The sequence below is a fragment of the Shewanella electrica genome, from assembly GCF_022321485.1.
In the GTDB taxonomy this organism is placed as follows: domain Bacteria; phylum Pseudomonadota; class Gammaproteobacteria; order Enterobacterales; family Shewanellaceae; genus Shewanella; species Shewanella electrica.
In genome coordinates this window covers 57,672-112,223 of record NZ_JAKOGG010000012.1, presented here as the reverse complement: position 1 = coordinate 112,223, position 54,552 = coordinate 57,672, and the positions used below count along the sequence as shown (strand labels likewise).

General features: G+C 50.9%; 46 protein-coding genes (1 of these 46 cut by a window edge). 26 read left to right on the top strand and 20 right to left on the bottom strand.

The window, feature by feature from the left end:
- The 7 genes from ftsY to L9G74_RS15145 all read left to right on the top strand — a co-directional run.
- A partial coding sequence (gene ftsY / locus L9G74_RS15175; RefSeq protein WP_238897268.1) for a signal recognition particle-docking protein FtsY occupies positions 1–1,045 on the top strand: 1,045 nt, incomplete at its 5' end.
- A gap of 2 nt (positions 1,046–1,047) precedes the next feature.
- Positions 1,048–1,749, top strand: a complete 702-nt coding sequence (ftsE, locus tag L9G74_RS15170) for a cell division ATP-binding protein FtsE (RefSeq protein WP_238897267.1) — start codon at positions 1,048–1,050, stop codon at positions 1,747–1,749.
- Position 1,750: 1 nt separating this feature from the next.
- Entirely contained in the window at positions 1,751–2,716 is a 966-nt protein-coding gene (gene ftsX, locus L9G74_RS15165; RefSeq protein ID WP_238897266.1) for a permease-like cell division protein FtsX, read from the top strand.
- Positions 2,717–2,917: 201 nt separating this feature from the next.
- Positions 2,918–3,778, top strand: a complete 861-nt coding sequence (rpoH, locus tag L9G74_RS15160) for an RNA polymerase sigma factor RpoH (RefSeq protein WP_238897265.1) — start codon at positions 2,918–2,920, stop codon at positions 3,776–3,778.
- 100 nt (positions 3,779–3,878) lie between these two features.
- Entirely contained in the window at positions 3,879–6,014 is a 2,136-nt protein-coding gene (locus L9G74_RS15155; RefSeq protein ID WP_238897264.1) for a hypothetical protein, read from the top strand.
- Between the two features lie 110 nt (positions 6,015–6,124).
- The gene (locus L9G74_RS15150) at positions 6,125–8,293 is read left to right on the top strand and encodes a hypothetical protein (protein ID WP_238897263.1); all 2,169 of its coding nucleotides are present in this window, start codon (positions 6,125–6,127) and stop codon (positions 8,291–8,293) included.
- A gap of 9 nt (positions 8,294–8,302) precedes the next feature.
- Complete coding sequence (locus L9G74_RS15145) at positions 8,303–10,222, top strand: toxin-antitoxin system YwqK family antitoxin (protein WP_238897262.1); 1,920 nt, start codon at positions 8,303–8,305, stop codon at positions 10,220–10,222.
- A gap of 122 nt (positions 10,223–10,344) precedes the next feature.
- Here the strand turns inward: L9G74_RS15145 and L9G74_RS15140 are convergent, their stop codons facing one another.
- Positions 10,345–11,481 (bottom strand): 5-methyltetrahydropteroyltriglutamate--homocysteine S-methyltransferase, encoded by a 1,137-nt coding sequence (locus tag L9G74_RS15140; protein ID WP_238897261.1) that lies wholly within the window; start codon positions 11,479–11,481, stop codon positions 10,345–10,347.
- A 762-nt stretch (positions 11,482–12,243) separates the two neighbouring features.
- On the opposite strand from L9G74_RS15140, the gene L9G74_RS15135 reads away from it, so the two are divergent.
- On the top strand, positions 12,244–12,882 hold the full coding sequence (locus L9G74_RS15135; RefSeq protein WP_238897260.1) for a CatA-like O-acetyltransferase: 639 nt from the start codon (positions 12,244–12,246) through the stop codon (positions 12,880–12,882).
- A gap of 922 nt (positions 12,883–13,804) precedes the next feature.
- Here the strand turns inward: L9G74_RS15135 and L9G74_RS15130 are convergent.
- The 6 genes from L9G74_RS15130 to L9G74_RS15105 all read right to left on the bottom strand — a co-directional run bounded on the left by L9G74_RS15130 (position 13,805) and on the right by L9G74_RS15105 (position 22,376).
- On the bottom strand, positions 13,805–15,628 hold the full coding sequence (locus L9G74_RS15130; RefSeq protein WP_238897259.1) for an ATP-dependent nuclease: 1,824 nt from the start codon (positions 15,626–15,628) through the stop codon (positions 13,805–13,807).
- A 592-nt stretch (positions 15,629–16,220) separates the two neighbouring features.
- Entirely contained in the window at positions 16,221–17,648 is a 1,428-nt protein-coding gene (gene menE / locus L9G74_RS15125; RefSeq protein ID WP_238897258.1) for an o-succinylbenzoate--CoA ligase, read from the bottom strand.
- Between the two features lies 1 nt (position 17,649).
- Complete coding sequence (gene menC / locus L9G74_RS15120; RefSeq protein ID WP_238897257.1) at positions 17,650–18,693, bottom strand: o-succinylbenzoate synthase; 1,044 nt, start codon at positions 18,691–18,693, stop codon at positions 17,650–17,652.
- Positions 18,690–19,529 (bottom strand): 2-succinyl-6-hydroxy-2,4-cyclohexadiene-1-carboxylate synthase, encoded by an 840-nt coding sequence (gene menH / locus L9G74_RS15115; RefSeq protein ID WP_238897256.1) that lies wholly within the window; start codon positions 19,527–19,529, stop codon positions 18,690–18,692. The genes menC and menH overlap by 4 nt, the downstream gene beginning before the upstream one ends.
- On the bottom strand, positions 19,529–21,262 hold the full coding sequence (gene menD / locus L9G74_RS15110; RefSeq protein WP_238897255.1) for a 2-succinyl-5-enolpyruvyl-6-hydroxy-3-cyclohexene-1-carboxylic-acid synthase: 1,734 nt from the start codon (positions 21,260–21,262) through the stop codon (positions 19,529–19,531). Before menD ends, menH begins: the two co-directional genes overlap by 1 nt.
- Positions 21,263–21,416: 154 nt before the next feature.
- Complete coding sequence (locus L9G74_RS15105; protein WP_238897254.1) at positions 21,417–22,376, bottom strand: LysR family transcriptional regulator; 960 nt, start codon at positions 22,374–22,376, stop codon at positions 21,417–21,419.
- Between the two features lie 384 nt (positions 22,377–22,760).
- Between L9G74_RS15105 and L9G74_RS15100 the strand changes: the two genes are divergently transcribed.
- The 5 genes from L9G74_RS15100 to L9G74_RS15080 all read left to right on the top strand — a co-directional run bounded on the left by L9G74_RS15100 (position 22,761) and on the right by L9G74_RS15080 (position 27,522).
- The gene (locus L9G74_RS15100; RefSeq protein WP_238897253.1) at positions 22,761–23,228 is read left to right on the top strand and encodes a hypothetical protein; all 468 of its coding nucleotides are present in this window, start codon (positions 22,761–22,763) and stop codon (positions 23,226–23,228) included.
- A 69-nt stretch (positions 23,229–23,297) separates the two neighbouring features.
- The gene (locus L9G74_RS15095; protein ID WP_238897252.1) at positions 23,298–23,777 is read left to right on the top strand and encodes a nitrite reductase; all 480 of its coding nucleotides are present in this window, start codon (positions 23,298–23,300) and stop codon (positions 23,775–23,777) included.
- A complete protein-coding gene (locus L9G74_RS15090; RefSeq protein WP_238897251.1) occupies positions 23,770–24,447 on the top strand; it encodes a 4Fe-4S dicluster domain-containing protein in 678 nt (225 codons plus the stop codon). The genes L9G74_RS15095 and L9G74_RS15090 overlap by 8 nt, the downstream gene beginning before the upstream one ends.
- Positions 24,444–25,385 (top strand): cytochrome c nitrite reductase subunit NrfD, encoded by a 942-nt coding sequence (gene nrfD, locus L9G74_RS15085; RefSeq protein WP_238897250.1) that lies wholly within the window; start codon positions 24,444–24,446, stop codon positions 25,383–25,385. The genes L9G74_RS15090 and nrfD overlap by 4 nt, the downstream gene beginning before the upstream one ends.
- A gap of 841 nt (positions 25,386–26,226) precedes the next feature.
- Positions 26,227–27,522 (top strand): carbohydrate porin, encoded by a 1,296-nt coding sequence (locus L9G74_RS15080; protein ID WP_238897249.1) that lies wholly within the window; start codon positions 26,227–26,229, stop codon positions 27,520–27,522.
- A gap of 57 nt (positions 27,523–27,579) precedes the next feature.
- Here the strand turns inward: L9G74_RS15080 and L9G74_RS15075 are convergent, their stop codons facing one another.
- Positions 27,580–28,017, bottom strand: coding sequence for an Lrp/AsnC family transcriptional regulator (locus tag L9G74_RS15075; RefSeq protein ID WP_238897248.1), 438 nt, complete (start codon positions 28,015–28,017; stop codon positions 27,580–27,582).
- A gap of 138 nt (positions 28,018–28,155) precedes the next feature.
- Here L9G74_RS15075 and yjeH point away from each other — a divergent pair, with 138 nt between their 5' ends.
- Positions 28,156–29,412 (top strand): L-methionine/branched-chain amino acid transporter, encoded by a 1,257-nt coding sequence (yjeH, locus tag L9G74_RS15070; protein WP_238897247.1) that lies wholly within the window; start codon positions 28,156–28,158, stop codon positions 29,410–29,412.
- A gap of 100 nt (positions 29,413–29,512) precedes the next feature.
- Positions 29,513–30,337 (top strand): HDOD domain-containing protein, encoded by an 825-nt coding sequence (locus L9G74_RS15065; protein ID WP_238897246.1) that lies wholly within the window; start codon positions 29,513–29,515, stop codon positions 30,335–30,337.
- Positions 30,338–30,365: 28 nt separating this feature from the next.
- On the opposite strand, the gene L9G74_RS15060 is transcribed toward L9G74_RS15065, so the two are convergent.
- Positions 30,366–30,809, bottom strand: coding sequence for a tellurite resistance TerB family protein (locus L9G74_RS15060; RefSeq protein WP_238897245.1), 444 nt, complete (start codon positions 30,807–30,809; stop codon positions 30,366–30,368).
- A gap of 67 nt (positions 30,810–30,876) precedes the next feature.
- The gene (locus tag L9G74_RS15055; RefSeq protein ID WP_238897244.1) at positions 30,877–31,398 is read right to left on the bottom strand and encodes a DUF2780 domain-containing protein; all 522 of its coding nucleotides are present in this window, start codon (positions 31,396–31,398) and stop codon (positions 30,877–30,879) included.
- A 174-nt stretch (positions 31,399–31,572) separates the two neighbouring features.
- Here L9G74_RS15055 and L9G74_RS15050 point away from each other — a divergent pair, with 174 nt between their 5' ends.
- Positions 31,573–32,274: a hypothetical protein gene (locus tag L9G74_RS15050; protein WP_238897243.1), complete on the top strand. Its 702-nt coding sequence runs from the start codon at positions 31,573–31,575 to the stop codon at positions 32,272–32,274.
- Between the two features lie 18 nt (positions 32,275–32,292).
- Entirely contained in the window at positions 32,293–33,690 is a 1,398-nt protein-coding gene (locus L9G74_RS15045) for a tetratricopeptide repeat protein (RefSeq protein ID WP_238897242.1), read from the top strand.
- On the opposite strand, the gene L9G74_RS15040 is transcribed toward L9G74_RS15045, so the two are convergent.
- The gene (locus L9G74_RS15040; RefSeq protein ID WP_238897241.1) at positions 33,687–34,589 is read right to left on the bottom strand and encodes a LysR family transcriptional regulator; all 903 of its coding nucleotides are present in this window, start codon (positions 34,587–34,589) and stop codon (positions 33,687–33,689) included. The genes L9G74_RS15045 and L9G74_RS15040 overlap by 4 nt on opposite strands.
- A gap of 93 nt (positions 34,590–34,682) precedes the next feature.
- Between L9G74_RS15040 and L9G74_RS15035 the strand changes: the two genes are divergently transcribed.
- The gene (locus L9G74_RS15035) at positions 34,683–35,612 is read left to right on the top strand and encodes a DMT family transporter (RefSeq protein WP_238897240.1); all 930 of its coding nucleotides are present in this window, start codon (positions 34,683–34,685) and stop codon (positions 35,610–35,612) included.
- Between the two features lie 30 nt (positions 35,613–35,642).
- Here the strand turns inward: L9G74_RS15035 and L9G74_RS15030 are convergent, their stop codons facing one another.
- Positions 35,643–35,891 (bottom strand): hypothetical protein, encoded by a 249-nt coding sequence (locus L9G74_RS15030; protein WP_238897239.1) that lies wholly within the window; start codon positions 35,889–35,891, stop codon positions 35,643–35,645.
- Between the two features lie 179 nt (positions 35,892–36,070).
- Between L9G74_RS15030 and L9G74_RS15025 the strand changes: the two genes are divergently transcribed.
- On the top strand, positions 36,071–36,670 hold the full coding sequence (locus tag L9G74_RS15025; RefSeq protein ID WP_238897238.1) for a tRNA-uridine aminocarboxypropyltransferase: 600 nt from the start codon (positions 36,071–36,073) through the stop codon (positions 36,668–36,670).
- Here the strand turns inward: L9G74_RS15025 and L9G74_RS15020 are convergent.
- Positions 36,667–38,787, bottom strand: coding sequence for an EAL domain-containing protein (locus L9G74_RS15020; RefSeq protein ID WP_238897237.1), 2,121 nt, complete (start codon positions 38,785–38,787; stop codon positions 36,667–36,669). The genes L9G74_RS15025 and L9G74_RS15020 overlap by 4 nt on opposite strands.
- 220 nt (positions 38,788–39,007) lie before the next feature.
- Between L9G74_RS15020 and L9G74_RS15015 the strand changes: the two genes are divergently transcribed.
- The 3 genes from L9G74_RS15015 (at position 39,008) to L9G74_RS15005 (ending at position 42,314) form a co-directional block, all read left to right on the top strand.
- On the top strand, positions 39,008–39,205 hold the full coding sequence (locus L9G74_RS15015) for a hypothetical protein (RefSeq protein ID WP_238897236.1): 198 nt from the start codon (positions 39,008–39,010) through the stop codon (positions 39,203–39,205).
- Positions 39,206–39,549: 344 nt separating this feature from the next.
- Entirely contained in the window at positions 39,550–40,878 is a 1,329-nt protein-coding gene (locus L9G74_RS15010; protein WP_238897235.1) for a M16 family metallopeptidase, read from the top strand.
- Positions 40,875–42,314, top strand: a complete 1,440-nt coding sequence (locus tag L9G74_RS15005; protein ID WP_238897234.1) for a M16 family metallopeptidase — start codon at positions 40,875–40,877, stop codon at positions 42,312–42,314. Before L9G74_RS15010 ends, L9G74_RS15005 begins: the two co-directional genes overlap by 4 nt.
- Positions 42,315–42,548: 234 nt before the next feature.
- On the opposite strand, the gene cowN is transcribed toward L9G74_RS15005, so the two are convergent.
- Together cowN and L9G74_RS14995 are read right to left on the bottom strand one after the other, a co-directional pair.
- Positions 42,549–42,842, bottom strand: a complete 294-nt coding sequence (gene cowN / locus L9G74_RS15000; protein WP_238897233.1) for a N(2)-fixation sustaining protein CowN — start codon at positions 42,840–42,842, stop codon at positions 42,549–42,551.
- Positions 42,843–42,927: 85 nt separating this feature from the next.
- Positions 42,928–43,563, bottom strand: a complete 636-nt coding sequence (locus L9G74_RS14995) for a Crp/Fnr family transcriptional regulator (protein ID WP_238897232.1) — start codon at positions 43,561–43,563, stop codon at positions 42,928–42,930.
- A gap of 43 nt (positions 43,564–43,606) precedes the next feature.
- Here L9G74_RS14995 and L9G74_RS14990 point away from each other — a divergent pair, with 43 nt between their 5' ends.
- A complete protein-coding gene (locus tag L9G74_RS14990; protein ID WP_238897231.1) occupies positions 43,607–43,861 on the top strand; it encodes a hypothetical protein in 255 nt (84 codons plus the stop codon).
- Between the two features lie 50 nt (positions 43,862–43,911).
- Here the strand turns inward: L9G74_RS14990 and L9G74_RS14985 are convergent, their stop codons facing one another.
- The gene (locus L9G74_RS14985; protein WP_238897230.1) at positions 43,912–45,813 is read right to left on the bottom strand and encodes a methyl-accepting chemotaxis protein; all 1,902 of its coding nucleotides are present in this window, start codon (positions 45,811–45,813) and stop codon (positions 43,912–43,914) included.
- 607 nt (positions 45,814–46,420) lie between these two features.
- Between L9G74_RS14985 and L9G74_RS14980 the strand changes: the two genes are divergently transcribed.
- Complete coding sequence (locus L9G74_RS14980; RefSeq protein ID WP_238897229.1) at positions 46,421–47,092, top strand: hypothetical protein; 672 nt, start codon at positions 46,421–46,423, stop codon at positions 47,090–47,092.
- A 226-nt stretch (positions 47,093–47,318) separates the two neighbouring features.
- Positions 47,319–48,305 (top strand): cytochrome-c peroxidase, encoded by a 987-nt coding sequence (locus L9G74_RS14975; protein ID WP_238897228.1) that lies wholly within the window; start codon positions 47,319–47,321, stop codon positions 48,303–48,305.
- Here the strand turns inward: L9G74_RS14975 and L9G74_RS14970 are convergent.
- Both L9G74_RS14970 and L9G74_RS14965 read right to left on the bottom strand, forming a co-directional pair.
- Positions 48,302–50,746 (bottom strand): putative inorganic carbon transporter subunit DabA, encoded by a 2,445-nt coding sequence (locus L9G74_RS14970; protein ID WP_238897227.1) that lies wholly within the window; start codon positions 50,744–50,746, stop codon positions 48,302–48,304. The two genes, L9G74_RS14975 and L9G74_RS14970, sit on opposite strands and share 4 nt — an antisense overlap.
- A complete protein-coding gene (locus L9G74_RS14965; RefSeq protein WP_238897226.1) occupies positions 50,743–52,113 on the bottom strand; it encodes an NADH-quinone oxidoreductase subunit L in 1,371 nt (456 codons plus the stop codon). Before L9G74_RS14965 ends, L9G74_RS14970 begins: the two co-directional genes overlap by 4 nt.
- Before the next feature lie 105 nt (positions 52,114–52,218).
- Here L9G74_RS14965 and L9G74_RS14960 point away from each other — a divergent pair, with 105 nt between their 5' ends.
- Entirely contained in the window at positions 52,219–53,094 is an 876-nt protein-coding gene (locus L9G74_RS14960; protein ID WP_238897225.1) for a LysR family transcriptional regulator, read from the top strand.
- A gap of 50 nt (positions 53,095–53,144) precedes the next feature.
- On the opposite strand, the gene L9G74_RS14955 is transcribed toward L9G74_RS14960, so the two are convergent.
- Positions 53,145–53,609 (bottom strand): tRNA (cytidine(34)-2'-O)-methyltransferase, encoded by a 465-nt coding sequence (locus L9G74_RS14955; protein ID WP_238897224.1) that lies wholly within the window; start codon positions 53,607–53,609, stop codon positions 53,145–53,147.
- A 56-nt stretch (positions 53,610–53,665) separates the two neighbouring features.
- Positions 53,666–54,552: the 3' portion of an ATP-binding protein gene (locus L9G74_RS14950; protein WP_238897223.1), read on the bottom strand. It continues 592 nt past the right edge of the window; the window shows 887 of its 1,479 coding nt (coding positions 593–1,479); the start codon falls outside the window, past its right edge — the gene reads right to left on this strand; it ends in the stop codon at positions 53,666–53,668.

The window sequence follows — 54,552 nt, the reverse complement described above, 5'->3', positions numbered from 1 at the left end:
AGAAGCAGAAGCAGAAGCAGAAGCAGAAGCAGAAGCAGAAGCAGAAGCAGAAGCAGAAGCAGAAGCAGAAGCAGAAGCAGAAGTGCAGCCAGAGCCACAAGAAAAGCCTAAACGTGAAGGCCTGTTCGCTCGCCTAAAACGCGGTCTGATGCGCACCAGCGAAAACATCGGCAGCGGTTTTATCGGCTTGTTCCGCGGTAAAAAGATTGATGATGATCTGTTTGACGAATTGGAAGAACAGCTGTTGATTGCTGATGTCGGCGTCGACACCACCCGTAAACTGATCGACAGCTTGACCGAACATGCCAACCGCAAACAGTTGAAAAATGCCGAAGCCCTGTACGACCTGATGCGTGACGAAATGCTGGCGATGATCGAACCCGTAAGCGTGCCGTTAGTGCCAGAAAACAGCGACGGCCCATTTGTGGTGTTAATGGTCGGCGTTAACGGTGTGGGCAAAACCACCACTATCGGTAAGCTGGCTAAGCAGTATCAACGCCAAGGCAAAAAAGTGATGCTAGCGGCGGGTGACACCTTCCGTGCTGCCGCCGTTGAACAGCTGCAAGTGTGGGGACAACGCAACGAGATCCCTGTGATTGCTCAGCACACCGGCGCCGATAGCGCATCGGTATTGTTTGACGCCTTGCAGGCCGCTAAAGCGCGTGGTGTGGATGTATTGATTGCCGACACCGCAGGACGTTTGCAGAACAAATCACACTTGATGGAAGAGCTGAAAAAAGTGGTGCGAGTGATGAAAAAACTCGACCCAAATGCGCCGCATGAAGTGATGCTCACCTTGGATGCTGGCACCGGCCAAAATGCCATTAGCCAAGCGCAGTTATTCCACGAAGCGGTTGGCGTTACTGGCATCACTATCAGTAAGTTAGATGGCACCGCCAAAGGCGGAGTGATCTTTGCTATCGCCGATAAATTTGGTATTCCTATTCGTCATATCGGCGTCGGCGAGCAGATTGATGATCTGCGTACCTTTGATGCCAAGGACTTTATCGACGCCCTGTTCAGTCAGGAAAAAACGGACAGCTAAACATGATTCGATTTGAGCAGGTCAGCAAAATCTATGCTGGTGGCCAGAAGGCGCTAACAGAGGTTAATTTCCATCTGCAAAAAGGGGAAATGGCGTTTTTGACCGGCCACTCCGGTGCGGGCAAAAGTACCCTGCTCAAACTGATCACTGTGATTGAGCGCGCCAGCGCTGGCAAAGTGTATATTGGCGGCCACGATATCGCCCACATCAAACGCCAGCATGTGCCGTATCTGCGGCGTGATATCGGCATGATCTTTCAAAACCACCATCTGCTGATGGATCGTAGCGTGTTTGACAACGTGGCGCTGCCGCTGGTGATTGAGGGGTTCACGCTGGGCGAAATCCGTAAACGGGTGGCGGCCGCGCTCGACATGGTTGGCCTGTACGGCAAAGAACGCCACAACCCGGTAATGTTGTCCGGTGGTGAGCAGCAGCGCGTAGGCATTGCCCGCGCCATTGTCAACAAACCATCACTGCTGCTAGCGGATGAACCCACTGGTAACCTCGACCCGAAATTATCGATGGATATTTTGCGGTTGTTTGAAACCTTTAACGACGCAGGTACTAGCGTGCTGATCGCCACTCACGATTTAGGGCTGATCGCCCGCATGAAATATCGCACCTTCACGCTGCGCCAAGGCCGCATGATTGGTGGCGAAGATCCGGCTCCAGCAATGCATTCCACCATTGAAGGAGGCAGGTAACATGGCCGATACCGCCTCGCTCACTCGCAGCAAATTACCGATCACCGGCCGCATTGTGATGTTCTTTATTCGCCACGTGCAGCACGCCATGGCGAGTCTAGGCGAATTGTGGCGTAGCCCGATGTCATCGGTGATGACCATGGCGGTGCTGGGCGTGAGTTTAAGCTTGCCCGCCGCGCTGCAAGTGATGGTGAAAAACGCTGAAACTATTACTCAATCGTGGGACAGCGCTGCGCAGATCTCCTTGTTTATCGACGGTGACCGCTCCGATAAAAGCATTCAAAGCTTGATTGCCCGTATCAAGGTCTATCCACAAATTGATCAGGTGCGTTATATCAGTAAAGAGCAGGCGCTGGCCGAGTTCCGTAAACTGTCGGGCTTTGGTGACGCACTGGATTATCTCGATGAAAACCCGCTGCCAGCGGTGGTGACAGTGTTTCCCACCGAGCGCTATTCCACGCCACAAGGCGCGCGCGAGTTACTGGCTAAGTTAGAACAAGAGCCAGAAGTGAGCTTTGGTCGGCTCGATATCGAATGGCTAGAACGTTTGCAAGCGTTGGTACATGTGTTGGAACGTACCGTGATTGCCATTGGCGCCTTGTTGGTATTGGCGGTGGTGCTGATCATCGGTAACACCATTCGCCTAGCGATCATGAATCGCCGTAGCGAAATCGAAGTGATGAAATTAGTTGGCGCAACTGAGGCGTTCATTCAGCGGCCATTCTTATACACGGGTATATGGTATGGCGTTGTTGGTGGCATTTTAGCTTGGCTAATTATTAATATTTTGGTGTGGTACCTCGACGGTGCCTTAACCCATCTATTAGGCTTATATGGTAGCAACATTCATATGCAAGGTTTGTCATTTGGCGAACTGCTGCGTATGGTAGTGGCGGCATCATTTTTAGGTTGGCTTGGGTCGTATGTATCGGTGCGCCATCATCTGCGCGCCATCGAACCGAGTTGATGGTTTTGGCTTGATCCGGATGACTGCTGATTGATCATCGTTGATGATTCTGTGAACGAATGTTCACTTGCAATGTCATAGTGACGAGGCAAAAATATTGTTCTAGGCAGATCGGCGGTTGACATATCATGTCAGTTAGTCGATAGTGCCATATCCCGATGAATTATCATTGGGTCTGCGGTAAACGAAATGGGAGCGTGTATGACTGGACAAACGCAATCAATGGCATTGATGGTTCCACATGGAAGCCACAGCCTCGAGGCCTATATTCACTCGGTTAACAACATCAAAATGTTGGAAGCCGAAGAAGAGTATGCGCTGGCTAAGCGTTTGCAGGAAACAGGTGACCTGCAGGCAGCTAAGCAGCTCATTATGTCGCACCTACGTTTTGTAGTGCACATCGCCCGTGGTTATGCCGGTTACGGCCTGCCACAAGCCGATTTGATTCAAGAAGGTAACATCGGCCTGATGAAAGCGGTCAAACGTTTTGACCCAGAAGTCGGTGTCCGTTTGGTGTCTTTTGCGGTGCATTGGATCAAGGCAGAAATTCATGAATACGTCCTGAAAAACTGGCGTATCGTCAAAGTTGCCACCACCAAAGCGCAACGCAAACTGTTCTTCAACCTGCGTAAAGCTAAACAACGTTTAGGCTGGTTCAGCGATGAAGAAGTGTCCATGGTGGCAGAAAATCTCGGTGTATCGAAAGAAGATGTCACAGAGATGGAATCGCGCATGTCCGCCCAAGACGCGGCATTTGATATGAGCAACGACAGTGATGATGATAGTGACTTTGCTCCGGCATTGTATCTTGAAGACCACTCATCAGATGTTGCCGCTCAAGTTGAACATGACAACTGGGAAGCTAACGCGCAGACGCGTCTGTTATCCGCCATCAAAACCCTCGACGAACGCAGCCAACATATTCTGCGTGCCCGTTGGTTAGATGAAGACAACAAGATCACCCTGCAAGAGTTGGCCGATACCTATCAAGTATCTGCAGAGCGTATTCGCCAGTTGGAGAAGAACGCCATGAACAAGCTGAAAGCTTGCATGGAGATCTAACCAGTTAACGCTGCACTGAGCATTTTGTCTCGGTGATAAAATAACAAGCCCGCCCCGATAGCGGGCTTTTTATTACCATTAAGGTCATAGGAAAGGTGTAATGTTCAAGGAAGGAGTGTTGTTAGCATTGGTATTACTGCTGAGCGGTTGCGGCCAGAGCAACTTTAACGGCAATGTCGATGATACCCGCAGTTATTGGGTTTACAGCCAGATTGATGCCGAAGGCGGTTACCGCACCCTCTACCAAAGTGAAGCGCTACAACAATATCGGGTGACAGATACCTCACCGCTGACAATGGACGTGGCGTTACGGCAGTTTGATTTTGATTATGCTGATAAGATCACGCTCGACAGCTTCAACGGTGAGGCAAGTGAGCAATACTTGCTGCCGCTATTTTCCCAAGGCTTAACCCTCACCCAAACCGATGATGACCATGGCGCTGAGCTGACCGCGCATGCTAGCGCTGCTTGGCAACAACTGCAGCAACAAGCTCCGCCTCTGCTGCTGCAAACCCTGCAAAAAAATCTGTTAATGCCGACGCTATTGCAAGCGCTGCCAACTGAGCCGGGGCAACAAGTTGTGCTGACACAACTGGCGGGCGTACCAATGACGCTGACGGTTACCGCCATCGATCAGCAACGTCTTACCGCCAAACTTTCCAGCGCTGATAACGGGCCGCAACTTGCCGGTGAACTGGTGCTTGATCGCCGCAGTGGTTGGCTGGAACGTTTGGTATTAGTGATGGATGTGCCCGTGGTGGCCGCAGATAAAATCGGTGGTTATGATCATGTGCACCTGCGCTTAGCGCTGTTACCTGAACATGAGCCGTTCGACTGGTTGCAGTTAGCGAGTCAGTTCCTGGATGCGCCATTGCCCATCTTCTCTGCGCCAGAACATCCCGAGGAACTGCAAGCGCCGCCAGCAGCGCAGGCGCTGGAATTTGCCACCGGTTATTTGGACGACAAGGTGAATAAACTGCTGCTGGCGATTCCGCAAGCGCCGCAACAGCAACAACTACCGCAGCACTTTAAACTGCGCAATATCACCGCCTACAACCGTGAGCAGCAGCCGCTGGATATCGGCTGGGCGCAACAATTTCAAGCGCCAACCTTGTTAGACCGTAAGAGCGCCATCCAGTACGTGCTGCCTTATGGCTGGCAAAAGTTGGCCCAAGCGCAACATCTGCACTATGTCGAAGCGGACGTAGATTATTACCCTACCCAAGTGCAGCCGCAAACCGTGACTTGGCAAGCGGGCGAGCAACAGTTTTCCGTTGACGGTGTGACGATTCACATCACGCCAGATACCGCTACAGACGGGCTGTATAACGTTGAAATCACTAGCCCAAGCAACAAAAAATTGCTGCCATTTTACGATGGTCTGCGCGGCGAAGTGACCGCGTTCGGGCAACTGGATGATGACAGTTGGTGGCGTCCAAAAGACCAACTGTTGCTGAATAAAGTGATGACGCCACAGCGCTGGTTAGTGCAGTGGTGGTTGAAGCAGCAACCTGAGCAAGTGACCTTCTATGTGGCTACCATCGCCAGTGAGGCAGCTGCGTCACGCCATATACGTTTTATTCCTCGTGACGATTTTATGCAAGACCCGCTCAATCCGCCGCATCTAACCGTCGACACACCAGCCAAAGCCAGCGGCTCATGGCAACAAGTGCCACGCTTGGAGAGCATCAAAGCCAAGGTCGATCTATTGGATGTGCCCGCTGAATGGGCACGGCTGTGTCAGCCCAAAGTGGTGAAAACCGACAAACAATTTGCCGTGCATTGGCAAGCGGTGGCGGCACCTGCCGATGACGCGCACGTAGGCATCAAACGCTATCAGTTAGTGTCGTCCAATAGTGCCGATGCTTGGCGGGGGCAAATGGAGGTCACCAGCCGCTTGGAATGCCGTGCCACGCCTAAGTGGCAGGCGCTAACGTATCAACCGAGCGACGCGAGTTGGTTGGTGCCAGTGACGGCACTGCCTAAGCTGGATCTACAGCAGCCAGTCAGCCAATTTCTACTAAACTACCGCTTTATCAACCCGCAGCAGGCGCTGTTGCCGCTGCTTGGCCCTGATGGTCGGCCGCTGGCGTTAACCAGCAAAACGCCGTTGGCTCAGGTGCTCACGGCCGAGCAACAACTACGGTTTAGCGATGCGGTGGCTCAGATTTTGGTGCTGCGCACCGAAGATAAAACTGCGCAGTATCAGTGGCACCAACCGCTGTTGTTAAAGTAATTTTCAGGGTGTTAACCAACGCTGAAAATGTGTAAATGCGCCGAATGAGAGCGGCTTTTTTGCTACTCTCGCGGCACGGGATTTTTCAGTTTCACGGAACGATATCATCTATGTATAGATACCTGCTTCTACTCACCTCGATGCTGGGGATCAGCGCCTGTTCTCCCTCTAACGAAGTCGCTTTTGACCCGAGCGTGGGCGATGAACATACCTATTGGACTTACTCCAATATCGAAGCTAAGAGTTACTACGGTACTCAGCAAAGCCGTACCTCCATGCGACAGCAACTTAAGGTGACTGACACCTCGCCGTTAACAATCGTCGCTACCAGTGATTATGTGGATGTTCGTGCGGCTGGTAGTCATCGGCTCAACAGTCTGGCTGCAGACAGCCAAGATGAAAAAATGATGCGCTTGTTCTCCAAAGGTTTCGAGCTTACCGTCGACACTGACAGCGGTAAGCTGCAAGACTTTCGCGCACTTGATGATGAGCTGTGGCAAGAGTTGCTCAAAAAGGGCGGCAAAGAAGCGATCGACCAGTTCACCAAAAGTACCTTAACGCCGGGTGTGTTAAAGACGATTCCGACCACCGTCGGTGCCACGGTGGCCTTGCCCGAGTTTGCAGGGCAATCGGTTAGCCTGACTGTTAAACAGGTGACCGATGATGAAGTGACTACAGAGATTGAAGGACACGACGAACAAGGTCAGCCTAACTTGTATGGCGTTATGGTGTTGGAGCGTGAAGACGGTTGGTTAAAGCAACTGATGCTCGTCACCAAACAATATATAAAACGCGCTGGCCAAGAGTTTAGTTTTCGTAGCCGAGTGGTGATGTTACCCGGTGACCAACCGGGCAACTTCGACTTTGACAACTATGCTGCCTTTGACGATTGGCAGCCAACCTTTGGCGATGATATTGACCAAACCCTATTGGTGCCGCCAACGGGCGAGGCATTGCTGCCATACAGCTATGGTGTTTATCAAGCCAGTGATGATGGGCCAGAGCTAGTGATACCACAAGAACTGCGACCGTATCAGGTCAGCGGCACGGTGAAATTGAAAAACATCAAAGGATTAGACGCTAAGCAGCAACCCATTGATGTGGAATTTCAATGGGCTAACATGTCGCAGCACTTCTATGATCTGGCATCGCGTCAGCTGGTCATACCCATTGGTTGGAATAAACAAGCTGAGCTAGAACGTCTGAACGCCTTTACTGCTACGGCGGAGTTTTATCCACGTACTTACTTGCATAAAACCGTGCAATGGCAAGCGGGTGAGCAGCACATAGATATCGACGGCGCGACCATCACCATTAAACCCTTGGCCAAACCCGCCAACACCTACGAAATGGTGATCACTTCCACTGCCGATACCCAGATAGCCAACTTCATGAAAGGCCTCAAAGGCGAATACAAAGAAGCGCCTCATGAGCAGAACGATTTCCTCAGTTACAGCGAACGGATGATGTTTAACTTGTACAGCAACCTGCCGCAGACAGAACGCTTCCTGCTGCGCGTGAAAGAAACGCCCACAGAGGTGACATTCTATGCGTCGCAACAAGCTAAATCCCCCACCTTTAGCCGTGATCTGACCTTTATCAAGCCGGAAGAATATCAACGTCACCCTGAGTATCCACCGCTGTTTCAAGACAAGCTTTATGGCTATTACAGCAATGAAGCCACTGAGCAGCAGCACCGCAGCTTTGATGATTTGCGTGCCATCATCGATAGCGGCCAAGGCAGCTACATTGATTTGCCGAAAGATTGGCAAAAAATATGTAAATTGAAGGTGTTATCCGACTATCAAGAAAATGGTCATGGGCTGGCGTGGGTGGCTGACAATGATCTCAACAGCGAGCCATTCACTAGCCACTATCGGTTGAGCACCGATGACGGTATTCGCCACTATTTTTATGGCATTAGCGTGACCAGCGAACTGAGCTGCGAGGGCGAACCCTTGTGGCAAACCATGGATTATCAGCCCAGCGATAAACCTTGGCTGGTGCCTGTGGCGGAGTTAGATGGCATCGACCTACAACAACCACTGGCTGAATTTGTTGCCCGTTATCATCTACTCAACGACGAAGGTGAACCGCTCAATATCCTGCTGGCCGATGGACAACGCCCCAGTGATATGAGCAACACCAAATTGGCGGATGCGCTCACACCGCAACAACAACTGCGGGTGGCGGGCCGAGTCAGCAGCATTCAGCACTTGAGTTATAAAGGTGCGCCGCTCAAACGGCAATGGACGAACACCTTCCCGGCTTTACCATAAGGAATTGGCATGATGCGTTTTGGTTTACTTTGTTTATGGCTGCTGTCGAGTGCAGTTTCTGCCGCCACCGTATGGCTTGATGACACTTGGCAGCCCACCACAAAAGCGAAAGCTAAATTTTATGGCGAATATGATGCAACCGCCGCCGCAGATGACCAGGGATTGCACCCGATCAAGATTTACTACGCCGACAATAAGCAACTGCGTTTTGAAGGCAAAATGCGCGATCCCAGCAAGCCGGGCGATACCGAGCAAGTAGGGCCGTATAAGTTCTACTACGCCAATGGTCAATTGGATTCTGATGGCCAGTTTGATGAGGCGGGCGAGTTTACCGGCTTAACCCGTATCTATAATGAAGATGGTACGCTCGACCGCACCATGGAGATGAAAGACGGCAAAATTAACGGCGAGGTGCGTTACTTTCAAAGCAACGGCAAGCTGGGTAGCAGCTATCAGATGGTCAACGATCAAAAACAGGGGCTTTACCAACGTTTTGCTGAAGATGGCACCACCGTGGTTGAACGTGGCAACTACAGCAATGATCAACAAGAGGGCGAGTTTCGCTCGTTTTACGACAACGGCCAACTGCGGGTAGTGCGTCACTTTGTTGCTGGTCAGCTCGATGGCGACTATCTCAAATATCGTCAAGACGGCACGCCAGAGGAGACCAGCCATTACCGCAAAGGCGAGCTAGATGGCGCCAACATTAGCTACACCAACGATGGCACCAAGGAGCGGGAGTGGAACTATAAAAATGGCGTGCTCGATGGCCCCAACCGCTACTGGTACAAAAATGGTCAGTTAATGTTGGAGCGCACCTACGTTAATAGGGAGCAAAATGGGCTGGATCAAATGTGGTCAGAAGATGGCAGGTTGAGCAGTGTGGCCCACTATAAAGATGGCAAACTTATCGGCGATAAGATTCGCTACCATCGCGACTCAGAGCAGATTGAGAGCATTGAGCACTACAACGATCAGCACCAGTTGTTAAGCCGCATTGACTACGACGAAGACGGCAACAAGCTGCATGAAACGATTTACGATGTCAGCCAAAAGCAGCCGATCAGCGATTACAAGGTCTACAAAAATGGCAAGCTAGTGTTCCAACGCCAAAAAGATCCTAACCGTAACTGGTCATTTGAGCAGGACTTTGATGAAAACGGCGAGGTGACCGGCTTTGTCACTTATCAGGACAACCGGCGTGACGGCAAATATCTGTCTACCAGCAGCGGTTGGCGTGATAACACTCAAGTGCGTACCGAGGCGACGTTTGCCAAAGGTAAGTATCACGGCGACTACCAAGAAACCGAGTTGCCCAGCAATATTGTGTTGCAGCAGGGGCGTTATCAAAATGACCAGAAAGTCGGCGAGTGGCACTACCAAGAAGGGAACTCAACCCGTGTTGAGCGCTACGATAACCAAGGCAAACTTCATGGTGAGCTGCTAGCCACCACATTGGATGGCAAACTGCTGCGACGTGAGCATTACCAACACGGCAAATTACATGGGGATTACGAGCACCGTAGCGAAGATGGTACCGTCACCGACAAAGGTAAGTATGTGAATGATCAGCGTGATGGCGCTTGGATCGAAAGCGTTAGCTATAGTAGCGAAAGCTGGCGCGGCAACTATGACCATGGCAAAAAAGTCGGAGATTGGCGGGCGACCAGCGTGGCGGGTTACCTCGTAGCGAGCGCGCAATACAATAAAAAAGGTGAGTCTGACGGCACGTTTTACACCTTCACCGAGGAAGGCCTGCTCACCAACGTTGACCACTTCAAAAACGGCGATTATCACGGTAAATCGGTAGCTTATGTTGGCGGCAAGCCGTACATGGTACATACCTATGAAAACGGCAAACTGATTAACAGAGAAGAACAAAATCCTTACTGCCAAGGCGATTGTGATGATGAAACCACAGCGGAGTAACCACTAACTTTCATCACCTAACGCGTTATTCTCAGTTGTTCACGCAGCAAAAAGGCGACCCAAAATGGTCGCCTTTGTTGTTAGTTACTAACGGAACTTGTTGTTAGTTACTCGCGTAACTATTACGCATCTTGCCAAACGCTTTGAGCTACTTGGTTAACCAGCTTAATCTTGTTCCACTGCTCATCAATGCTCAGCTTGTTGCCTTCCTCCGTTGAAGCAAAACCACATTGTGGGCTCAGGCACAGGTTATCTAGCGGCACATACTCGGTCGCTTCTTGGATACGGGCTTTGATCAGCGCGGTATCTTCCAACTCTGGGAATTTTGAGGTCACCAAACCGAGCACGATGCGACTACCGTTGTTGGCCCAATGGCGCAGCGGCGCAAAATCACCAGCACGGTCGTTATCGTATTCAAGGAAGAAACCATCATAGTTGCTAGCAAACAACTGCTTAGCAATTGGCTCATAACCGCCAGAGAACAACCAAGATGACGCATGGTTACCACGGCAAATGTGCGTCGTAATGGTCATATCCGCAGGTTTGTCAGCCAAGGCACCATTGATAATGTCAGCGCAGATGTCAGCGATCTGATCCGCATCAATGCCTTTCGCTTGCAGCGATTCACGCTTGCTGGCATCGGCCAAAAACGCCCAGTTAGTGTCATCAAATTGCAGATAACGGCAACCGGCGTCGTAAAATGCTTTCACAGCGGCGCGATAGGTGGTTGCCAAATCTTGGTAAAAATCGGCCAAGTCTGGATAGATGGTTTGCAGGTGGCTAATGTCTTCATTTGCCAGCACTTCTTGGCGCAAAATCATGGTTGGGCTAGGAATGGTCGCCTTAGCCACTACCTCGCCATCGGCGTCGGCCAAGGTTTTCAAAAAGGCAAAATGCGCCAAAAATGGGTGGTCAGTGTTGAAGCTGATTTTGTCGTGCACGCGAATGTTGTACGACGGCGCCGCTTTACCATGAAACTTCTGGTTGTAACCTTGTTCTGGCACATAACCTTCAACACCGTTGAGGTTTTCTAAAAAGTCGATGTGCCAAAAGCCACGGCGAAACTCACCGTCAGTGATCACTTTCAAGCCCGCGGCTTTTTGTTGTGCGACTAACTCGGTAATTGCGCGGTCTTCAATGGCAGTTAACTCCGCCTTGTCGATCTTGTTAGCAGTAAAGTCACGACGGGCTTGATGCAGGTAAGCAGGGCGTAAGTAACTACCTACTACGTCGCTGCGAAATGGGAGTTGGTGTGCCATGAATGAGTCCTTTTACAACGTAAACAACAAAAGATATGCGCTCATGATAATGGATGTCTAGACGGCTGTTAAACGGTTTTGCTTACATCTGCATGAGGAAAATTCATATCAACTTGAATTTTATTCAAGTTGAGTGGGATGGACGCTGGCGCTTGGTTTATCGCTACGCGATGATTTTTATGGCTTTCAGCCATTGCAAACTGCGTTTGCGAAAGATTTATGGCTGCGCCATACCAAGCTGCCGCTTGGCAACGTCGTGAGCTTTCGTGCTCACACTACGAGATAAGGGGGCTAGACGGCTTCGCCCCCTTATCGATCCCCCTGCCGCCCCACGGCACTAAACGCTTCGGCGCTTCTGGTTTGTCATCTGCGCAAATCGCCGCCAACTCGGAATCCATTCCTCGGCGCGGCTTTAAGGCATCCATGCCTTAATTGCTTGATGCCTGCCCAACGCACCTACGCAGCGCCGAAGGGGAATTGGTGTCGCCTGTAAGTTCAGTGGATTAGCTTTTAAAATTTGGTGGTTGCTATTTTTAGATCAATGCCTGCCAAACGCACCTCCGCAGCGCCGAAGGGGAATTGGTGTCACCTGTAAGTTCAGTGGATAGGTTCTAAACATTTGGTGGCTGTCATGATTTTTGCCTGTCAGTTAAGTGGACTGGCGGCTATTCCGCTTTGTCGCTTTGATTTTTGCTGGCATTTCAGAGATATTTATCCGCCTGATACTTATGCTGTTGTTGCAAAATCACTTTAGGAAAAAAGATGGAAGTTGTTGATATCGACACGTGGAAACGTAAAGAGCATTTCATGTTTTTTAAAGATATGGACTCGCCATTTTTTAATCTGTGTTTTGATCTCGATATCACGCCGCTGTACCAACATATCAAGCAGCATAAGTTGCCGTTTTATCACGCGGTAATCTATTACGTGATGGCATGCGTCAATAGCGTCGAAGCGTTTAAATATCGCTATGACAACGAAAGAGTGGTCAAGCATGATGCGCTCCAGCCGTCGTTCACTGTGCTGGATGGCGACGATGAGCTATTTAAAATTATCACCGTACTCAACGCCGATAACTTTCAGCAGTTTGTCAGTGACAGCCGCGACCAAGCCAGTACGCAAACCAGCATTATTGATGCGCAACGGCAACAACGCAGCGACCTTGTCTATATCACCTCGATTCCGTGGGTCAGTTTTACCAGCATTGCGCATCCGATAACCTTGGCAAAGTTTGATGCCGTACCGCGTATCGCTTGGGGCAAGTACAAAAAGGAGCAGGGCAAGGTGCTGCTGCCGTTTTCGGTGCAAGCGCATCATGCGTTTATTGATGGCATTCATATTGGCAAGTTAACTGAGGTTATCGAGCGCAATATGGCGCGGTTGGCGGAGATCTTTGGCTAACGTTTTGGTTTGGGTTATCGCTACGCGATGATTTTTATGGCTTTCAGCCATTGCAACCTGCGGTTGCGAAAGATTTATGGCTGCGCCATACCAAGCTACCGCTTGGCAACGTCGTGAGCTTTCGTGCTCACACTACGAGATAAGGGGGCTAGACGGCTTCGAATGACATCCATGTCAAACGGCCAGCTCGCCATCCATGGCTCGCGCTCATAAGCACACTCATCATCGATGAGTATTCGCCCTTCTCAATCCCCATGCCGCCCCGCGGCGCTAAACGCTACGGCGCTTCTGGTTTGTCATTTTCGCAAATCGCCGCCAACTCGGAATCCATTCCTCGGCGCGGCTTCTTCGGCATCCATGCCTCGATTGCTCAATGCCTGCCCAACGCACCTACGCAGCGCCGAAGGGGAATTGGTGTGGTCTGCAAGTTCCGTGGGTTAGTTTTAAAAATTTGGTGGCTGGAATGCGGTGACATTAGGCTGTGCCTAGCAACCTGCGGTTTCAAAATTCATGAGCTTTCGTGCTCACACTACGATCAAGATTTATCGCTACGCGATTGCAACCTGCGTTTGCGAAAGATTTATGGCTGCGCCATACCAAGCTGCCGCTTGGCAACGTCGTGAGCTTTCGTGCTCACACTACGAGATAAGGGGGCTAGACGGCTTCGCCCCCTTATCGATCCCCCTGCCGCCCCACGGCGCTAAACGCTACGGCGCTTCTGGTTTGTCATTTTCGCAAATCGCTCTGATTCGCGGTCCCTCGCTCACCATCGCTTCTCGATATCCATATCTCGATTGCTCAATGCCTGCCCAACGCACCTACGCAGCGCCGAAGGGGAATTGGTGTTGCCTGCAAGTTCAGTGGATTGGTTTTAAAAATCTGGTGACCGTCCTGATTTTTTTATTTCAATGCATTTTTTAGGTCACTGTTTCGCAAATGCAAATGTCACAATCTCTTTTAAAGTCGCTTCACATCTTGCGGTAAGTTTAACTTTACCATCAATATAATCTCGAACACGTTTCCAAGAGCTATATGGCTTATCTGTTGATTTCGCATTTTCTCCCTCGACCTGATCCCATAAAACATGTTCAAAGGTATCATCAACTAAGAAAACACTATCGGCATTTGCGACAGAAGCAATTTTTGCATTCGCTTTGAATGGATGAATTGCAGCTTTCTCTAACAACTCAGCATCAGTAAGGTTTTTACGATCAGTATCGTGAATTACACGATAGTCTATTTGTAGTGCATTCAATACCTTTACCAAGGCAGTAATTGTCCATTTTCCACCCGCAGATATTACAGTAGTATCCTTATCAAGACTGTCTTGAACACCTAGCTTCTCTGCAAGTTCGGAAATCATACTGAAGACGGCCACTTCAGTGTCTCCCTCAACAATTACAACTCTTTTGGCAAATAAGCTCTCACAAACAGTTGGATGGAAGTCTAATGCAGCTCTCAATATATCTCTTTCGTTGTAATCGTCAGTAGTTTCAAAAATGGTCGAAGATACTTGGTGTACAGCACGAGCATTTCCAGCATTTTTCTTTATGAGTTTCAGTGATTCGGGTTTGTCAGCAATGTTAATTAAGAAAGGTGAGTGTGTTGAACAGATAACTTGCCACTTAGGTGACTCTGAGCGTGTTTGTAGAGTATTTTTAAGTCTACGCATTAAGTGAGGATGAATATATAACTCTGGTTCTTCATATAGAACAACAACTGTTCTCTGTTCCCCTTGAACTGATGACTCAACCTCTGCATTAGCTTCTAGCATTGCAAATGCTAAAGCTCTTTGCACACCACTTCCCTGATACTGCAAATTTGTTTCGATTTCATCGTCAATTAGGAAAGTCGCAGCTTTCATAAACAAAGGCTCGACATCTATGTCACCAACCGCAAGTTTTACCTTAGAATCAAAATCTAATATCTGGTTAAGTGTTTTTGATACTTCACCGAGGACGTCCCCTAATCCCTCAATTTCAGAACCGTCTTCAGCTTTTCCCTTTAACTTATCTTGCAGTTCTGTAGCTTTTTTAATGTAAGCGGAATAGCTTTCATCTCCTTTTACTTTTGGGAAGAGCTTATTCGTGAATAAGAACGAGAAAGGACTATTATTTGTTACCTTTAACTCATCTTCTATTTTAAAACTTGCCGGAACATACATTACGTGAGGTACTGCTTGCTGTAAGGAGTTAGCAAATTTTTTAACATGCCAGTCTTCAGATAAGACTATTAATTCAGGTGATTTTTCGACAACGTAAGCCACCAAATCAGCTTGTCTTTCGTTGTATTCATTAGCTTTTGTAATGCCTAGTTCTTTTAAGATTGGTTTACATATTTCGTCAGTTTTCGCCTTAGAGTGGCTCAGATCTGACCAAGGGTACTGAGTTTCAACGCAGTACACCGAGTATTCATACGAATAGTCGGTTTGTTCAGTGTTCCACCATGCTGACATTTTTACTTTTAAACAGTCTTCATGTAAAAGAGTTGAAATTGAGGGCTTTCTCTTTTCCCAATCTTCGAGATTGCCAAATTCACAGATAATCTCCATAACTTTTTCTGACGCTTGCTGAGCAGGCCAGTCTTCTAATTTTGGTTTTCTATTATCCAAAACTAGGTGTATCGCATTGAGGATAGTAGATTTACCGATATTATTTGGACCAACAAGAGTAGTGAAATTCTCAAGGTCAATTTCAGCAAATCCGATGCCACGAAAATTGTTAATCATTAGTTTTTTTAATTTCATTATTATGACCTGCAGACGTACTACTTAAAGTTACATAGCATTTTATTAGTGTGCATGCGCATATATTTGGAAAATTCGCATGCTCAATTAATAAAGCTATTAATTTTGCGTAGCCGATTTAACGTACTGATTAGTAAGTAATCTATCAGGGTGTTGTGGAAAAAACGAGCGCAGCAATGAGGAAAATACGCATTACTTTTGAGTTTTTCTTCAAAGTGATAATTTGCTCATCTTTTGAGTAGAAAATGAACGTTAGTGCTAGCAATGCGGCCAAGCAGAAAAGGAGCAAGCTTAGTCGGTGTCTTTATGGCGCCACATAGCTGTCAGGAGTACTCCGTGAATTCCCAGCACATGCGGACTTGTGGCCGTCGCCAGCATGGATGCTGGCGTCGAGCTTACATGGATGTACTCGCAGCGTGCCACAAGGCTGCATGTGCATTGCCCACCGCAGGTGATTTAGCACATCCGTGCTGACATGCACATTGACGTATCAGGTAGATGCGAAACTACCAGCTAACACCAAAAAGTGGCGCTCAAAAGCGCCACTTTTAGCTAACCAGAGTTTGGCGCTATTCAGCCAAACTCAACCCAATCAGCGATTAGTGATTATCGCGTTAATCACCAGCTTCCTTTGTACTTTCAATCCTTGAAAATCCCCATCCGGCCATGGGTAGTAAACTCGTGGGCGTTTAAAGCGGGCGATTTTACTGAGCAGAAATTCAGTGAGTTCGGCGTCAGTTGGTAGGGTGCCGTCGCTGGTTTTGAGGATGGCGGAGGGCAGTAGGCCAAATTCTGCATTGGCTTCGCCAAATACGATGGCGTCGAGGATTTGTGGGTGCAGTTTTAGTGCGGCTTCGACTTCTTCTGGCTGAATGTTTTCGCCGCCGCAGATGAACATGTTGTCGCTGCGGCCTTGTATGTGCAGTTGGCCGTGGTCATCAAAGTAACCGCGGTCTTTGGTGCAAAACCAGCCATCGCTGTCGGTGTCGCGTTGAATGCTGCCGTCGGGCTGTAAATAGCCCAAAAAGAGGGTGGCACCTTTGACCCAAATCACGCCGTCTTTAATGCACAGTTCGCGGTTGGGCAGGAGTTCGCCGCTGCCAGCGATATCGGCGCTACTGGTGGTGATCTGCGAGCCCATTTCGGTCATGCCGTAGCTGGTAAAGGCGCTGATGCCGAGTTGTTGTAAGGCGTCGGTGAGTTCGCGGCCAATGGCGCCGCCGCCGAGCAGCAGGCATTTGACTTTGCTTAGGCTGGCTGGCGAGTCAGCTAACAAACGTTGTAATTGGGTAGCGACCAGCGACAAATGGCTGATGGGATCGCGCTGTAGCTGTGCGCTGAGCGGCAAGCTGTCATCAACCATCACAATGGTAGCGGCACTGAGGGCGCAGCGATTAACAATCGCCAGGCCGCCGATGTGAAACAGCGGCAGTGACAGTAACCAGCCATCGTTGGGGTTGAGGCTGATGCGCTGTAAGCTGCCGCTGGCGTTGGCAATATGGTTGCTGAGCGAATGCACCGCGCCTTTGGGCATGCCAGAGGAGCCGGAGGTCAGCAGAATATCGACCGGCTGATCAATCTCTATCTCGGGCGGTTGATTGTTGCTGTTGGCTAACCCGTCGCCGTTGGATAGCACATGTTTAGCAAGGGCGGAAAAATCTGGTTGTAAGCGGCGAGCCTGTGACCACAGCGCTTGGCGGCTGTCATCAGGGCACCATAGGGTGTTGATCTGCAGCCGCTGCATGATCTCCAGCAACTGCTGCTCAGGGAATTTGGGCGAGAGCGGGCTAAACAGTAAGCCGCGATCGACGCAGGCCCAATACAGCAGCACCATTTCGATGCAGTTGCTGGCGATAACGCCGAGCTTGTCGCCGCGCGTGAGCCCTTGTTGGCTGAGCCAGTCGCCAAGGGCGAGCACGTGTTGCGACAGTTGCTGATAGCTGCGGCGTTGGCCGCTGCTGAGCAACGCGATGGCGTTGGGCTGGCGTGCAGCGGCTTGATGTAAAGGTGAAACGGCCAAGTTACTTCCTAATGCTAAATACCGGTGTGAGCGAATCAAACGCTAAACAGGTTTTGTCGCCGAACGGTTCAATCAAGGCTTTGGTAAACGGCGTTAGCGTGTCTACGCCCGGGGTGTCGTCGGGCGTCAGTGCGGCGGCCACATGCAAAATGTCGGCAATGCCCAGTGACGATTCAATCGACGAACTCAGTACGCAGCGCAGCCCCAAACCGTGGGCGTGGTCGATCAGCTGTTGCAGTTTTGGCAAGCTGCCACACAACATAGGTTTGATCACTAACGCGCGCAGGCCGCTGTCGTAGGCATCGTCGGCGGGGACAAAATCGGGATGGCGGCCAAGGGTTTCATCCAGCGCGTACGGCACGCCTGTGCTGGCGAACAGAGCGCGGTTTTTCTGCCATTGGCGGCAGGGTTCTTCAATGTACTCAATGGCTTGCTTGGGTAAGCAGGCGCAAAAGGCTTCCGCTTCGTCGAACTCAAAGCCTTGGTTGGCATCGAGCCGCAGTTTCACGTTGGGGCGGATCTCTTGCACTAGATGGATCAGCTGTAGCTCTTCCGCCATGGTGGTTTGTGCCACTTTGATTTTGACGCGGTGAATGTTGTTCGGCATCGCCATCAAGCGTTGGCGCAACATCACTTCGGGTTCACCTTCACGTGGGACAATCAACGGCACTGGCTCAAACGGGGTGTGATGCACCGGCAGTTGTTGATTGATTTTGGCCGATAGCAGGCTCAAGCCCCACGCCACTGACGCCAGTTGGGTGAACTCGGCGGCGCTATCTAACGTCATCGAGCCTTCAACAATGGCTTGCAGCAAACTTTGCAGTTCGGTGATGGCGTCATCAAGGCTTTCTAAACTGAAGCCATTAATCTCGCTGCCATCGCGGTCAAGGCCGCTGAGTGGCGCGATCTCCACATAATAATCTTGTTCATTAGCACGCGCTTGCAGGATCAGCCCTTGGCGTAACTCAATACGCTGTTTGCCAACGGGCAGTGCGCTGTCCAGTGGAATGCGGTAGCGGGCGAGGCTAAAGGATTCGAGCGTCATGCATGGTTCTCCGCAATTGAATTCAAAGTGGGCAACAGCTGCGCTAAAAAGGCGGCGGGTTGTCCTTTGTGGCAGTTGTGGCCGACATCCGCCACGGGGTGCAAGGTCAGCGGCGCGCGGGCTTGCCAAGCACGGGCGATAGCCGCAAATTTGCTATCTTGGCTGCCGTAATAATAATGCACCGCACAGGATAACTGCTGTGGCAGTTGCCATAGTTCGGCTTGCAAGGCGAGCGAGGTGCCGCAGTACATCGCCAATAATGCGCTGATATTTTGCTGCTCGCGCTGGGCGATTAATGCCTCACGCTGGGCGGCGCTCAGTTCGGCAAATACCGCTTGTTGGTACCAAGCCGTTAAAAACTGGCGCATTGACTGCTGCTGCAACTGTTGCTGCCAATGTAAGTCATTGATGGCGCGTTGTTGGCGCTCGTGCTCAGTGGTGAGCCCCGGATGGCAAGACTCCAGCTGTAAGCTGAGCAGGTTGGCGGCATGACGCGCGGCAACATGTAACGCTATCCTGCCCCCAAGTGAATACCCCAGCAAGTGATATTGTTGAATACCGAGAGCCTGCACCGTTTGTTGTACTAAGTCGGCGCATTGCTGCAACACGGCGTCACGGTTGGCGACGGTGCGCCCGTGGGCAATGTCGGCTAAATCGGGCGCGGCAGGCAGGGTGACTTGGCTCTGGCCGTGGCCGGGCAAATCTAGGGTGATGCAGTAAAACTGTTGGCTGAGCGTGGCTAACAGCGGTTGCCAATCGGCACCGCTGCCTAAAAAGCCGTGCAACAGTACCAGCGCGGGCAGGCGCGGATCACCCACACATTGACTGTGCAACATCAGCTTTGTCTAACCCATTGGCCGATGGCGGCGATCTGGTCGCTCGACTGTGTCGGCGCGACTTTGACTTCAATCACCGAGGCGCCGTGGTAGCTTAACGCATCTTCGTAGGCATCAATAAAGCCAACTAAATCTTCCACTTGGTTATATGGCAAACCAAACATGGCGCTGCCGTAACCAAACTCTAAGCCGTGGCCGAGGCGGTAATATTGCTGGCGCACTTGCTCATCAGGCACCGGCAAAATATTAAAGATGCTGCCGCCATCGTTATTGATAATCACCAACACCAACGGCGCTTGTGCTTGGCGTGCCAGCGCTAGCGAGTTGAGATCGTGCAGCGCCGAGATGTCACCAATAATCAGCGTGGTGGGGCGGCCAGCATGTGCGGCGACACCGCAGCTGGTCGCAATCAAGCCATCAATGCCGGAAGCACCGCGGTTGGTATAAGTGGTGGCCGGTTCGCTAGTGATTGGCGCGAACATATCGTACAGGCGCACGGGTAAGCTGTTGCCAATGAACAGTTGCTGCTGTCCGGTTTGGGTGCGGGCAATTTGGCGGATCACTTGCGCCTCACCAAAACTGCCGTGGTCAATCTGTTGGGTGAACAGTTGGCTCATGGCTTCATTCTGGGTGACTAACGGTAACGCCCAATGGGCGGCGGACGAGCGCGGCCAGTCCAGCTCGGCCACTTGGTGCAAGTTCGCCAGTAGCACTTGTTTGCTTTGATGGCTTGGGTCGAGCCGTTGCTGCCGTGGCAGCACTTGCCAGTAGCTGTGCCAGTTTTGCTCGGCCAGATAGCTGATCAATCGTTTTGACAATAACCGGCCACCGAATAGCAGTACGCGGTCGGCTTGTTGCAGCAATGCTTTGGCTTGTGGCTGTTGCAGCAATTGGTCGATATTGCCAATCGCTGCTGGATGTTGCCGCAGTTGCGATTGGGCATCGGTCAGTAATGGCCAGCCGAGTTTGGCGGCTAGCGCCACCAGTTGTTCCGGTTGCTCACTGCTGTCGAGTGTACCCGCAATGATCACGCCTTTACCGTGCACAAAGCGGCTGAGCGCATCTCGGCTCGGCAGGTTGGCAAATTGGGCATCGCTAAAGCTGGTGTATGGCCGGTTATGTTGCAGCCAAGCGCTCACTTGGTCGCGATATAGCGTCAGCTCCAGTGACAGATTAGCGCTCAGCGGATTGCCTAAATCTGTGGGGTACAACGGCTCGCGATACATGCAGTTAACGTGCAGCGGGCCGTCGAGGTTGGCTACCGCTTCATCGATGCTGCTGAGCAATACCTTGGCACTAATGCTGGTGTCTGGCGTTGGCAAGTCACAACGTTTGGCGTAGTTGGCAAAAATCGCTGGTTGGATAATTGCCTGATTGGCGCCGCAGCCGATCAGCTCTGGCGGACGATCACCCGACAGCACAATCAGCGGCACATTGGTCAGCCAGGCTTCGACTACTGCGGGGTAGAGGTTGGCTACCGCGGTGCCCGAGGTGGTGATAATGGCTACTGGCGCGCGGCTCGCTTTAGCTAAACCGAGCGCATAAAAGCCTAAACCCCGTTCATCAAAGTGCAGGTGTTGCTGGAGTTTTTGTTGTTGTGAGGCGGCCAGTGTCAGCGGCGTAGAGCGTGAACCTGGTGCCATGCAGACGTGTTGAACGCCGAGCCGAGCCAACTCTTCAAGGAGGAATGCACCCCAAAGTAGATTTAGCTCCGCGTGGAAGTTGTTTTGCATAAGCGGTTACCCATATTTGGCTGCGCCTAGTGTAACCATTTGCGCCGATTGGCAAAAGGGAAAAACATTCACCAGCAGGCAGCCCGTGGCCGTGGTGGTGTTAAACCATGGGTGAGTTGAGGATGTTGCTAAGCGAAGCGCTGATGGCTAGGGGCTACACTAAAGTACTGGTGACTTCGCGGATCTGCTGTTTAAGCCAGTTAAGGTCTTCATCGCTACTATCGGTGCTGCAAATCATCTCTACCGTTCTGGGGCTAGACACTTTAAACAGCTTGTCGGTTTCCACATCGGCGATACGCACGCCGTGGATCATCGGCACGTCGGGGAGCAGTTCAAATACCGAGTGATATGGCACTAATGCCACGGCTTGGCTTTCTTGCAGGTACAGGAACAGTGACGACACACTGCTGATGCAGATATCCACATTGAGCGGAATGCCGTTGCTGTGGCAGTAGTCCTCAAATGGGCTAGTGCTGCGAGGGTTGCAACCAACATCGGTTTTAACAAACGGATATTCGGCAATCCGTTCTAAGGTGATCTCTTGCTGTAACAGCGGATGGTTACTACTACACACCAGAAATAGCTCGCTGAGCGATTTGACGTATTCCACTTCAAAGTTTTTTTGCACCAGTGATTGGGCTTCTTGATGATTACCACAGCAGATGCCTAAGGTGATTTCGCCATCCATGATGCTTTGCAGGGTGGAAGCGTTCCATGGACTGAAATTAAGATGAAAATGCTTATGATCATTTTTTACGGAATGCATCAACGCTTTGGGGTAGATATAACTAATTAAACCGGGAATGGCGACTTCAAACCAACGCTCTTGGCCTTTATTTTGTTGCCCAATATGATTAAATCTTTGTGCTTGCTCGACAATTTCTTTAGCAATGGGATAGATAGATTTAGCGTAATCATTTGGAATTAAGCCATATTTTTTTCTTTGAAATAATTCATTACCAAATATAGAGCGAACGTTACGCAAGCTACGGCTAATTTTTGGTTGTGGAATATTCAATATTTTAGAAACTTGCGTGGCAGATTTATTTTCGCAAAGGTTAACAATGATGAGCAGGCTCATCATATCTAATTTCTCAAAATCGATATGTTTCATTATTAATTGTCCAAAAGCGAAAACAACTTTATGACATTAACATAAAGTGTAGCGATAAAAATAGGCAGGCCACGTCACAAAATTGACACTTTGTTTTAAGGTGTATTTTTTATGACTTTTATAAAGGGTTGAATACCAAAAATGCAACTTTCAAAAATCGAAAATCACATTTTCATCTAATGAAAAACTCGTTATCTACTATCTTATTTTTAATGATTGAATTTTGGAAAAACCAAATTTTATCAGTATCTTAAAATTCAAATGTGCTGCGGTCATTCTAAGTTAAGTGTGATCGTGTTCAAGATATAATTGCCTTAATTCTCCAATACTCAAGTTGCGGTAAAAATCGCATCTAAAACAATAAAGCAATGATTGGAGGTAATTATGAACATCCTATCTGTCTATCTAAGTTATGCTTTTGCATACTTCGTCGTCTTCGCCGTTGTGCCATTTGTCGTGGTGACTTTTGTTTTAACCTGTATCAAATTTTTTAAACATGAAGGGGATGAACCACTTCATGCAAAAATTAAAAACAGGTTGTTTGATAATGAAAGTCTCGGCTTCTTTAAAACACTTAAAAGCTTAACTAATGGTCAGTATGAAATTTGCAGTCATGTACCATTAGAAGCTGTGTTAGAAATGGAGCTAAACGAAGCAGAACCTCATGGTTATTTGGACTATGTGCTGATAGATCAAAACTCATCCGAAATCAAAATGATCATTAGTGATTTCAGTGATGTAGACAACGCTAGCGTACTGCCTTTGCTACAAAAGATGAATATACGTCTTATTGATATGAAACGTGATCATCCATTTGATTCACAACATCTCAGTCAAGCTCTCGCAGCATGATCTTTAGCAGCGCCGGTGGCGCCATAAACAGCGTGCCACCGGTCTTTCCATTTACTTGGGGGACATCATATGTCCAGGAATACTTGGCGCACAGTGCTCGGTGCCGCCACATTGGTATGCCTGTCGAGTTTCAGCCAAGCCAATGCGGACAACGATACCGCAGCACCAATTAATCAAGACGCCTGCATGAAATGCCATAAGCGTAATGGCACCATGTTAGGCATTCACGCTAACCCACAACTCCACCTTAGTTGCCAAAATTGTCACGGCGAAAAAGGTAACCATCCACGTAAACCGAATGACTTACGCGTGTTTTCGGACGAGATCACCACCGATGCGATGACCGCTAACCAAGCGTGTTGGCAATGCCATGATGCGAAAGAACTCGGCGACAAAGCCTGGTTCCACAACATGCATGCTGACAAGCTTTATTGTTGGTCATGCCATAAGTTGCATGTCAAAGATGACCCTGCGCTCCAAGGCGCTAGCAGCCTGCAGTGTCGCCAATGTCATGCTGAGCAGCCTGCTCAGGAGGTGAATCGTGGATAATGTCAGACGCCAGTTTATTAAAGGCGGTACTGCGCTCGTCGCCGCCACCTCGCTGTACTTGCTGCATGATGCGGGGGCCAAAGATCAAACTACAGGCCAGCACCGCTATGCCATGCTGCATGACGAAAACAAGTGCATTGGTTGTAATGCTTGCTCAGAGGCTTGCCGCGCCACTAACCAAGTGCCAGACGGCGTAGCGCGGTTACGCATTGAACGCACCGGGCCGTATGGCGAATTTCCTGATCAGTATTATCACTTTAGCCGCGTGTCTTGCCAGCAATGTGAGCAAGCGCCGTGTGTCAATGTTTGCCCAACCGGCGCTTCTTATATTGACCCTGAAACCGGCATTGTGACAGTCAACAGCTGGAAATGTGTGGGCTGCCAATACTGTATTGCCGCGTGCCCGTACCATATTCGCTTTATCAATCCGGTGACTCATGCGGCAGATAAATGTGACTTTTGCCGCGAGAGCAATCTGCGTGAAGGCAAATCACCGGCCTGTGTGGCGGCTTGCCCGACGAAGGCACTGACCTTTGGTGATATTGATGATCCCAATAGCGCAATTGTGGCGGCACTGAATCAGCAACCGGTTTATCGCGCGAAAGAAGATATTGGGACCCATCCAAAACTGTTTCGTATTCGTGCCAAAGCGGGGGGGATAACCTTATGAGCGCATTTCATAGTGAATATTTGGTATGGCATTGGCCAATTGCGTTTTACCTGTTTTTGGCTGGTGTGTCCGCTGGGGCGATGTTTTTTGCGGTGTTGTTGAAACAGCTTTGTGTGAAGGATGCGCCGCATGAATCGGGCTTTATTCGCGCCGCGTGTATCATCGCGCCAATTACGGTGATGGCAGGGCTCGGTATCTTGGTACTCGACCTGACCAAGCCGCTGGAGTTTTGGAAGATCTTATTGTTCTACAACTCTACCTCGGTGATGTCGGTCGGCGTGATGGTGCTGCTGGTGTATACCGTGCTGATGTTTATGTGGATTGCGTTAGTGATGCGGCCATATATCGATGTATGGTGTGAAACTCGCTTGCCTTGGCTGCGGCATATCACCGCATGGCTACAGCGTAACGAACCCACTATCACCGGCATTCTGTTGATTCTGTCATTGTCGTTGGGGGCTTATACCGGCTTCCTGTTATCGGCCTTGCCGGGTTATCCAATGCTCAACAATCCGGTGTTGCCTATTCTGTTTTTGCTCTCGGGGCTCAGTTCCGGCGCGGCGTCATCGCTGCTCGGCGGGGTGTTCCTCAATGGTAATCCAGACGGTCGGGAGGTTAAGTTTATCCATAAAATTGAGATCCCATTGATATTGGTAGAAATAGTGGTGATTTTCACCTTCTTCATGGGATTAATGCTTACTGGTGGTCAAAGTAAAGTGGCGGCGCTACATGCGCTAGGCTTTGGCTTCTGGGGCGTGGTGTTCTGGTGCGGCATACTCGTGCTCGGGTTATCTGTACCGCTGGCTATGAATCTATTCATGACCGCCACCGCCAAACGCAAGTGGGCCTATGTGGCCGCCACTGCGAGCTGCAGCTTGTTGGGGGTATTAATGCTGCGCCACTTTATTTTGTACACCGGGCAAATGACGATTGCTTAGCAATGGGATTGCGCCATATAAGATCTGGTTTAGCAGGGGTAACCCACTAAACGCAAAAGAAATATTGAAAGCCCAGACAGATAGGTCTGAAGCTTATGACAAGGAAGTTAATGGGCAGGATGCCACTTTTAGTCACTTACTTGACCCCTTTACCCGTACCTCCACGGGATTCGCCACCTACGAGCACGCCGGTGGCGTTTTTGTTGCAGCGTTGCCCTCGGCGCGCAAGTCATCACCGGAACGCGGTGTTACTGCTTGGTGATGCCAGCGCGACTTGGCGTGCAAGCTGAACGCTTGGCACAACGGCCACGCAATAAGGCGATATATCATGCTGATTGACGAGTTGTCGCGCCTTAGCGCTTTTGCTAAGCCTATCCCCTTGAGGATGATTGCCGTTAACGTTGTTGCGCGGTTATCACTCTGCCATTCAGTGTGTTACGCAGCATTGGGTCTACTTGCCCGCCTGCTAAAGTGTTAACAAAACATGCGTGAGTATTATGCATTTAGTTAATTAACTTTATTTCATGAAATGCGTTTTTTCTGGTAAGTCCACCGATTAAAAAATGATTAACTCATTAATAAATATGATTAAGTCATCCTATCTCAGCTGATGCTATTCAGCTAAATTCACATGTTAATGCTTAATTATTAAGCCGTTGCTGATATTGAGTGACCTCCATGGATGTGGTACTTGTTCGACGCTTTTATGTACCACAGCAATGTGGTGCCTAAGCAGCGACTGTAAAAATCTAACGCGACTGTAAAATCACTCAATAATAGGATGTATGCCACCTTTACAACATTTTTGCGGGTTGTAGGGAAGTTGGCAGCAGAACCCATAATGTATTTAAAATCGATCATCACCGCTGCGGGCGCATTGTGTCTTGGCAGCAGCTTATTTACGGCGCAGGCCGAACCTTTTAATGCGGATGACTACCTGACAGGCGATTTAGGCGGTGTACGCAGTCAGTTACACGATAAAGGCATCGACCTGCAATTGATGTACATCTTTGAAACGGGCACCAACGTTAAAGGCGGTCAATCAGAGCACCAATACAGCTACGCAGACCAAACTATTTTTGGGGTAGATACCGACCTCGAAAAGCTGTTTGACTGGCAAGGTTCGAGCTTCCATGTGCAGTTTGTTAACCGTGGTGGTCAAAGTGACAACTTGGCAACCAAAGCTGAAACGGGCCAATTGCTGCAATCACTCGAAGTCTACGGCCGTGGCCGTACTACGCGTATCTCGGCGTTTTACTACCAGCAAAAACTGTTTGACGACAAGTTAGATATCAAACTGGGGCGTATGGGCTTTAGCAGCCAATTTGCGGCATTCCGTTGTGAGATGGCGTACCTCGGCGGTTGTAGCTCGCAGCCGGGTAACTTCAACAGCACCATTTATAACTTCCCGATTGCGCCTTGGGCGGCCGTGGTGAATTACCAGTTCAACGACGAATGGTATCTGCGTGTCGGTGCCATTCAGATGAACCCTAATTGGTTGTCGCACGGCCAACGGTTGAACTTCCTCAATGCCTCGGGCACCCAAGGTGTGACTTTGCCAGTTGAGTTAGGTTGGAACCCAACCATCAACAACCTGCCTGGTACTTACAAGTTGGGCTTCTGGCATGACAACGTGGGTGGCGATGACCTGTACTTCAACCAAGATGGACAACCGCTGGCGCTGAATGGTGGCGAAGCAAAGCGTAACCACAGCCGCAATGGCGGTTACTTTGTGGTAGATCAGCAACTGACCACTGAAGACGGTTCAGATCAAGGCCTGAGTGTGTTCTCTATGGGGACCTTCAACGACCGTGACATGACCACGGTGGATCGTTCATTGATTGTTGGCTTGAGCTACAAAGGGCTGTTCGATGGCCGTGACGATGACAATTTAGGTGTTGCGGCGCATTACCTACACGTGAGTCAGCGTCTAGCTGATGGTGCACGTTTGCAGATCCGCAATGGTCAGTTAGTTGATGTGCAAAATGATGAGTGGGGCGTAACCGCGTATTACACTATGCAGGTCACGCCATACTTCAAGCTGCACCCTGAAGTGCAGTTCCTCGGTAATCCGGGCGGCACTTCGGCCAACGCTGATGTGTGGGTGGCGGCGATTCGTGGCGATCTCACCTTCTAAGCTGGCTTAAATAGGTGCGCACCGAGCGGCGCACCTGTTTTGACTTGCCGGTGTTGTTTAAGCCTGCACCGGCAAGTTATTAATCCACTCACTCATCACCACATGCGTTTTGATTTTACTCACCGCGGGGTGCGCATCAATCGCCTCACGCACCTTGTGCAGCCGCTGCATGGTCGGCACGTTGACGTAAATCAGCAGATCCATGTCGCCCGAAATACCGTGGCAGGTAATGATCTCGGGAATTGCGCGAAAAAAGTCCACTAACTCCGCACAACTTTTGGCTTGATGATGCACCTCAAAATAGGCGCTCACGGCTTGTTTCTCCGCTTCGCTGGTCAGCACTTGATAGCCGCGAATGACCTTGGTTTGCTCCAGTTTTTTCAACCGCTCCGACACGGCGCTACGCGACAGATTGATCTGCTCGGCAATGGCGGAAACACTCATGCGTGCATTTTGGCGCAACGCGGCAATGATGGCTTGATCGAACTTATCCATGCGTTAACGATCCGATAAATAGGCGGTGTTGCCGACGATTCGTCGGCGAAAAGCGCAATAATCACGGCCAATGGGTACAGATTGCCCCAACTGAAACCGTTATAATGCCGCTATGTTTTGAGCGCATTAATGTAGCAGATGAATCACTCTTCAGGAACAATCGGTCGCTGGCAGGGCGCGGGGCTGATGGCGACAACCTTACTCGGCACTGGGGTATTTATTTTACCGCAGATGACCATTGAAATTGCGGGTGTCGGCGCGTTGCTCGCATGGGGGCTACTCACATTAGCGATTATTCCTATCGCGTTAGTGTTTGCGCGGTTAGGCAGCCAGTTTTCTCATGCTGCAGGCCCCGCCTATTTTGTTGAGCAAGCATTTGGCCGCGTGCTGGGCCGAGCGGTTGGCTTGAGTTTCTTGTTGATTGTGCCCATCGGCGCGCCCGCTGCCGTGTTGATGACCATGCAGTTTGTTAATGCGCTAGTGCCGATTGCGGGCACCAAAATGCTGGGTTGCGAGCTGGCAGTATTAGTGCTGCTGATGGTGATTAACCTGCGTGGCATTCAGATTTCCGCCAAAGCGCAGTTGGCATTGACCCTCGGGATGATCTTAGTGGTGTTGGCTTTGTGCGTTATGGGGGTGATTCAGCCACCGCCAGCGCCAACCGAAACGTTACCGAATATGGGACTTGATACTACGCTGACGGCGTTAGGCATCGCTTTTTGGAGTTTCTTGGGCATTGAAGCGATGACCCACCTCTCCGGCGATTTCCGGCGGCCAAAGCAAGATATGGTACCGGCGATGATGACCGGCACCGTGTTGGTGGGCGTGATTTATCTCGGCTGTAGCTGGTTGTTACTGCGCTTTGATAATCAGCAGCCGTTGGCGATGATTGGCGCGTTTAACCAATTGATGGGCGGTTATGGCGCTTGGGTGATTGGTCTGCTGGGCATCGCTTCTGGCATGGCAACGGTTAACGTTTATTGTGCCAGCGTGGCGCGGTTATTGTGCAGCTTCAGCGAGCAGGGCATTTTGCCCGCGTGGTTTACCCCGCGTAACCGTGCCGGTGTGCCAGTGCGGGCGTTGGGCACGGTGTTATCGGTGATGGCGGTAGTGATTGTGGTTAACTACTTGGCGGAAGTGCGCTTAGACCAACTGATCTCTTGGGCCAATGGCGTGTTTGTGATCATCTATCTGCTGTCGATGTTGGCAGCGTTTAAGTTGCTGCCAAACGCACGCGGCTTAGCGTTAGTCAGTAGCGTGCTGTGCCTGCTGTTTGGCATCGCCTTGGGTGGCGCGATGATCTACGCCATCTTGCTATTACTGTTGTTACTGCCGCTGTTGTGGTATCAACTGCGGGTAAAACAACGCCATGCGCCGCAGCCAACGCTGCTGTGATGCTAAAAGCCACCTCGCGTGGCTTTTATTTTGTGCGTTGGCCGCGCAGTTGTACAAGCTGACCTATAGTTAATCTCTCAAGTTGATAAAGGAGATCACTATGGGAAATGCTCAGCTTACCAGTCGAATTGAACAGCTACCGCGCTTACCTAAAGCTATCAGTGAACTGCTCGATATTGTCAATGACGATAACGCTGATATGGATCTGCTGGCCGAAAAGGTTTCCCATGATGCCTTGATCAGCGCCAAAGTGTTGCGTATGGCTAACTCCGCCAAGTTTGGCCGCAGTCGTGAAATCGGCTCTATTGATGAAGCGGTGATTCGCTTAGGTCAGCAGCCATTACGGATCTTAGTGCTAGCCTCGGCCATCACCTCAGCGATTCAAGTGGCGCCCGGCATCAATCCTATCGAGTTTTGGGGCCGCAGTTTTGAGGTGGCGTTCTTCAGCAAGGAATTGGCGAAGCGCGCGGGCTTACGTGCCGATACCGCCTTCACTAGTGGCTTACTGCACAATATCGGTGATTTGCTGTTAGCGCTGTTAGAACCTGCTAAGTGGCAACAAGTGCAGGCTGCGGTGCAACAAGGGGCGGACTTAAACAAACTGTGTTTACACTTGATTGGCGACACGCCCGCCGAAGTGGCGGCCACCTTAGCCAGCGAGTGGCATTTTTCTCCTGAGCTAATCGCTGGCTTGCGCTATCAAGATGATCCTAAAGCCGCTAATCCAGCCTCTGGCTACGCTAAAATGCTGTTTTTAGCTAAACACTTACTCGACGAGTGGGACAAGCATCCCGTCGATGAGTTAACCAGTTGGCTCAGCCTCGAAACCGATAAGCAGGGCATTCACCTGCAGATGGATGGTTTGGCGAAGAAACTGGAAGGTTTAGTCGGCTCTGGCGCAGAGATGGCGCACCATCTGGCCTAAGTGGCAGGCGAGTGATGAGGCGAGGCAATTAAGCCATCGCCTTATTACGCAGTTGGATCAGCTCTGAATGTTTGAGATACAGCAGATCGGCGCAGCGGCGGATGATCTGATCTTCATACTGGCACAGGTGCCCATCAGCATAAGCAATCTGCCACATAGCCAATACCAGTTGCTGTTTCTGCTCAATGGAAAAGTTATCGTTAATCACCGAGGTAAATTCAAACAGCGAGGTTGCCGCACTACCGCGCTGTTTGGCTTCTTCGATCAACGCCTGAGCTTCAGTGCTATCAATGTCTAAGGTTTGCGCTAGCAGAGTGGGTAACATTGATGCTTCGTCAGCCGACATCTCCTCATCGGCAAAGACCACTTCCAATAACATACAAGCAGCGGCTAAACGCAGCTGATGTGCTTGTTGCTCGGGATTTGGCGTCTCTTGCAGCTCACTTAAAAACTGTTTTAACTTGGCGATCATAGTGATGACTCCATCGCTGAGTTGGTGAGAAGTTAGAGGCTAAATTGCCTGAAGGAGTTCCCTAATATTACAGCAGGGCGCCTAAACCTTGGGTTAACAGCGATGCGGTACCTGTGCCACCTTGGCTTTGCAGGTAGTTTTTCAAAATGTCGACCATTGGCGCGATCATCTCTTTGGAAATGCCTAACTTCTCAAAGGCGTCATACACCATGGCACTGCCTTGCAGCGAGCTACCAACATTGCCAGCCTTTGATAACAGACCACTCAAACCCGATTTGTTATCCACACTCGGCGCGGCAGCAAGCAGACTGCTGGCATTGGGGATGGCACTGCTGATCTGGCTGAAATCGCTACTACTGAGGCTGGACTGTGCCATAGTTAATAAGCTGCCAAGGCCGCCTTCGGCTTGGTTTTGATTGAGATTGAGCTGCGACATCACGCTGCTCACCAAATCACTGGATGCTTCGGTGGTTGAGGGTTGGCTGGCTGCTGGTTTTTGTGCCAGCTTCGAGGAGATGTTATCAAACAGACTGGCATTTGCCGCCATGGGAAGAGATAACGCAGCGACAATCAGTAACGAGGCTTTCATGTATAAAACTCCTTCAACTAGAAATCGCTAACATTCTAGACATAAACGACTCAAGGATGCACGAATTTACTGATAGCGCGCGGTAACCGGCGAATTGTGCGGTGCATTGGCTGGGCTTTTTCGGTATTCTTGGGCTCGAAAATTTTTTGGATTAACTCATCTCAGGAAAGCTGCATGCCTTTGTCTGCCATCCTTGCCGAAGCGTACTATTTCTTCCGCAATCACCTCGCACAACTTGCAATGTTAACTCTGCCAATTTTGATTATTGAGTTGGCGCTACAACTCTGGTTAGGCGAAACCGTATTGCAGATGGATCAACAAGCGCCCGAATTTAGCGGCACACAGATTGCCGCGGTACTGACTATTTTATTGCTGTTCACCTTGTTGATTGCCGCGCTGACCCTGTTTATGGAGCTGAGAAGCCGTGGGCATGATCCATCGCCGTGGCAGGTGTTGAAAAATAGCTTGTCATTTATTCCTGGTTTGTTGCTGGCGGGCGTGTTGTCGGGGATGGCGATTGCTGCGCCAACACTGATATTAGCCAGTTTTGGGCCGTTGCTGGTGGTCGGCTTAGGCATGAGCCTCTATTTGTTGGCGCGCTTATCCTACGTTAACTTTATGCTGGTGGTGGAACATCTGTCACCGATGCAGGCTATTCGCGAAAGCTTTATGTTTTCACAAGGTTTTACCGGCAAAACCATGTTGGTGCTACTGTGTTACTTGCCATTTATGATGGTGGAATCGGCACTAGCGCAACTGCTGCCAGAAGCACCAGATATGCTCAATTTAGTGCTAAAAACCGCGATCGGCTTTGCCAGTTTATACGTCAATGTGGCGCTGTTTAGGCTGTACCGCGTCCATCGGCAGATCGCCTAATCACTTAGGAAGCTCACTATGCTGGATGATGTGGCATTTGTGGCGGCGCTATCGCCAGCGCTTGGCGAAGAATACCGTAGCGCCAAACGCTATGTGCATGAGGTGCCAACGCAGGCGCTACTGCATGTGCGTAGCTTTGCCCATCGTCTAACCGGTTTGCTAGCTGAACAAGCGCAACTGAGCTTTGACAGCCCCAATCTGTACGAGCGGATTGAACAACTCAACCGCCAACGGTTGATCGATGTGCGCGTCACCCGCGCACTGCATCGCTTACGCGCCGATGGTAACCGCGGCGCCCATCCGGAAAAATATCATCTGTCTCACCACGAGTTGCTCAAGCTGGCCGACAAAGCGTTGCAGTCATTGCTAAGCATGGTGGAGTTACTGTATCCGCGCTTGCTCCAGCAGGAGCCTCCGGCGTACGAGGTGGCCGATAATCGCGAGCTAGATGGCCGTGAGCTGTGTTATCGCGCGGTGATGCAAGATGATGCCGAAGCCCAATATCTGCTGGGCATGGCCTTTAAAAACCGCGCATTAACCGCGCAAGCTGAGCATGATGACGCCCACAGGGCGGAGTCTGTGGCTGCACTGCTGCTAGCCAAAGCGGCTTATTGGTTTGGCTTAGCCGCCGAGCACAATATCAATGCTTTGTATGAACATGGGGTGGCACTGCTGCATGGTTACACTGCCGCGCCACAACCTGAGGTGGGGGAGCCGTTAATTGCCGAAGCGGCCACACAGCAGCAGGTGGATGCCATGGCGCTGCTGGGTTACTTCTACATGGTGGGTAGCCACTGCTTTAGCGTGGATCTGGCCCAAGCGCAGCATTACCTGCAACTGGCGGCGAATGCTGAGCAGAGCGAAGCGATGGCGAATCTCGGGGTGCTGTATTATCAACAGCAGCAGTTTACTGAGGCGTTTCATTGGATTAGTCATGCCGCCAAAAGTGGCTATCCACACGCGCAATATCATCTGTCGCTGATGCTGGCACGCGGTGAAGGCTGTGACGCCGATGTGGTTGCCAGCGAGCAATGGTTAGCAGAAGCCGCTGAGCAAGGGCAGATTGATGCCATGTTGGCGCGGGCGCAGCACATGCTCAACGACGAGCCGTCATTTGGTAGCGATTTGAGCCAAGCAGAACAGTATCTGCGGCTTGCCATCCGTTATGAACAGCGAGTGATGGCGATGATTGAACTGGCGATAGCGCTGACCGATGGCAGCTTTGGCCGCATTGATGTGGTTGAGGCTGCAGCGTGGCTCAATATGGCCCGTAGCCGTGGTTCGAGTGATGAACAAGCGGTGGTGCTACCGTTAATCGCCTCGCTACAGCAGCAAACCGCACGGGTACTGCAATTAAGCACGGATGCCGCAGAGCAAAAATCACTGCAACGTGCACTGGAACTGTTGGCCGACTAATCCGCAGTCGGCTGCTGAAAACGCTGCAACATAAATTCAATCAATAATCTTACCCGTAGCGGCAGATGATCGCGGTCGCGATACAACATAAATAACATTCTCGTCCTACTGCGCCACTCGGGCAGTACATGTTGCAACTCACCCCGAGCAATCATCGGCAAGGCAAAATAATCGGGCAGATAGCCAATCCCTAACCCGCCTTTGACCGCATGGCTTAACATGCCGATCTCGTCTATCTCTAATCGCACCATTTTTTGTGGTTGAAAATCAAATGCTTGCTCGGTGATTTTATGTTGTAACTGCCACGGGATCATTGGCCGACACAGCACGACGGGATGGCCGCAAAGCTGTTCAGGGGTGGTGATGTTGCTAATGTCATGCTCTTTGGGCGCGCACACAATAAAGTGCAGTGGCTTGAGCGGCCGCGCGATCCAGTTTTCGACAATCGGACTGCCGACGCGGAACACCAGATCCATACCCTCGGCCTCAATATCGATCAATGAGTTGGAAAAATGCAGGTCGAGCTGAATGTCAGGTTGTTGCTGCATAAAGTCATAAAACAGATCACGCAGCAAGGTGTTGCCCGCATTGATGGGCGCCGAGATGCGGATTTTGCCACAAGGGCGCTGTTTATCACGATGCAGGTCTTCGTCGATATCGGCTAGCTCTTCAAATAATGCGCTGCTGCGTTGGAAGTATTGCTCGCCGGTGCTGGTGAGCATCACCCGATGGGCATCGCGGTTGAGTAAACGCAGTTGTAAGTCGCTTTCCAACTGGCGAATACGGCGGCTCAGGGTGGATAACGGCATCGCTAATTGCGTCGCGGCGGCGGTAAAACTGCCCAAACGAGCCACAGTACAAAAGCAGCGTAAATCGTCCAAAGAATAATTAGGTTTCATATATGGAATCTGACGTCTTATTTTTGCCTATTTCTCTAATATTTGAAATCAATACACTAGCCCAACTGTTTTGACAAGCTTGGTGAAATCCAGATGAAAACCCATTCTCTGCTCAATGCCGTGTTGCTATTGGTGCTGTGTACCTTCTTTTGGGGCAGCAGTTTTCCAATCGGTAAACACGCCTTAACTGAAGTACACGCGCTGACGTTGGTGCTGTGGCGCTTTGTGATTGCTGCACTCTGCTTGGCGTTGTACCTGAAAATACGCCGCAGCGGCATACCACAGCTAAATTGGTGGCAATGGAGTTGGGTCATTGTGGTCAGCGCCGTGGGGGTTGGTGGCCTCAACCTTGGGCTATTTACCGGCTTAAGTTACACCAGCTCAACCAATGGCGCGTTGATCATGGCGCTGAGCCCATTAACCACCGCGCTGATTGCGTGCGTGGTGCAGCGCAGTTTGCCGTCCATGGCGCAAGGGATGAGTGTGTTGGTCAGCCTCACCGGCGTGCTGTTGGTGATCAGCAACGGCCAACTGGCGAATTTACTGCAACTACAGCTCAACCATGGCGATAAATTAGTGTTTGGCGGCATGTTGGCGTGGAGTTTTTATACCTATTGCAGCCAAGGCATCAGCCGTTGGTTGCCGGTATTGCCGTACACCTTTATTGGCATGGTCTGCGGGGCGCTAGTGATCGGCGCGATGTGTTTAGTCTCACCGGAAGTGCAGCCGTGGCACGAGCTGTGGCAAAGTTCAGGCATTGCTTTTAGCGAAATTATGTACATCGGTTTGTTTGGTACGGTGGCGGGTTATCTGTTGTGGCTTAACGGTATCAGTAAACTGGGCTCGGCCAATGCGGCGGTGTTCTTCAATCTGGTGCCGATTTTTGCGGTGCTGACCTCGCTGGCGATGGGGCAAGCGATCACCGGTCTGCAGTTGTTGGGCATGGTGGTGGTGCTGGTGGGCTTAATGCTGCCGCGGTTGCGTTGGCCGAAGCGGGCGCAGACGTGTGCCGCGCTGGATTAACGATAAATGGCGGGAAAACCCGCCATTTATCTATTCGTGATGTTCAAACACGCGGCCGTGAGATGGGCGGCGTGACTCGCGTTCAACATGCGGGCTGTCGTCGTAAATATCACGGCGATAGCGGGTGCGCTTCTGTTGCCACAATTGGCTGATAATCGCGCCGATGCGTTTACGGCCAATCACCCCAGATGCCAGCAGCAATATTACCGCCAATAACAACATGATGGGCAAAGCAACAATCAAGGTACCGAGAAACAGCATGCTGAAAGCGAGACCCACAGCATACGTCCATAAAGATGGTTGGCTGTGTCGAGAAAAATAACGTTGCATGCGTACCCCACTAATACATTAGCTTGGTCAATAATTATGGTCGCGCTATCTTAAAGAAGTATTAACCTCAGCATGCTTTACACTATCGGTTGCTGTCTTGCTCACAAAACGACGAATTATCGACTGCTATGACCCAACGTGCCTATTGTTCCTCCTGCCATTACCCGTTATCCGCTTGTTTATGTGCCGCAGTTGCGCCGATCTATCCGCAGCATCAAGTGGTGGTGCTGCAACACCCAAGCGAAGTGACGCACACTAAAAATAGTGTGCGTTTGTTGCAATTGGCGGTACCCGAAACCCAAGTGGTGGTGGGCGAGTCAGCGGCAGATTTTGCCGAGATCCGCCAGCAGTTGCAGCAGCTTGGTAATGCGATGTTGGTCTATCCGGAGTCAGAGGCGGCCGCGAGTGCGTCAACATCGGCACCCGCACCACGCACCTTGGTGCTGTTGGATGGCACTTGGCGCAAGGTGTATCGCATGTTGTGCTTAAATCCATGGTTATTAGCATTACCACGGATCAGTTTGGCGGTGGAAAATGACAGTGCTTACTGCATTCGTAAAGCCAAACGCAGCGATAGCTTATCGACATTGGAAGCGGCGGCGTTAGCTTTGCAACAGTTACAACCCGATTTGGATGTGCAACCGGTGCGGCAGCTACTGCAAGCGCTAGTGGATACGCGCCTAGCACGTATGCCCACTAACGTACGCCAACGTTATCGGGTGGACTAATTGACCCGTTGGATGATATGCGGATGAAAATGGGTCAGCGAAAACTGCTGCGCGTGTAGCGGATAACCAAACAGGAAGCCCTGCGCTAGGCCATCGCCCATCGCCAGTAGCTGTTCTTTTTGTTGCATGGTTTCGATGCCCTCGGCGACAAAATGCAGCCCAAGTGCTTGGCTTAATTGAATAATGGCTTGGCACAACGCCTGACCACGTTGATGTTGCAACTCTCTGGCAAATTCACCATCAATCTTAAGGCTGTCAATCGGCATGTGACCGAGACGGCTGAGTGACGAGAACCCGGTGCCAAAGTCATCAATCGCCACCTGAATGCCCATCGTGCGTAACTTAGCTAAGGTTATGCGTGCTTGTTGTGGGTGCATCAACAGCGCTGATTCGGTGATTTCCAACATCAGTGCTTGGGGCGGCAGTTGGGTTGACGCCAAGACCTGCTCCACTTGCATGGGAAAATCTAAGTGTTCCAGCTGCATTGGTGACACATTCACGGAGATCACAAAATCAGGGCTGTGCTGTTCGCGCCACGCCGCCGCTTGTTTGCAGGCTTGCTCGAGCACCCAATTCCCCACGGAGACGATCAGTCCGGTTTCTTCTAACAGCGCGACAAAGTCACTCGCTTCCAACATCTCACTCGGCGTCTTTTGCCAACGCAGTAAAGCTTCGGCGCCAGCAACTGCACCATCACTCAGTTTGACAATCGGTTGATAGTAAAGACTAAATTGCCCAAGGTTTTGGGCATGGCGTAACTCGCCTAACAGCTTGAGACGGTGCTCTGCTTGCTCGCTCATGCTGCTGTCGTAAAACATGATATGTTCGGCGCTTTTTTTGGCGCTGTACATGGCGGTATCGGCTTGGCTCAGCAGCAGTGAGGCGGAAATGGTTTCGTGTTGGAATAGGCCAATCCCGATACTGGCGCCGAGATAAAATTTCTGTCCTTGCAGCTCAAACGGCGTATCAAACAGCTCGATGATCTTATGGGCAAACTGCAACACTTCATCTTTATTGTGGCAGTCGGTAATGATCAGCGTAAATTCATCCCCGCCCATGCGCGCGATGTCGGCTTTTTCAATACATCCAGCTTCTAAGCGTGCCGCCACCAGTTGCAGGATCATGTCGCCCATCGAGTGACCGAAGCAGTCGTTAATGTGCTTAAAGCCGTTAAGATCCATAAACATCAGCGCCCCTAATGGCGCGTCGGTGCGTTGTTGGCTCTCCGTCAAGGCGGCGGCCAGCAGTTTCTTCATATGACGACGATTAGGCAAACCGGTGAGTGAGTCGTACATGGCTTGAGTGGTCAGCCGAGCTTCTAACTGTTTGCGGTCGCTAATATCGCTAAACACCGTCACCAAATAAGTGCAGCCATCTTCAGCGGTAATACGGCGGCTGTTTTGCCATGCAGGGAACTGCTTGCCATCCACACGACGGCGTAATACTTCACCCTGCCAAAAATCACGTTCTTGCAGCGCCAGTCGGCACTCTTTGATATGGATATCGCCTACCACATCCAAGGTATGGACGGGCTCGCCAACTAATTGGGCGGGGCTGTAGCCAGTCAAACGACATAGCGCTTTATTGACCACGAGAATGGTCTGTTGCTCATCGGACAGCAGCACCGCTTCGGCACTCTCTTCTAGAATGCCAGCCAAGACACTGCGAGGCACCGCTTCAAATTCGTTACGTTTTTCAGTGCGTGGCCGCGAGCGACGGTTCATGGGCTCAAAGCGCACCATGGTCATGGCTTTGCCATCGTAATCAACGGGATAAAGAAATAGCTTGGTGGGTAGCTCCACACCATCGCGATTCAAGTGGAGCCATTCCTGCACTTGCGGTTGCTCGTGGGCGGCGGCAAACAACTTACGCGCTTGCTCAATACTGTTTTGGCCGTTGAGTTGCAGGCGTGGTGAAAAATCATACAGCGCCGTGTTGATAATTTCGTTATGCACGCAGGAAAAATATTGCAATGCTGCTGGGTTAGCAGCAACAAATACCAGATCACTGAACAACGCCAGCGGTTCATCATTTGGCGCGGCTTGCCATTGTGCAAGCTCAGGTTGCACGACTGCATCACATTGCAGCTGTTTTACAACGTTGTTCCAGTGGATCATCCGAGTATCCGATTTGGCCGCAATTATGCAGCATTAGCCCAAAGGCTATAATTGTAATGCTAATGGTTATTTTATGAGTAGCAAAAAATAGTCAAATTTATGTCTAAAGCCAAAAAAATGTGAGATTTATTAAGATAATTCACCATTATTGACTAATGGCTGCACAATATCAGTGACAATGCGGGTAAGACTGCACGGCCAAACGGAGCACAACGCTGAGATGATAAACAAATTTATGGTGGGATTAACGCTGATTTGGCTCAGTCAAATGAGCTTGGCTGATGAGTTGAAACAGCTCGGTCAGCAGGCCAGTAGCAAGGCGCAACAGCAAGCGCATAAAACCGAGGTGCTGCAACTTGAACAAGCCAAGGCGGCCGCCAGTGACACTCAAAGTCGTGCACAAGCGCTGTTACAGTAACAAACGGGCAATCCGTGGCAAGCGGCCGAGCAAGCCAAAGCACAGCAACAATTTAATGAGCGCAAACAACGAGAAGCCAAATATCTACAAGAAGCGCAAGATGCGGCTGGCAAACAGCAGCAGATGGATAAGCCCAAGATGAAAATCATCAAACGTAAGACGGAAGATTAACCATAGCGGTGCAGCGTCAAAGGTGTCGCGCCGCTTCAGCCATGCCGCGCCAAAACAAGCAACGTTACAAAATAGTGAACAAACGTTGCTGCGAAACAGTTGCCTAAAGCGTGACAAGCCACCAAGATAAGGCGTTTTTATTCATCTCCATGCTCCGAGAAAGGAACGCCCTTATGAAGAAGACGCTGATCGCACTGCTTGCGGCCGCAGCGCTCGCAGGCCCGATGGCAGCGAGTGCCACTGATGCTAGCGACATCAAAAGCTTCACTTTAGACAACGGCATGAAAATCATGGTGTTGCCTGATAGCTCTATCCCCAATGCCAACATGTATCTGTTTTGGAAGGTGGGGTCACGTAACGAACATCCTGGTATTACCGGCATCTCGCATTTCTTTGAACATATGATGTTCAACGGCTCCAAAAAATATGGCCCGAAAATGTTTGACCGCACCATGGAAGCCGCTGGTGGCGCCAACAACGCCTACACCACCGAAAACGTGACTGTGTATACCGATTGGTTCCCCTCCAATGCCTTGGAAACCATTTTTGATCTGGAAGCCGACCGTATCGCTCATCTCGATATCGATCCGAAAATGGTGGCCAGCGAGCGCAACGTGGTCGCGTCAGAACGTACCACCGGGCTGGAAAACTCCAACTGGAGTGCGTTGCAGCAGCAAGTAAAAGGCGTGGCGTTTTTAGCGCATCCATACAGCTGGTCGGTGATTGGTCATGAGTCAGATATTCAAGCATGGACCCAGCAAGACTTAGTTAACTATCACAAAACCTACTACGCGCCGAACAACGCGGTCGTGGTGATTGCTGGTGATGTGACTGAAGCGCAAGTGAAACAGCTGGCCGATAAATATTTTGCACCGATCCCAGCGCAAGCGCCGCCAGCGGCCATTCGCACCGTGGAACCGCCACAAAAAGGTGAACGCCGCATTTTTGTGAAAAAAGAGTCGGCCAGTACGCCTAACGTGATGTTGGCTTACCACGTCCCTGCCACCAAAGACCCTGATTACTACGCGCTGGATCTACTGACCTCAATCCTGAGCGACGGTAATAGCTCGCGCTTGTCGCAAGCCTTGGTGGATCAGCAGATTGCCCTCGGTGCGGAAACTTACATGCCGATGGCGTTCGATCCGAATTTGTTGTACGTCCTTGGCGTTGCAGCACCGGGCGTGAGTGCTAAAACACTCGAGCAAGCGCTGATCGCGCAAGTGGATAAGATCGCTACCGATGGCGTGACGCAACAAGAACTCGATACAGCGAAAAATATCAAGCTGATGGGATTCTACCGCACCATGGAAACCATCAATGGTAAGGCAGATACTGTCGGCACCTATGAATTGTTCTTTGGCAGTTATCAAAAACTGTTTGATGCGCCGAAAGCCTATGACCAAGTAACGGTTGCTGATGTTCAACGTGTTGCTAAAACCTATCTGCAGCGCGCCAACCGTACCGTTGGTGTGTTAGCCGCCGAAGAGGAGTCTGATCAATGAGTCGCCGTGTTTCCCTCAAAGCCGTCGCGCTAACCATTGCCGCCATCATGGGTTTGGCTGGCTGCCAATCAACGCCAGAATCGGCAGCGTCCGTGGTGGTCTCGCAAGATACCGGTAAATTTGTGCTGCCAAGTTATGAAACCGTCACCCTCGACAACGGGTTAACCTTAATGTTAATGCCGCAGCGCGAAGTGCCGTTGATCAATGTGCAAGCCGTGGTAAAAGCTGGCTCCATTGATGACAGCATTGCTGGTACTGCCGAGTTAACCGCACAAGCAGCCTTGCTCGGTGCAGGCGGCAAAAGCAAACAACAGCTAGAGCAACAAGTGGATGCCCTCGGTGCCAGTATTAATGCTGATGCCGGAGAAGATGGCAGCTACTTTACCGCTGACTTTATGGCAAAAGATGCCGATGTCATGCTGGGGGTTTTGGCCGATGTATTGCTGCGTCCTAACTATGACGCTGCCGAATATGACAAGCTAAAACAGCGCACGATTGCGCAGCTGTCACAAGCGAAAGAAAGCCCTAAATCCGTGATTGCTCGCTACTTTGCGAAACAACTGTTTGGCGACAATCCATACGGTAATGCTGCTGATAGCAGCTCAGTTGCCAATATCGATGTGGACCAGTTAAAAGCCTTCCATCTGCAAAACTATCAACCAAACAACACCGCTATTGCGGTGGTCGGTGATTTTGATGTGGCGCAGATGAAGCAAAAGCTGACGCAACTGTTTGGTCAATGGCAAGGTGATGCCTTGGGGGCCAGCGCCGCGCCGATGAAACCAGTGTTTGCGCCAGCGAAGAACCGCGTATTGCTGGTGGATAAGTCTGACGCCATTGAAACCACCTTCTTGATTGGTGGTTTGGGCGTAAAACGCAGTAATCCCGATTTGGTGGAACTCAATGTCGTGAACACCATTCTGGGCGGCCGTTTTACCTCATGGCTCAATGATGAGTTACGCGTTAATAGTGGCTTAACCTACGGAGCACGCTCCGGTTTCATCAGCTATAAAGAGGCCGGTTTGTTCCAAATCAGCACCTTTACTAAGGTGTCAACCACCGAGCAAGCGGTTGATTTGGCGTTGAAAACTTATCACCGTTTATGGGAGCAAGGTATCGATGCCGCTACGCTCGCTTCAGCCAAAGCCTATGTGAAAGGTCAATTCCCGCCAAAATATGAAACCAGCGGTGATTTGGCTGGTCTGTTGTCCGACATGTATCTGTATGGTTTTGATGCCTCGTACATCAACGACTTCCAAAAGCGGGTGGATGGTTTGACCGTGGCCGATACTCAGCGATTGATCAATCAATATTTCCCTAAAGATAAACTGCAGTTTGTGTTGATTGGTAACGCCGCCGAAATCGCGCCGATTGCCGCCAAATATGGCGAAGTGACCAAAGTTGATATCAAAGACATCGGCTTTGACGCGAAGTAAGTAGTCGCTGCCTTTATTACCTAACAAACGCCAGTGCCACACTGGCGTTTTTTTGTGGCAACGGCAGTCATGGTGAGCATCATCTGTTCACGCTGGAGAGTTGTTCATGAATCATGAACACGGGGTCTGTGAACAACGCGCTCATGCAACCTGCGTTTGGACGACTTCAAAATGCGTCATTCACTAATGATAATATTGGCCGTATTTACCTTCTGCTGGCGGGCGCGTCGCGCCTTAAAAAAAGTCGCGTTCCATATCATCTAACAGGTCGAGTGCTTCCTCATCTTCGGCTTCTTCCAGTAAATCCCGTAGATAATAAACATTGCTATGTAACAGAAATAGCGGGTCTTTAACCGGGCCGATGCCTGCGCGCATGTCTTGCGCCTTTTTTGCAAAATGTTGCCACAAGGCGTTGTCTTGATTGCCGTTATGGATATGGGACAGCACACGTTCCAACATGGCTTCACCTAATGCCATGCGGTCGCCTTCTGCGTTTTCGGAGTAGTAGCGGTTATCGGTGGCTTTCATGATAGGAATTCCGTGGTTAAACATAAATGGCAGTGTATGTATTGCAGGGGCTGATGTCTGTCAGCCCGCTGACAAAAGGCCACTTTTATAACGCCGCCATTTGGCTTAGCTGCGAGCAATCGCACAGACGCCACTGTTGCCGTGAGAGTTTCTGCACTAAACCTTGGCGCTGCAATTCCGACAACAAGCTCGACAAGGTTTGCCGCGAGGTGCCGATCAACTGTGCCGTTTGCTCGGTGGTGAGTTGCATGTTTATCAATGGTTGCTCGGCCGGTTGTGAGACTTGCGCTAACAGGTAGCTGGCGAGGCGGGCGCGCACATCGCGAAAGGCGAGGTTTTCGATGGTGTCGATACAGCCTGATAATGTCTGTGATAACACGCGAGTTACCGCACCCGTTAACAGTGGATGGGCGAGGGCGCGTTGGGAAAAGTTGTTCAGATCCATCACATTGACTTCGCTGGGTTCGAGTGCTTCGATAAACGCGCGGGTGTGGGTGCTGTACACGTCGCCAGCCTGCAATATGGTCAGCGTAAACAGTTTATCGCCGTAGCAAAGGTAGACCCGCAGCCGTCCACGGCGCAGATAAAACACACAGTCATCCATATCTTGTGGATAGCTGAGTAACTCGTTGCTCACTAAGCGGCGGCAGTGGCAGTCATCAAACAAGCTTGCGAGTTGCTGATTCGAATGCTGTTGGTGCGGTGATATTGGCGCTGTCATCGTGGATCCCTTGCAACCAGAGTCAATGGAATCAGCAAGCTTAATGCCAGCTTTTACGGCGTCACAGCCGCCAAAATCGGTGGGCTTGCCGGACATTTGTCGGCTTTATGACAAAGCTGGCGGACTAAAGCCGACCAAGCGGAGCTGCTGGCTACAGGCGGTATCGACATTGGCGGAACGGGCGTTGGGTCTCGATGTGATAAAACATGTGATGACGAGGCGCCAGCAGCAGAGTTTCGTTAACAATGCCTACTGGCGGCCCGTCATCGCTGCTGATGCCGCTAACTCGGAGATGTGACGGGCTAAGGCCTGCAATGAACTCCGTCGCCACGCCGCAAACACGGCGTATTACGCGATATTAAACTTACCCACTTCTCCCGCTAATCGGTTTGCCAGCTGTTCTAAGGTGGCCGATTGATTGGCGGAATCTTGTGCCTGCTGTGATAGCTCGCCAGAGACTTCACGGATTGATTCAGTATTGCGATTGATCTCTCCGGTGACGGAGGTTTGCTCTTCGGCGGCGGTGGCGATCTGTTGCGCCATATCAGAGATTTCGCTGATTGCCCCGCTGATTTGCAGTAGGCTCTCGTTCGCTTTGGCAACATCATTGACACTGACATTGCTCAACTGATGACTTTTTTGCATCGATGTGACCGCATCCGCCGCGGTTTTTTGCAGCGTTTCAATCATGGATTGAATTTCTTGGGTGGAGGTATGTGTGCGCTGCGAAAGTACTCTGACTTCGTCGGCTACTACCGCAAATCCTCGGCCTTGTTCCCCGGCGCGGGCGGCTTCAATGGCGGCGTTGAGTGCCAGTAGATTGGTTTGCTCCGCAATGTCACTGATGGTGAGCAAAATGCTGTTGATATGCTGCGAATGTTGGTGCAAATCACCGATAATATCGCTGGCATTTTTCACCTCGTCCGCCAGTTGGCGAATCGACTGCTGGCTTAAAGTTGCCTGTTTTTGACCGTCATTGGCTTTGCTCACCGCCTGTTGCGCGGTATTGGCCGTCAGCTCGGCATTGCCTGCGATCTCTTGTGTCGCGGAAGCCATTTCGGTCACCGCCGTTGCCACCATCGTGACGTCATCTAGCTGAAGTGCAATGTTGTGGCTATTGCCATCGGCGGCTTTGCGGCCGTGGCTCGCTTGGGTGGACAGTTGCTGAGATACATCGCCGAGCCGAGCAATCATTTCACCTAATCTGGCAACAAAGCGGTTGAAGCCGTTGGCTAAGGTGCCAATCTCATCATATTGATTACGCGTTTCAATGCGGACGCGCAGATCGCCACCACCATCGGCGATAGTGGTTAATGCTGCGGAAACGTTTTCCAGATCTTTAAACTGATTCTTGAAGATAAACACCAGTAGCAGTGTGAAGGCAAGGAGACACAGAATACCAGTGCCAATCATGGTGAATGTCAGCTCATTGGCGTGGGCCATGATGGTGGCGTGATCCATGATAAACAGCAGCGACCAATCTGTACCGGGTACTGCGGTGGCGTACAGCAGTTTATTGCTGCCTTGAAAAGGTAACTGCTGCATCTGTTGCTGCTCGACCAGTTGTTGCAACCACAATGCACTAAAGCGCGTATCTAGCGTGGTTAATGGCTTATTTTCAACCGCTTTATCCGGGTGGCTGATGATGTTGCCATTGTTTTCTACCAAGGTGGCAAAGCCATTGCCTGGCACGTGCAATTTGCCGATGGTATCGGTGATCTGCGTCAGGGTGACGTTACTGCCGACCGCGCCTCTGAGGTGACCATTGCGGTTATTTACCGGGGCAGAAAAGGTAACAACCATCTTTTGTAAGGACTTACCCATGTGTGGCGGTAGGGTGACCAGCTTACCTGCGGCTTTGGCTTCCTTATACCAATCGCGAATGCGAGGGTCATAGCCCTCAACATAAAGCGCGGGATCGTGGCGGTACATGTCACCGCGCTCGGTGCCATACATGGATAAGCCATAACCCAGCGCTTGTTGCGAATAGGTCAACAGTGCGGAGGGATCGGCGTCTTCGGGCAGCTTTTCAATCGCCGTTTTCAAACTGAGTAAACCGGTTTTTTTACCATCAATCCACGTGCTGATGTTACTGGCAAACAGCATTCCGGTTTGGCGTACTTGCGCATCGGTTTGAGCGAGAGACATGTCATGGATAGCGGAGTAGGACAAGCTGATGAGTATGGTTGATACCGTCACTACCGCCGCTAGACTGGCGCCTAACAAACGGATTTTCAGTGAGACTTTCATGGGATTTACTCAGATGAACAAAGGACGAGGGATTATAGTTTTTATATGTATATTATTGTTAATGTTAAGATTTTATGAATAACGGTTAACTTGGGTTTAAATTCGCGGATGTGAAATAACCGGTTAGCAGGCAAGGGCGGGCTGCCGTGAGATGGCTCAAGTTTATGCAAGGACAACAGCCTTTAGCTTATCAATAAACCTTGGTCAGAGTGGTGGATAAAATCGCCGCTCATATTAATTAAGTGTGAAAAAATAACGACTTTTATATAAAGGTAAATATTAGAGCCATTACTCGACAAAATGTGACATAGGTTTAGTATTCGGCCGTTGCAGAATATCGGACTGTTGGTCGAATTATGCAACTTGCATCTTTGATGCAGCGGTCTCCAGTTCAGCAGCGCTTGACGATGTGGTACACGTTGCTACCGCAGTAAAACGCGACCATAACCTTGTTGATTTACCCCGTTTTAGCTGATCTTACGTGGTACTTTCCCGCGTCATGCGTGCTGTGAACACAACCTCTAATAATAAAAATCCCTCATTTCCTAAATTACGTTTTCATTAATGACGCAGTGATTTGTCGTGACTGCCGTCTGTTGGAGGAATTATGCATTCTCGCGATGATTGGTATGAGATACGCCATGCCATTTTCCGTTTTGTGGCTATCGTGTTGTTTATGGCGCTAATGGTTGGCGCATTAGCGCTCGATGTCATGGTTTTTCATAATGGTGTGGCTGAAAACGGTGCCACTGAGTTGATGCAGAGCAGCATCCTCGCGTTAAACGTGTTGATGTTCGCGCATTTGGCCTATCTGTATCCACAAAGCCGTGGTTGCTTTGTGTTGGTGATGGGCTTTTTCGGCACCATGTTGATCCGCGAACTGGATGGTTTGTTTGATCATATCCGCCATGGTTTTTGGAAATATCCCGCGTGGGCGTTAACCCTAGGTTGTATTGGCTACGCACGTTTTATTGCTGCCGGCACGGTGCTGAGTCCGTTAGCGACGTTAGTTCGTGCGCGCCAGTTCATTGCTATCAGCTACGGTTTAGTGATCGTGCTGTTGTTTAGCCGCATCTTTGGGAACGGGCATTTGTGGCATGCCATTCTCGGCGAGCATTTTGTCCGCGTGGCTGAAAACGTGGCCGAGGAAGGCATTGAACTGCTCGGCTACGGCGTGCTGTTCAGCGGCTGTGTGAGCTATTACCTGCAGTTATGCAGCCATAGAAAAGCCTCTGCCTGTGCCCGCGAACAACTAGCAGCGAGCAACTGCACTTTGTAAGCCATTGACTGCATGGCACTTGGGCGGGTGACGTTACCCAAGTGCCGTGCGGTAAATTGTGTATCCTTGTTCACAAAATATACGGTGTCAGCCGTAATGATCACAAAAAATCCATCTAAATCAACGATGGAATCAATCGTATCTTATCGTTAAGTGTTTTGGTCGAACTCAGCTAGCATTCAAATAGCCTTACTTAAAGTAAGTTTATTTGAAAGAGAGATGACCAATGAAAACGTCCATACTAATGCTTACCCTCTCGGCACTGAGTGTAGGATTTTCGGCCGCCGCAGAACCGATAAAAATTATTCAACCTGCCAAAATTACTGAGCCTGACAAAGTCGAACTGGGCAAGATGTTGTATTTCGAGCCTCGTTTATCTAAGTCCGGTTTTATCTCCTGTAACTCCTGCCACAACTTGTCGCTTGGCGGGGTGGATGCCATTCCCACCTCAATTGGGGATCGTTGGCAGCAAGGGCCAATTAACGCGCCTACCGTACTGAATGCCGACTTTATGCTGGCGCAGTTTTGGGATGGCCGCGCCAAAGATCTGCAAGAGCAGGCGGGTGGCCCTATCGCCAACCCGAAAGAGATGGGTTTCACTCATGAGCTGGCGGTAAAAACGGTGGCGTCGATGCCAGCCTATCGAGAAAAATTTGCCAAAGTGTATGGCAGTGATGTGGTGGATATCGACAAGATCACCGACGCGATTGCCGCATTTGAGAAAACCTTGGTGACGCCCAATAGTCCGTTTGATCAGTATTTGGCTGGGGATGAACAAGCCATATCTGCTGACGCTAAGGCGGGTTACGACCTGTTTAAAGGCCATGGTTGCGTGGCCTGCCATAACGGCCCCGCTGTGGGCGGCACGGCTTATATGAAAATGGGCTTAGTGAAACCGTTCCACACCGATAATCCAGCCGAGGGGCGTAAAGCTGTGACTGGCAAAGATAGCGATAACATGGTGTTCAAAGTGCCGACATTGCGCAATATCGAACTGACCTATCCCTACTTCCATGACGGCAGTGTGTGGACCTTGGCAGAAGCGGTCAATACCATGTCCGATGTGCAGACGGGTCAGCAGTTGACCGCAGAAGAAACCACACAGATGGTGGCGTTCTTGCGCAGCTTGACCGGCGACCAGCCACAAGTTGTGTTACCTGTGTTGCCGCCGTCAAATGAGGTGACCCCGCGGCCACAGCCGTTCACCAACTAATGTGTTTTATCCCCGAGGGCAGCACGCCCTTGGGGAATTAATGGCGCGAGCCACTCACCTTGTTGATAGCGCCACAGCTGTTGTTGTTCATCTAGCTGATACAGGAACAACCACTGGTTATCAATCAGTGCCGCGACATCGGGCTGACGCGCAATGATGTCGGCCAATGCCTGCTTTGGCGCTTGAATATAGGCGGTTAACCGCACCGGTTGATGGCGATATTGTTTGCCATCGTGCACCGACTGCTGTGACAGCCCAATGCGCAAATCACCGCCGTTACCTTCAAATACCCCAATATGACCGCCAACCACGTTGTGCAGCAGTTTGTTGCCGCTGCCGTATTTCTCTGGCGCGGTCACTGAAGCGAAATACTGCAAGTTAATCCAGTTCATCACCAACAGTGGCGCGGTTAGGATTTTTTCTAACTGGCTAAACGCTGGATCTTGGCTGACGTGATATTCATGCAGAAACGCACGGCCGGCAAAGTTGAGTTGCCGTGTCAGGTTACGCGGCGCAATAAACACTGCGGCGTTATTGCACAGACCCCACTCTGGTCGCATCTGTGCCCAGTTGGTGGCGCGACCTTTAAAGAAGCGGCTGGCTTGGGCGGCGTTGATGTGTGGCGCATCAAATTGCGCGCCACGGTTCATTCGTGCTTGCAAACTGGCGGCGTACAGCCATTCGCGCCACGGGGCGCTCGGGGCATTGAACACCGACAACTCATCCGTGGTGGTGTTGTGCATGGCCGCATAAAAGGCGGTGTCTTCGGGAACGGTGACACCAAACTGCGGCATGGCGGCGCGCACTTCGCTGTCATTGAGCAGCTCGGCTAACACCTTGACGTTCACCTCACCGGTTTGGCCGCCACAGGCGCCGCAATCTAAGCTTGAGGCGGTGTGGTTGTTACAGGTTTGGCTGCCGTGGCCGGTAAGTAGCACGGTTTTGGCGAGGCGCGGCGCGATGCCCATCGCTTGGAGAATGCCAGCCGCTAACTCGGCTTTTTCTGGCACAGTTAATGGCTGCTGGGCGCGGCTGAGTTGCCATTGTTGGTTATGGCGCAAGTCGCGGTTAACTGGATTGTCGGTGCCGCGTTGCAACACCACGCGATTAAACAAACTGACCAATTTCAGCAGGCCGCCAGCTTCCACCATGCCTAAGTTGGATGACGGTTTTTCTAAGCTGTTTTGCCAGCCCAATTGGGTCAAGCGCAGAATACGCTCTGGCCGTTTCTGCGTTTGTTTGGCGACTAAGCTGGGTGCCAGCAACCCCGGCAGTTGTGGTCTTACAATGCTGCCATCTTTATTTTCATAGGCGATGGGAACGCCAAAAAAACCAGCAAAGCCTAAGGTTTCAATCTTGTCAGATTGCGCCTCTAAGGCACGGCGCATCGGTTCAGAACGCACATCAATACAGAAGATCGCTTGTAGCTCTGGTCGCGCCAATTGTGTTGTGGGCGTGATCGCTTTAATCTGCTGCATCCACGGCGTTTGTACGCTTAATTCCAAGGCGCGTTGCCATAGCCACAGCGGTGCTAACAGTTGTTGCGCCGTGTCATAGGCGACGGTCACATCGGCAGCTTGCTGGTGCAACTGCTGTAGGATCTGCTCGGCCACGGCGGAATGTTGCTGCTGTAGCCACTGCATCAATACCGTGTCCCACGCCAGCAGGATCGCGGTCAAACCTAACACTTGCGGGACCTTGGCAGTTTTGTTGGCTAAACTTGCTTGCCAATCCAACCATGCTTGCCAACCCGCCCAGCCAGAAAGCTGTTGCAATGAACCCCTTACAAAGGCATCCGCGCCCGCTTGATGTTGCCACGTGCTGCGCCAGTGCGCCGTAACTTGCTCAAACAGGCCGTCAATATCGCCCGGTAATGCGCGAAAATATTGCAGCAAATCTACGCCGAGCAGCGTCTTAATGCCTTTGTCACGGCTGACGACTTCAAGCCAGCTTTGGTAAAGATGCTCACCATTTTTACCGTCGGCTTCAAACCGCTCCGGATACTGGTGATACAAGGCGATGAACTGGCTCACTTGCTGCACAATCTCTTGCGCCCAGCTGTGGCCTTGTGGCGACGGATTGGCTTCATCCATCATCATCGCCAGCGTCTTCCAGCGTAGTGATAGTTCACTGTCGTCTTGCTGCAAAGCTTCTACTAGCTGCGCAACGGTTAAGGGCGATTGGGCTTCGGCAATTGCTTGTTCAAGGTGCGCGGTGTGGATTTGCTGTTGCCACTGGTCGCGATAATAACTTTTTGGCATCAAGCCAGTGATGCCGGTCAGCACCGCTTGCTCGGCAAAAGTTTGCGCTATGCTTTGTTGGCGCAATGGCCACCATGGATTCACTGCGACCGACTGATCGAGCGGAAACGCCGGAGCGATAGTGGCACTCGCGCGCAGCGCGGTGGCGCGCGCGTCCAGAGAAATGACTTGGTCCATCATGATTTGCTCTCAGTATTTATCTGTAGCTGGGCTTGTTGCAGCTCAATCAGTGAGGTACTTGGCCACAGTTTTAAGGTCAGGCGCGTGGCCCATTCATCGAGATAAGCACCGGCATTGAGCCAGATAAACAAGCTTTTTACCCAGCGCACATGTGGCCAATACTGCAAGGCAATCGACAGCGCAAACAAACTAAAAAAGAGCAGCGCCACTAAACAATCGGCCAGCGGATTGAGCGGCGTATCTAGCCCCATCAACACTGCCAAATGATGTTTAGCAAAGCTGTATAAGGTGAGCAGTCCCGCCGCAACGGCGAGGGTGATGCCGATACGTGGCAGGCTGGCGATATCCCAGCGCGTCACACTCGGCACGATCAGCGCGGCTAAGGCAAACCACACCAGCACAGTGGCGGCAAAGCTATTCATCACCGCAAATTGCCACTGCGCCACGGCCAACATAGCCAGTGACAAGGCCAGCGCTAGGCTCCAATGCCACACACGCGGCTTTGGCGCTCCCGCCAACTTCGCCGCCAGATAGTGGTTAACCGTGTTACCACTGTTGAGGAATGAATAAGACTTATAAAACGAGTGGGCGAACAGGTGCAGCAACGCCATCTCATACAGACCGAGTGCGATCTCCACCAACATCAAGCCCATCTGTGAGCTGGTGGACCAAGCTAATTTCACTTTAATGCTGATGCGGGTGGTACTCACTAAGCCAGCAATCGTGGTGCTGATGCCCGCTAAAATCACCAATAACCAGCACGCTAGCGGACTGGCCGCTAATACCGGCGCGAACAACAGCAACAAAATACCGCCCAAGTTGACGATACCGGCGTGCAGCAGTGCCGATACCGGCGTAGGCGCTTCAACCACTTGAATGAGCCAACCGTGCATCGGCAGTTGGGCGCATTTAATCATGGCGACTAATGCCAACAATACCGCGGCGATAGATAACGACAGGCCGCTGCCTGCCGCCGGGACTTTGGCAACTAACTCACTGATAATGGCGGTATTAAATTGACTGAACAACAACAGGAAGGCGATACCTAGTAGCAACTCGCTAAAGCGCGCCAGCAGGAATTTTTTGTGCGCAGCCAACTGCGCGCGCGGGCGTTCTGGATAGAACAGAATTAAGCGATGTAAACAGAGACTGACACTGACCCACGCCGCCCAAAACAGCAGTAAGTGGTTGCTGACAATCACCAACACCACGGCGGCAATCGTCGTTAGCAGCGCCCGTAGAAAGCGGCCGCGCTCGGTTTCGCCAGCAAAGGCAACCCAGCTGTAACGCACGATGGTGAAACCGAGGATGGCAATCAGCCCCAGCAACATCAGTTTGAGCGGAGTCACTAAAAACCAAGAAAACATGACGAGTCTCATATGTTTAACAATGTCGCTATTCTGCGGCGCTGTTTAAATTAAGTAAAATATATAATAGATTAGTAATCGTTCTTTTTTAGTGAACTAAAACCGATGAGCCGATTAAATTATCACCATTTATATTATTTCTGGCAGGTGGCACGTCAAGGTAACTTGACCCAAACTGCGCAGAAACTGCATATCTCACAGTCGGCGCTATCGTCACAAATTAAGCAGTTAGAACAATCGCTTAATGTGCAGCTGTTTACCCGTGAAGGGCGCAAATTATTGCTCACAGAAAGTGGCTACCACGCGCTTAATTATGCCGACGAGATCTTCAAAAACGGTGAAGAGTTGGAGCAGTTGCTCGCCAGTGGTACGACCTTGCCCAGTGCGCCAATCCGTATTGGCATGTTGTCGACCATTTCGCGTAACTTCATCGAGCAGTTTATTCAGCCGCTGATTAAGCAAAACGACTGCAAATTTTCGCTACAGTCGATGAGCCAAACAGGCTTGCTCAATGCCATGGCGGAGTTACAGCTTGATATGGCGCTCACCAACATTCCGGTGCGCGGCTCCCATGTGAATAACTGGCAGAGTCGGGTGTTGGCACGTCAGCCGGTGGCGATTATCGGCCCGCCGGGGTTAGCGTTAACCGCTAAATTTGATGACCGTTATCGGCGCCAACGTTGGGTGCTGCCTTACGGCGAAAACCCCTTGCGGGCGGCGTTTGACGCCTTTGCCGCGCAGTATCAACTGCAACCGGAAATCGTCGCTGAATCGGATGACATGGCGATGCTACGTCTGTTGACCCGTGATACTGGCGCGTTGGCGGTAATGCCGGAAGTGGTAGTAAAAGATGAGTTGGACCACGGCGAGCTCAAAAGCTACATGCTGTTGCCAAACGTGTATGAAAACTTCTATGCGGTGACCGCTGAGCGCCGCGTGGTACATCCAAAACTTGGCATGTTGCTGCGGCCGTTGATGTAAGCGAGGGATAAGCCGCCGCGCCTCATTGACGCGGCAAACTGACTAGCGGATTAGCGAGCGCCACCAAAATCGTGCTGGCGCCAAGCTTCATAGCTGATGATGGCGACTGAGTTAGACAGGTTTAGGCTGCGGCTTGAGGCGACCATTGGAATACGAATGCGCTGCTCCGCTGGCGTGGCATTGATGATATCCATTGGCAAACCGCGGGTTTCTGGGCCAAACAGCAGCACGTCATCAGGTTGATACACCGCTTCGGTGTGCGGGCGACTGCCTTTGGTGGTGCAAGCAAAAATGCGTTTGCCCTGCATGGCGGCTTTAAACTCATCAAAATTGGCGTAGCGCTTGACTGAGGTGAGGTCGCTGTAATCTAAGCCAGCGCGGCGCAATTTTTTCTCTTCTAAATCAAAACCTAATGGTTCGATAAGATGCAGTTGGCTGCCGTTATTGGCACAAAGACGAATAATATTGCCGGTATTGGGCGCGATTTCCGGCTCGTAAAGCGCGATATGAAACATGGATGATTGCCGTTGTGATGCAGGCCGCCGATTATAAAACCAAAGCGGCTTGCTTGTCAGGTGTGCTGTTGATTGCGCGGCAGCCAGATTGTCACTCTTAACCCGCCGTCACTTTTATTACTGGCTTCGATGCGACCGCTATGAGCAAACACCGCCGCTTCCGCAATGGCTAGGCCCAAGCCCCAGCCGCCACTTTCGCGATCGCGCGCTGACTCTGGCCGATAGAAGGGTTTGAAGATGGCTTCTAACTCGTGCTCGTCAATGCCGGGGCCATCATCTTCAATCACAATACATAGTTGCTCACCTTGCGGTTGAGCGCTAATGCTGATCAACTGTTGGCTATAACGGATGGCGTTGCGTAACAGGTTTTCTACCGCGCGCGCTAACGGTTTGGGGTACACCGCCCATTCCAACTCTTCGGCGATATCAATCTGCAACTGTTTGCCGCGTTGCGAAGCTTCAAATTCGGCATCGTCCAACACTTGGCTAAAGATTTCATCCAATGGCAAGACAATGGTGTTTTCTTGCCGCTTCAGTTTGACGCGCGACAACTCCAGCAATTCGGCAATCATCTGCTCCAGTTGATCGGCTTCGTAGGCGATGCGGTCGGTTTCTTCGGTGACATGGCCTTTTTTACGCGCCAGCGCCAGTGATAGCTGCAAGCGGGTCAACGGCGTGCGTAACTCGTGGGAGATATCGCCAATCAGCCGTTGTTGACTGTTAACAATCTGCTCTACCGCATCGGCCATTAAGTTAAACGCATTGGCCAGTTGGCCGAGTTCATCATGACGTTTAGCGGTGGCGCTGGGGACACGGCTGCTTAAGTCGCCACGGGCGAGAGCATTGGCGCTGTCTTGCAACGATTGCAGCGGTTTGCCCAAGTGCCACGCTAACACGCCGCATAAGATGCCGGAGGTGAAAATGGCTAAAAACAGCGTCAGTA

What these genes read in the sequence shown, in the direction of transcription:
- ftsE (WP_238897267.1), top strand. Translation starts at nt 1,048, where the DNA reads ATGATTCGATTTGAGCAGGTCAGCAAAATCTATGCTGGTGGCCAGAAG.
- ftsX (WP_238897266.1), top strand. Translation starts at nt 1,751, where the DNA reads ATGGCCGATACCGCCTCGCTCACTCGCAGCAAATTACCGATCACCGGC.
- rpoH (WP_238897265.1), top strand. Translation starts at nt 2,918, where the DNA reads ATGACTGGACAAACGCAATCAATGGCATTGATGGTTCCACATGGAAGC.
- L9G74_RS15155 (WP_238897264.1), top strand. Translation starts at nt 3,879, where the DNA reads ATGTTCAAGGAAGGAGTGTTGTTAGCATTGGTATTACTGCTGAGCGGT.
- L9G74_RS15150 (WP_238897263.1), top strand. Translation starts at nt 6,125, where the DNA reads ATGTATAGATACCTGCTTCTACTCACCTCGATGCTGGGGATCAGCGCC.
- L9G74_RS15145 (WP_238897262.1), top strand. Translation starts at nt 8,303, where the DNA reads ATGATGCGTTTTGGTTTACTTTGTTTATGGCTGCTGTCGAGTGCAGTT.
- L9G74_RS15140 (WP_238897261.1), bottom strand. Translation starts at nt 11,481, where the DNA reads ATGGCACACCAACTCCCATTTCGCAGCGACGTAGTAGGTAGTTACTTA.
- L9G74_RS15135 (WP_238897260.1), top strand. Translation starts at nt 12,244, where the DNA reads ATGGAAGTTGTTGATATCGACACGTGGAAACGTAAAGAGCATTTCATG.
- L9G74_RS15130 (WP_238897259.1), bottom strand. Translation starts at nt 15,628, where the DNA reads ATGAAATTAAAAAAACTAATGATTAACAATTTTCGTGGCATCGGATTT.
- menC (WP_238897257.1), bottom strand. Translation starts at nt 18,693, where the DNA reads ATGACGCTCGAATCCTTTAGCCTCGCCCGCTACCGCATTCCACTGGAC.
- menH (WP_238897256.1), bottom strand. Translation starts at nt 19,529, where the DNA reads ATGTTGCACAGTCAATGTGTGGGTGATCCGCGCCTGCCCGCGCTGGTA.
- menD (WP_238897255.1), bottom strand. Translation starts at nt 21,262, where the DNA reads ATGCAAAACAACTTCCACGCGGAGCTAAATCTACTTTGGGGTGCATTC.
- L9G74_RS15105 (WP_238897254.1), bottom strand. Translation starts at nt 22,376, where the DNA reads ATGAAACATATCGATTTTGAGAAATTAGATATGATGAGCCTGCTCATC.
- L9G74_RS15100 (WP_238897253.1), top strand. Translation starts at nt 22,761, where the DNA reads ATGAACATCCTATCTGTCTATCTAAGTTATGCTTTTGCATACTTCGTC.
- L9G74_RS15095 (WP_238897252.1), top strand. Translation starts at nt 23,298, where the DNA reads ATGTCCAGGAATACTTGGCGCACAGTGCTCGGTGCCGCCACATTGGTA.
- nrfD (WP_238897250.1), top strand. Translation starts at nt 24,444, where the DNA reads ATGAGCGCATTTCATAGTGAATATTTGGTATGGCATTGGCCAATTGCG.
- L9G74_RS15080 (WP_238897249.1), top strand. Translation starts at nt 26,227, where the DNA reads ATGTATTTAAAATCGATCATCACCGCTGCGGGCGCATTGTGTCTTGGC.
- L9G74_RS15075 (WP_238897248.1), bottom strand. Translation starts at nt 28,017, where the DNA reads ATGGATAAGTTCGATCAAGCCATCATTGCCGCGTTGCGCCAAAATGCA.
- yjeH (WP_238897247.1), top strand. Translation starts at nt 28,156, where the DNA reads ATGAATCACTCTTCAGGAACAATCGGTCGCTGGCAGGGCGCGGGGCTG.
- L9G74_RS15065 (WP_238897246.1), top strand. Translation starts at nt 29,513, where the DNA reads ATGGGAAATGCTCAGCTTACCAGTCGAATTGAACAGCTACCGCGCTTA.
- L9G74_RS15060 (WP_238897245.1), bottom strand. Translation starts at nt 30,809, where the DNA reads ATGATCGCCAAGTTAAAACAGTTTTTAAGTGAGCTGCAAGAGACGCCA.
- L9G74_RS15055 (WP_238897244.1), bottom strand. Translation starts at nt 31,398, where the DNA reads ATGAAAGCCTCGTTACTGATTGTCGCTGCGTTATCTCTTCCCATGGCG.
- L9G74_RS15050 (WP_238897243.1), top strand. Translation starts at nt 31,573, where the DNA reads ATGCCTTTGTCTGCCATCCTTGCCGAAGCGTACTATTTCTTCCGCAAT.
- L9G74_RS15045 (WP_238897242.1), top strand. Translation starts at nt 32,293, where the DNA reads ATGCTGGATGATGTGGCATTTGTGGCGGCGCTATCGCCAGCGCTTGGC.
- L9G74_RS15040 (WP_238897241.1), bottom strand. Translation starts at nt 34,589, where the DNA reads ATGAAACCTAATTATTCTTTGGACGATTTACGCTGCTTTTGTACTGTG.
- L9G74_RS15035 (WP_238897240.1), top strand. Translation starts at nt 34,683, where the DNA reads ATGAAAACCCATTCTCTGCTCAATGCCGTGTTGCTATTGGTGCTGTGT.
- L9G74_RS15025 (WP_238897238.1), top strand. Translation starts at nt 36,071, where the DNA reads ATGACCCAACGTGCCTATTGTTCCTCCTGCCATTACCCGTTATCCGCT.
- L9G74_RS15020 (WP_238897237.1), bottom strand. Translation starts at nt 38,787, where the DNA reads ATGATCCACTGGAACAACGTTGTAAAACAGCTGCAATGTGATGCAGTC.
- L9G74_RS15015 (WP_238897236.1), top strand. Translation starts at nt 39,008, where the DNA reads ATGATAAACAAATTTATGGTGGGATTAACGCTGATTTGGCTCAGTCAA.
- L9G74_RS15010 (WP_238897235.1), top strand. Translation starts at nt 39,550, where the DNA reads ATGAAGAAGACGCTGATCGCACTGCTTGCGGCCGCAGCGCTCGCAGGC.
- L9G74_RS15005 (WP_238897234.1), top strand. Translation starts at nt 40,875, where the DNA reads ATGAGTCGCCGTGTTTCCCTCAAAGCCGTCGCGCTAACCATTGCCGCC.
- cowN (WP_238897233.1), bottom strand. Translation starts at nt 42,842, where the DNA reads ATGAAAGCCACCGATAACCGCTACTACTCCGAAAACGCAGAAGGCGAC.
- L9G74_RS14995 (WP_238897232.1), bottom strand. Translation starts at nt 43,563, where the DNA reads ATGACAGCGCCAATATCACCGCACCAACAGCATTCGAATCAGCAACTC.
- L9G74_RS14990 (WP_238897231.1), top strand. Translation starts at nt 43,607, where the DNA reads ATGCCAGCTTTTACGGCGTCACAGCCGCCAAAATCGGTGGGCTTGCCG.
- L9G74_RS14985 (WP_238897230.1), bottom strand. Translation starts at nt 45,813, where the DNA reads ATGAAAGTCTCACTGAAAATCCGTTTGTTAGGCGCCAGTCTAGCGGCG.
- L9G74_RS14980 (WP_238897229.1), top strand. Translation starts at nt 46,421, where the DNA reads ATGCATTCTCGCGATGATTGGTATGAGATACGCCATGCCATTTTCCGT.
- L9G74_RS14975 (WP_238897228.1), top strand. Translation starts at nt 47,319, where the DNA reads ATGAAAACGTCCATACTAATGCTTACCCTCTCGGCACTGAGTGTAGGA.
- L9G74_RS14970 (WP_238897227.1), bottom strand. Translation starts at nt 50,746, where the DNA reads ATGATGGACCAAGTCATTTCTCTGGACGCGCGCGCCACCGCGCTGCGC.
- L9G74_RS14965 (WP_238897226.1), bottom strand. Translation starts at nt 52,113, where the DNA reads ATGTTTTCTTGGTTTTTAGTGACTCCGCTCAAACTGATGTTGCTGGGG.
- L9G74_RS14960 (WP_238897225.1), top strand. Translation starts at nt 52,219, where the DNA reads ATGAGCCGATTAAATTATCACCATTTATATTATTTCTGGCAGGTGGCA.
- L9G74_RS14955 (WP_238897224.1), bottom strand. Translation starts at nt 53,609, where the DNA reads ATGTTTCATATCGCGCTTTACGAGCCGGAAATCGCGCCCAATACCGGC.